The organism is Binatus soli (SeqCode) (assembly GCF_050015535.1).
Classification (GTDB): domain Bacteria; phylum Desulfobacterota; class Binatia; order Binatales; family Binataceae; genus Binatus; species Binatus soli.
The window spans coordinates 1-57,198 of record NZ_JBEKBF010000021.1 but is presented as its reverse complement, the minus strand read 5'-3'; the positions used below and the strand labels follow the sequence as shown (position 1 = coordinate 57,198).

At 61.6% G+C, this 57,198-nt stretch carries 54 protein-coding genes and 1 tRNA gene (1 of these 55 only partly in view); 27 read left to right on the top strand and 28 right to left on the bottom strand.

Annotation, left to right across the window (positions count from 1 at the left end; translation table 11 throughout):
* The 3 genes in view from ABR989_RS15365 to ABR989_RS15355 are tightly spaced (at most 17 nt apart) and all read left to right on the top strand, a layout consistent with a single transcriptional unit that may run on beyond the window.
* Positions 1-382, top strand: partial view of a TadA family conjugal transfer-associated ATPase gene (locus ABR989_RS15365; RefSeq protein ID WP_428130180.1) — the end only. 989 nt of this gene lie to the left of the window's left edge; only the last 382 of its 1,371 coding nucleotides appear in the window; the start codon falls outside the window, past its left edge; its stop codon occupies positions 380-382.
* A gap of 17 nt (positions 383-399) precedes the next feature.
* Positions 400-1,335: a type II secretion system F family protein gene (locus tag ABR989_RS15360; protein WP_428130178.1), complete on the top strand. Its 936-nt coding sequence runs from the start codon at positions 400-402 to the stop codon at positions 1,333-1,335.
* Positions 1,336-1,346: 11 nt separating this feature from the next.
* Entirely contained in the window at positions 1,347-2,279 is a 933-nt protein-coding gene (locus tag ABR989_RS15355) for a type II secretion system F family protein (protein WP_428130176.1), read from the top strand.
* A 120-nt stretch (positions 2,280-2,399) separates the two neighbouring features.
* Here the strand turns inward: ABR989_RS15355 and ABR989_RS15350 are convergent, their stop codons facing one another.
* Positions 2,400-2,513: a helix-turn-helix domain-containing protein gene (locus tag ABR989_RS15350; RefSeq protein WP_428130204.1), complete on the bottom strand. Its 114-nt coding sequence runs from the start codon at positions 2,511-2,513 to the stop codon at positions 2,400-2,402.
* A 329-nt stretch (positions 2,514-2,842) separates the two neighbouring features.
* Complete coding sequence (locus ABR989_RS15345; RefSeq protein ID WP_428130175.1) at positions 2,843-3,796, bottom strand: response regulator; 954 nt, start codon at positions 3,794-3,796, stop codon at positions 2,843-2,845.
* Between the two features lie 483 nt (positions 3,797-4,279).
* On the opposite strand from ABR989_RS15345, the gene ABR989_RS15340 reads away from it, so the two are divergent.
* From ABR989_RS15340 to ABR989_RS15325, 4 genes are all read left to right on the top strand, one after another.
* Complete coding sequence (locus ABR989_RS15340) at positions 4,280-4,564, top strand: hypothetical protein (protein ID WP_428130173.1); 285 nt, start codon at positions 4,280-4,282, stop codon at positions 4,562-4,564.
* Between the two features lie 127 nt (positions 4,565-4,691).
* Positions 4,692-4,985, top strand: a complete 294-nt coding sequence (locus ABR989_RS15335) for a hypothetical protein (RefSeq protein WP_428130171.1) — start codon at positions 4,692-4,694, stop codon at positions 4,983-4,985.
* A 166-nt stretch (positions 4,986-5,151) separates the two neighbouring features.
* Positions 5,152-6,114: an NHL repeat-containing protein gene (locus tag ABR989_RS15330; protein ID WP_428130170.1), complete on the top strand. Its 963-nt coding sequence runs from the start codon at positions 5,152-5,154 to the stop codon at positions 6,112-6,114.
* Between the two features lie 234 nt (positions 6,115-6,348).
* Positions 6,349-6,975: a class I SAM-dependent methyltransferase gene (locus ABR989_RS15325; protein WP_428130169.1), complete on the top strand. Its 627-nt coding sequence runs from the start codon at positions 6,349-6,351 to the stop codon at positions 6,973-6,975.
* 90 nt (positions 6,976-7,065) lie between these two features.
* Here the strand turns inward: ABR989_RS15325 and ABR989_RS15320 are convergent, their stop codons facing one another.
* Positions 7,066-8,385 carry an MFS transporter gene (locus tag ABR989_RS15320; protein ID WP_428130167.1) on the bottom strand — a complete coding sequence of 440 codons (1,320 nt, stop codon included), beginning with the start codon at positions 8,383-8,385 and terminating at the stop codon, positions 7,066-7,068.
* A 137-nt stretch (positions 8,386-8,522) separates the two neighbouring features.
* Positions 8,523-8,945, bottom strand: a complete 423-nt coding sequence (locus ABR989_RS15315) for a CBS domain-containing protein (protein ID WP_428130165.1) — start codon at positions 8,943-8,945, stop codon at positions 8,523-8,525.
* 299 nt (positions 8,946-9,244) lie between these two features.
* On the opposite strand from ABR989_RS15315, the gene ABR989_RS15310 reads away from it, so the two are divergent.
* A complete protein-coding gene (locus ABR989_RS15310; protein WP_428130163.1) occupies positions 9,245-9,721 on the top strand; it encodes a TraR/DksA family transcriptional regulator in 477 nt (158 codons plus the stop codon).
* Between the two features lie 39 nt (positions 9,722-9,760).
* Positions 9,761-10,219 (top strand): universal stress protein, encoded by a 459-nt coding sequence (locus tag ABR989_RS15305; RefSeq protein ID WP_428130161.1) that lies wholly within the window; start codon positions 9,761-9,763, stop codon positions 10,217-10,219.
* Positions 10,220-10,277: 58 nt separating this feature from the next.
* Here ABR989_RS15305 and ABR989_RS15300 read toward each other — a convergent pair whose 3' ends face one another.
* Genes ABR989_RS15300 through ABR989_RS15290 form a run of 3 tightly spaced genes read right to left on the bottom strand, consistent with a single transcriptional unit; the run spans position 10,278 to position 12,152 of the window.
* Entirely contained in the window at positions 10,278-11,084 is an 807-nt protein-coding gene (locus ABR989_RS15300; protein WP_428130159.1) for a universal stress protein, read from the bottom strand.
* A gap of 12 nt (positions 11,085-11,096) precedes the next feature.
* Complete coding sequence (locus ABR989_RS15295; RefSeq protein ID WP_428130157.1) at positions 11,097-11,543, bottom strand: universal stress protein; 447 nt, start codon at positions 11,541-11,543, stop codon at positions 11,097-11,099.
* A gap of 60 nt (positions 11,544-11,603) precedes the next feature.
* Positions 11,604-12,152 (bottom strand): Hsp20/alpha crystallin family protein, encoded by a 549-nt coding sequence (locus tag ABR989_RS15290; protein WP_428130156.1) that lies wholly within the window; start codon positions 12,150-12,152, stop codon positions 11,604-11,606.
* Between the two features lie 213 nt (positions 12,153-12,365).
* Here ABR989_RS15290 and ABR989_RS15285 point away from each other — a divergent pair, with 213 nt between their 5' ends.
* Positions 12,366-14,351 (top strand): protein-L-isoaspartate(D-aspartate) O-methyltransferase, encoded by a 1,986-nt coding sequence (locus ABR989_RS15285; protein ID WP_428130154.1) that lies wholly within the window; start codon positions 12,366-12,368, stop codon positions 14,349-14,351.
* A 132-nt stretch (positions 14,352-14,483) separates the two neighbouring features.
* Here the strand turns inward: ABR989_RS15285 and ABR989_RS15280 are convergent, their stop codons facing one another.
* Positions 14,484-17,981: a choice-of-anchor D domain-containing protein gene (locus tag ABR989_RS15280; RefSeq protein WP_428130153.1), complete on the bottom strand. Its 3,498-nt coding sequence runs from the start codon at positions 17,979-17,981 to the stop codon at positions 14,484-14,486.
* A gap of 519 nt (positions 17,982-18,500) precedes the next feature.
* Here ABR989_RS15280 and ABR989_RS15275 point away from each other — a divergent pair.
* From ABR989_RS15275 to gatB, 4 genes are all read left to right on the top strand, one after another.
* Positions 18,501-19,487, top strand: coding sequence for a potassium channel family protein (locus tag ABR989_RS15275; protein ID WP_428130151.1), 987 nt, complete (start codon positions 18,501-18,503; stop codon positions 19,485-19,487).
* A 134-nt stretch (positions 19,488-19,621) separates the two neighbouring features.
* Positions 19,622-19,918, top strand: a complete 297-nt coding sequence (gatC, locus tag ABR989_RS15270) for an Asp-tRNA(Asn)/Glu-tRNA(Gln) amidotransferase subunit GatC (RefSeq protein WP_428130149.1) — start codon at positions 19,622-19,624, stop codon at positions 19,916-19,918.
* Between the two features lie 24 nt (positions 19,919-19,942).
* Positions 19,943-21,403: an Asp-tRNA(Asn)/Glu-tRNA(Gln) amidotransferase subunit GatA gene (gene gatA / locus ABR989_RS15265; protein WP_428130148.1), complete on the top strand. Its 1,461-nt coding sequence runs from the start codon at positions 19,943-19,945 to the stop codon at positions 21,401-21,403.
* Positions 21,404-21,415: 12 nt separating this feature from the next.
* Positions 21,416-22,855 carry an Asp-tRNA(Asn)/Glu-tRNA(Gln) amidotransferase subunit GatB gene (gene gatB / locus ABR989_RS15260; RefSeq protein WP_428130146.1) on the top strand — a complete coding sequence of 480 codons (1,440 nt, stop codon included), beginning with the start codon at positions 21,416-21,418 and terminating at the stop codon, positions 22,853-22,855.
* A gap of 257 nt (positions 22,856-23,112) precedes the next feature.
* Here the strand turns inward: gatB and ABR989_RS15255 are convergent, their stop codons facing one another.
* Positions 23,113-24,321 carry a hypothetical protein gene (locus ABR989_RS15255; protein WP_428130145.1) on the bottom strand — a complete coding sequence of 403 codons (1,209 nt, stop codon included), beginning with the start codon at positions 24,319-24,321 and terminating at the stop codon, positions 23,113-23,115.
* 166 nt (positions 24,322-24,487) lie between these two features.
* Here ABR989_RS15255 and ABR989_RS15250 point away from each other — a divergent pair, with 166 nt between their 5' ends.
* Positions 24,488-24,673, top strand: a complete 186-nt coding sequence (locus tag ABR989_RS15250; RefSeq protein WP_428130144.1) for a hypothetical protein — start codon at positions 24,488-24,490, stop codon at positions 24,671-24,673.
* 146 nt (positions 24,674-24,819) lie between these two features.
* Here the strand turns inward: ABR989_RS15250 and ABR989_RS15245 are convergent, their stop codons facing one another.
* The gene (locus ABR989_RS15245; protein ID WP_428130142.1) at positions 24,820-26,010 is read right to left on the bottom strand and encodes an acyl-CoA dehydrogenase family protein; all 1,191 of its coding nucleotides are present in this window, start codon (positions 26,008-26,010) and stop codon (positions 24,820-24,822) included.
* 150 nt (positions 26,011-26,160) lie between these two features.
* On the opposite strand from ABR989_RS15245, the gene ABR989_RS15240 reads away from it, so the two are divergent.
* Both ABR989_RS15240 and ABR989_RS15235 read left to right on the top strand, forming a co-directional pair.
* Positions 26,161-26,955: a class I SAM-dependent methyltransferase gene (locus ABR989_RS15240; protein ID WP_428130140.1), complete on the top strand. Its 795-nt coding sequence runs from the start codon at positions 26,161-26,163 to the stop codon at positions 26,953-26,955.
* A 73-nt stretch (positions 26,956-27,028) separates the two neighbouring features.
* On the top strand, positions 27,029-27,247 hold the full coding sequence (locus ABR989_RS15235; protein WP_428130139.1) for a ClpX C4-type zinc finger protein: 219 nt from the start codon (positions 27,029-27,031) through the stop codon (positions 27,245-27,247).
* A gap of 160 nt (positions 27,248-27,407) precedes the next feature.
* On the opposite strand, the gene ABR989_RS15230 is transcribed toward ABR989_RS15235, so the two are convergent.
* Complete coding sequence (locus tag ABR989_RS15230) at positions 27,408-28,607, bottom strand: CaiB/BaiF CoA transferase family protein (RefSeq protein ID WP_428130137.1); 1,200 nt, start codon at positions 28,605-28,607, stop codon at positions 27,408-27,410.
* 1,150 nt (positions 28,608-29,757) lie between these two features.
* Here ABR989_RS15230 and ABR989_RS15225 point away from each other — a divergent pair.
* From ABR989_RS15225 to recO, 3 genes are all read left to right on the top strand, one after another.
* A complete protein-coding gene (locus ABR989_RS15225) occupies positions 29,758-30,597 on the top strand; it encodes a restriction endonuclease (RefSeq protein ID WP_428130135.1) in 840 nt (279 codons plus the stop codon).
* 125 nt (positions 30,598-30,722) lie between these two features.
* Entirely contained in the window at positions 30,723-31,856 is a 1,134-nt protein-coding gene (locus tag ABR989_RS15220; protein WP_428130134.1) for an AAA family ATPase, read from the top strand.
* Between the two features lie 6 nt (positions 31,857-31,862).
* Complete coding sequence (recO, locus tag ABR989_RS15215; RefSeq protein WP_428130132.1) at positions 31,863-32,636, top strand: DNA repair protein RecO; 774 nt, start codon at positions 31,863-31,865, stop codon at positions 32,634-32,636.
* Positions 32,637-32,647: 11 nt separating this feature from the next.
* Here recO and ABR989_RS15210 read toward each other — a convergent pair whose 3' ends face one another.
* From ABR989_RS15210 to ABR989_RS15135, 16 genes are all read right to left on the bottom strand, one after another.
* A complete protein-coding gene (locus tag ABR989_RS15210; protein WP_428130131.1) occupies positions 32,648-33,250 on the bottom strand; it encodes a histidine phosphatase family protein in 603 nt (200 codons plus the stop codon).
* 52 nt (positions 33,251-33,302) lie between these two features.
* A complete protein-coding gene (locus ABR989_RS15205) occupies positions 33,303-34,079 on the bottom strand; it encodes a slipin family protein (protein ID WP_428130129.1) in 777 nt (258 codons plus the stop codon).
* A gap of 84 nt (positions 34,080-34,163) precedes the next feature.
* Entirely contained in the window at positions 34,164-35,495 is a 1,332-nt protein-coding gene (locus ABR989_RS15200; protein WP_428130128.1) for an NfeD family protein, read from the bottom strand.
* Positions 35,492-36,304, bottom strand: coding sequence for a uracil-DNA glycosylase (locus ABR989_RS15195; protein ID WP_428130127.1), 813 nt, complete (start codon positions 36,302-36,304; stop codon positions 35,492-35,494). Before ABR989_RS15195 ends, ABR989_RS15200 begins: the two co-directional genes overlap by 4 nt.
* 7 nt (positions 36,305-36,311) lie before the next feature.
* Entirely contained in the window at positions 36,312-37,562 is a 1,251-nt protein-coding gene (gene coaBC, locus ABR989_RS15190) for a bifunctional phosphopantothenoylcysteine decarboxylase/phosphopantothenate--cysteine ligase CoaBC (RefSeq protein WP_428130126.1), read from the bottom strand.
* Positions 37,563-37,618: 56 nt separating this feature from the next.
* A complete protein-coding gene (locus ABR989_RS15185; protein ID WP_428130125.1) occupies positions 37,619-38,938 on the bottom strand; it encodes an inositol-3-phosphate synthase in 1,320 nt (439 codons plus the stop codon).
* An 18-nt stretch (positions 38,939-38,956) separates the two neighbouring features.
* Positions 38,957-39,292 (bottom strand): YfhL family 4Fe-4S dicluster ferredoxin, encoded by a 336-nt coding sequence (locus tag ABR989_RS15180; protein ID WP_428130124.1) that lies wholly within the window; start codon positions 39,290-39,292, stop codon positions 38,957-38,959.
* A 127-nt stretch (positions 39,293-39,419) separates the two neighbouring features.
* The gene (locus ABR989_RS15175) at positions 39,420-40,469 is read right to left on the bottom strand and encodes an Mrp/NBP35 family ATP-binding protein (protein WP_428130123.1); all 1,050 of its coding nucleotides are present in this window, start codon (positions 40,467-40,469) and stop codon (positions 39,420-39,422) included.
* Between the two features lie 68 nt (positions 40,470-40,537).
* Positions 40,538-40,957 carry a pyridoxamine 5'-phosphate oxidase family protein gene (locus ABR989_RS15170; RefSeq protein ID WP_428130122.1) on the bottom strand — a complete coding sequence of 140 codons (420 nt, stop codon included), beginning with the start codon at positions 40,955-40,957 and terminating at the stop codon, positions 40,538-40,540.
* Positions 40,958-41,012: 55 nt separating this feature from the next.
* Positions 41,013-41,813, bottom strand: a complete 801-nt coding sequence (locus ABR989_RS15165) for an enoyl-CoA hydratase/isomerase family protein (protein WP_428130120.1) — start codon at positions 41,811-41,813, stop codon at positions 41,013-41,015.
* Between the two features lie 35 nt (positions 41,814-41,848).
* The gene (locus tag ABR989_RS15160; RefSeq protein ID WP_428130119.1) at positions 41,849-42,658 is read right to left on the bottom strand and encodes an enoyl-CoA hydratase; all 810 of its coding nucleotides are present in this window, start codon (positions 42,656-42,658) and stop codon (positions 41,849-41,851) included.
* 36 nt (positions 42,659-42,694) lie between these two features.
* Positions 42,695-43,561: an NAD(P)-dependent oxidoreductase gene (locus ABR989_RS15155; RefSeq protein ID WP_428130117.1), complete on the bottom strand. Its 867-nt coding sequence runs from the start codon at positions 43,559-43,561 to the stop codon at positions 42,695-42,697.
* Between the two features lie 88 nt (positions 43,562-43,649).
* Positions 43,650-44,465, bottom strand: coding sequence for a CPBP family intramembrane glutamic endopeptidase (locus ABR989_RS15150; protein ID WP_428130116.1), 816 nt, complete (start codon positions 44,463-44,465; stop codon positions 43,650-43,652).
* A gap of 78 nt (positions 44,466-44,543) precedes the next feature.
* Entirely contained in the window at positions 44,544-45,158 is a 615-nt protein-coding gene (locus ABR989_RS15145) for a methyltransferase family protein (protein WP_428130115.1), read from the bottom strand.
* A 16-nt stretch (positions 45,159-45,174) separates the two neighbouring features.
* A complete protein-coding gene (locus ABR989_RS15140; protein WP_428130114.1) occupies positions 45,175-45,708 on the bottom strand; it encodes a hypothetical protein in 534 nt (177 codons plus the stop codon).
* A gap of 362 nt (positions 45,709-46,070) precedes the next feature.
* Entirely contained in the window at positions 46,071-48,344 is a 2,274-nt protein-coding gene (locus tag ABR989_RS15135; RefSeq protein ID WP_428130112.1) for a sodium-translocating pyrophosphatase, read from the bottom strand.
* A gap of 243 nt (positions 48,345-48,587) precedes the next feature.
* Between ABR989_RS15135 and tig the strand changes: the two genes are divergently transcribed.
* From tig to ABR989_RS15105, 6 genes are all read left to right on the top strand, one after another.
* Entirely contained in the window at positions 48,588-49,889 is a 1,302-nt protein-coding gene (gene tig / locus ABR989_RS15130; RefSeq protein WP_428130110.1) for a trigger factor, read from the top strand.
* 123 nt (positions 49,890-50,012) lie between these two features.
* Positions 50,013-50,609 (top strand): ATP-dependent Clp endopeptidase proteolytic subunit ClpP, encoded by a 597-nt coding sequence (gene clpP / locus ABR989_RS15125; RefSeq protein WP_428130109.1) that lies wholly within the window; start codon positions 50,013-50,015, stop codon positions 50,607-50,609.
* A gap of 15 nt (positions 50,610-50,624) precedes the next feature.
* Positions 50,625-51,875, top strand: coding sequence for an ATP-dependent Clp protease ATP-binding subunit ClpX (gene clpX, locus ABR989_RS15120; RefSeq protein WP_423950428.1), 1,251 nt, complete (start codon positions 50,625-50,627; stop codon positions 51,873-51,875).
* 24 nt (positions 51,876-51,899) lie between these two features.
* On the top strand, positions 51,900-54,374 hold the full coding sequence (gene lon / locus ABR989_RS15115) for an endopeptidase La (RefSeq protein WP_428130108.1): 2,475 nt from the start codon (positions 51,900-51,902) through the stop codon (positions 54,372-54,374).
* A gap of 98 nt (positions 54,375-54,472) precedes the next feature.
* On the top strand, positions 54,473-54,793 hold the full coding sequence (locus ABR989_RS15110; protein ID WP_424671241.1) for an HU family DNA-binding protein: 321 nt from the start codon (positions 54,473-54,475) through the stop codon (positions 54,791-54,793).
* A gap of 94 nt (positions 54,794-54,887) precedes the next feature.
* Positions 54,888-54,962 (top strand) — tRNA-Val (locus tag ABR989_RS15105).
* 80 nt (positions 54,963-55,042) lie between these two features.
* Here the strand turns inward: ABR989_RS15105 and ABR989_RS15100 are convergent.
* Positions 55,043-55,540, bottom strand: coding sequence for a hypothetical protein (locus tag ABR989_RS15100; RefSeq protein ID WP_428130107.1), 498 nt, complete (start codon positions 55,538-55,540; stop codon positions 55,043-55,045).
* Positions 55,541-56,392: 852 nt separating this feature from the next.
* Here ABR989_RS15100 and ABR989_RS15095 point away from each other — a divergent pair.
* The gene (locus ABR989_RS15095) at positions 56,393-57,049 is read left to right on the top strand and encodes a hypothetical protein (RefSeq protein ID WP_428130105.1); all 657 of its coding nucleotides are present in this window, start codon (positions 56,393-56,395) and stop codon (positions 57,047-57,049) included.
* Positions 57,050-57,198 lie beyond the last annotated feature (149 nt).

Here is a 57,198-nt window from a genome sequence, read left to right as displayed (position 1 = left end):
TGACGGCTCAATCGCCACCATCCACGCCAATACTCCCCGTGACAGCTTGGGCCGTCTGGAGATGATGATGCTGCTGTCGGGAGTGTCGATTCCGCAGCGCGCGATGCGCCAGCAAATCGCGTCGGCGATCAACATCATCATCCATGTATCGCGGCTATCCGACGGCTCGCGCAAAGTGATGCGCGTTTCCGAGATCAGCGGGATGGAGGGTGAGATGGTGATGATGCAGGACCTGTTCGAATTCAAGCGCACGGGAATCGGGCCGGGTGGAGAAGTGCTCGGCCAGTTCGCGCCCACCGGGATTCGGTCAACCTACTCGCAGCGGCTGGAGGCCGCGGGTTACAAACTCGACGCCAAGGTTTTCCGCAGCACAATCGGATAAATACTATGGATATTTTGATGGCTAGCGGCATATTCCTGCTCGTCTTCCTGGGCGTGCTGGTATTCTCCAGCAGTCGCGGCAGCGAAGCCGAGCAACAGCGCGAGGTGGCACGACGTCTGACGCGCCCCGCCGACGATCTGCAGGTCGATGTCATGCGCAGGCGCCGGCCCGATCAGGGACTGCTGCTGGGTGTGCTGTACGAACTGGACCTGCTGCGCAAACTCGAAGAGATGATGTGGCAGGCGGGCTTGTACATGACGGTCGCCGACATGCTGCTGATCATGGTGCTGCTGCTCGGCACCGGATTGTTCGGCGGCAATCTCTTGTTCAACGACATGTGGATCGCGCTGGGTTGCGCGCTGGTGATGGCCATCCTGCCCCTCGCCTACATCCAATTCCGAAGGAAGCGGCGTCTCAAGGCCTTTGCGGCCCAGCTGCCGTTCGCGCTTGACCTGATCAAATCGTCGCTCGAGGCGGGACATTCGCTGCAGCGCGCGCTGCAAGTTCTGGTCAGCGAGTTCGCGGATCCGCTGGGCAGCGAATTCCGCACCGTGCTCGAGCAGAACCGGATCGGACTGCCGCTGCCGCGCGCGCTCGAAGACATGCTCAAGCGAGTTCCGGAGGACGACCTCCGACTCCTGGTCATCGCGGTGCGCGTGCAAACGGAGGTCGGCTCGAGCCTGGCTCAGATTGTCGGGCGGCTATCCGAAATCGTGCGAATCCGCCAGCGCTTGCGGATGCAGATCACAGCGCTGACCGCGCAATCGCGCTTCGGCGGCATCATCGTCGGCTGCCTGCCAATCGCGGTGCTCTGCGTGTTCAGCTTGATTCAGCCGGGTTACACCGATCAATTGTTTCATGACCCGATGGGTCAGAAGATTTTGAAATTCGCGATCGTAGCGGACGTGCTCGCCATCCTGAGCATCAGGCGACTACTGCGGGTAAACTACTAATGAGTCCATTCATGGTTGGCATAGCGGTCTTTCTCCTGGCTGGCGCGGCGTGCGCGGCCTTGTACCTCGCCATTTCGCCGCAGAGCCGGGCGGTCGATGAACGATTCGCGGATTTGGCGGTCAAGATGCGGGCTTCGCAGGGCGCACTCGAAGGTGACCTTCAGGACGACAACCTGCTCCGCATGCTTTTCAGATGGGCCTCCAAGCGCATCCCACCGCCGAACCTGGATACTCCCACCGGGGAGAAGCTCCAGCAGACTCTGGCGCAGGCGGGATTTCTGAAGTCCAGCGCGCCGCAGACCTATCAGGTCACCCGTGTGCTGCTGGCGATCGGATGCGGAGGTTTGGGACTGTTGGTCGGATTTATTCTTCACGCCACAACGGCTCAGCCGCTGCTGTTCGGAATCGGCGGCACAGGGATCGGAATTTTCCTGCCCGCCTACTACCTGGGACGGCGCGCGCGGACGCGCCAGCAAAACATCTCAAAGCAGCTCTCGGACGTGCTCGATCTGCTGGTGGTATGCGTCGAAGCGGGCCTCGGACTGTTCGAGGCGATTCGAATCGTCGGCACGGAATGCGAACGTCATGGTCAGGAAATCGGCACCGAGTTGAATCTGGTCGCCACCGATATCTCCGCGGGCGCGTCGCTCGGACAGGCGTTGCGCGGGCTGGCCGAGCGGACTGCGGTTGATGATATCAAGCCGCTCGCCGCAACCTTGGTTCAGAGTGAACAACTTGGCGCGCAGATCGGACCTGCGTTGCGTTCCAGTTCGGACGCATTGCGACAGCGTCGCCGGATACATGCCGAGGAAGACGCGCAGAAGGCATCGATTAAGATTCTGTTCCCGCTGGTCCTCTTCGTATTGCCCGCGATGATCGCGGTAATCGTCGGACCGGCAATGATCTCGGTCCTCCACACGCTCTCCTCTGGTGGCGCAGGATGATCCCGGGCCGACTGATTTCAGCGATCGGAAGGCAATCCAGTTAGCCTCTCCCAGGGGGCCTCGGACCCGGCGCGCCTACGCGTCGGTCCGGGGCCTGTTTGTTTTGTGCGCGAGTCCGACCTAAAGACTGAGACGCCTCATCAACCGATATAGCGTCGTCCGATCGACTCCGAGCGTGGTCACCGCCTCGACCCTGTTTTCGCCGGCTGCGGCCAGTGCCGCCTTGATTCGCACCGCCGCCGCGAGACAACGCGCCCGTTCTTTCAACTAATTCGAGGAACCATTCCGCGAGGTGAGAGGTACTGGCAGCAATCCCGGCGGCGACTGCAGGTATCCCAAGGCGGGCTCATCTTGGTAGTCCGCTGCGTCGCGTAGCTGGCGGGCATTATCGCGGGCTTCGCACTCCTGCCGGTCCTTTCCTTGGCATGAGATGGTCATGGCAGCGTCTTGACCAGTCGTGGATGACGCGCACCCGTACAACCCGGCGGCTGCCGCCAGCACCGCGACGCCCAACAGTCGCTTAATCGCGCGGTCGATCATGGTTCCCGGATAACTTATCGATTTCAACTGCGACGGTCGATTCCGAAGAGCGCCTTCTGAATCGTTGGGAAGAGCCTGCACTCTTCGTTGTCGATTGCGTCGTCCAAGATGACCGCGAGTCCGCTCAACGCTTGTCCGGCGTCACGCGCCTGAGCTTCAGTGAGGCGATCCGCGCCGGTGTCAACGATTGCGCCGATGAGCGTTCGCAGCCGGTCGTGGAATGCGCGGACCTTGCGCCCGGCTTCCGACGAGAGACGGCCTTGCTGCACCAGCCACGGAAGCAACTGGCTGTCTTGGGCGTCGAGGTGATGGGATAGCGTTGGCTGTATCGCCGCCCAAATCTGGGCAGCATCGCGCCTGAGCTCGGGCGACTCCGGATTGCGCGCGAGGCGCAATCCGGCCAGCGCCGCATCGAGCAGGCGTGATCTTAGCTGGGAGCCTTCGCGATTGAGTTCCTCCGAGAGACAGCGGATTCCCGCGTCGATACGCGTTGGGTTCCCGGCGCTCGATTCTCCCGCGTTGATCCCAGATTTCTCCGCGGCTGAATGCGCGGATTGTCCTTCGACTTGCTTCGCCTGCAAAAATGATTGCAGCACGTGTCCGAATCGTTCGATCGGCAGTGGCTTCGAAACGTAGTAGTGGGCGCCTTTGGTGCGCGCCCGTTTCTCGTTGGCATCGCTTTGGCTGCCGGCGACATAGAGCAAAGGGGGGCCGGAGAAGTGCTTGCGAATCTGCTCGAGCAGCCAGCCGCGATCGTTTTCCTCGATCCCCTGGTCGTCGAGTATGACGAGTCGAACATTTGGCCGCGCGAACAGCTCGCGACCCACGTATTTGTCGGCTGCATGGCGAACCAGCTTCCAAGGACGCTTGACGATTCCGAGTGCGAGCTTCGCCAACACCTCGTCATCAGAGAGGAGCAGCACGGTGGGAGAGAGGCGAGTTTGCTCCGAAGTCTCCGCTTTCACCTTTTGCGGCATGTTCCCCGCCCGGTGTCCATGAAGAAACACTGTTGAGGCAGTTCTGCTCAGTCATTGCAGCAAATATGCCAAAGATACCGCCCGCTTTAGACGATAACCGGCGAACGAAAGGATACAATTTTCCCCGAATGTCTCCTTCGGAATCAACGCAATGAGCCATGAAAAGCATGCCAACCTCAGCCAGCCTGTTTTTTTCCAGCGGCCACGCGACAAGGCAAAAAGTGAACAACGCCCAAGCTCCAGAGGGCGGGCCACGACACTACCACTTTTTGTGATCACATCTGATTTTTGTGGTCACGTCTGATCACATTTTGCGATCACATCTGATCGCATCGGTCCCTTCCGCGGGTACCGACAACGCTCCGGAGTGAAAACCGAGCTGAGGGTTTGTCACAGTAGCGCGACTGATGTGTAAGTATAAGAAATTCTGAAACGTGGATAAATGTACATTCCTAATTCTTATTCCCGGAGGGGGACTCCCTAATGAAGCAAGCAATCGCCCTTCTTTTTCTCTCGTTTGGCTTCGTTTGTATCATGCTCGGTTCGCCGCGCAACGGCGGGGTGGCGAATGCCTCCGACGTATGCCCCAGCCCTGCTCCGAGCTGCACCAGCAGCGGGACTCTCTCCGACTTAAAAGGCACGTATGCGTGCAGCAAGGTTGAGACGGATCAGGACAACACAGTCAAAGTTGGAATTATGCTGTTCACGTCCACCGGTACCGGCAGCGTGACTAGCTTGTCGGCACACAAAGACCAAGACGCCCGTTAGTAAACTTTCTGTCTCGCCCACGACGCTGAGCTACAGCGTCAACCTCGACAAAAAACCGACCACCGAGACCAAGCATTTCACCATCAAGAACACCGGGACGGCGACGCTGGACAACCTAAGCGTCGGCGTGCCCACCAATTCCGCCTACGTCATCACGTCGAGCGTTCCCGGCACCATTGCTGCCAAAGGAAGCCTCGCGGTTGAGGTTGAGTTTATCCCCAAGGGAAAGGGCGCCGACGACGGAACGATCGCGATCACCAGTGGCGCGACCAGTGGGAAGAGCTCGGCAACCGTTACTCTGAATGGGAAGGCCACGCAGAAGAAGCCGACCCCGACCGCAACTGCCACGCCGAGTCCGAGCCCATTGCCGAGCCCTTCGCCTGGTATCGAGCAGTACGAGCCGGTTCTGGAGTGGGGGTAGAATCGCCCGGCGGCCGCAGACAAAACAAAAAGTGAATAAGGCCCAAGCTCCAGAGTGTGGGCCACGACACTACCGCCAAAACCGCGTTAGACCCTTGCCGCGGGAGCCCGTCTTGTCTATATAAGTGGAGTTGAAATCCGAGGGTAAAGTAGAAATCCCGGAGAAGATGAGCATCGATATTTTTCGCTGGCGCCGCTTGGTCGCGGCCGTTGCGCTCCTGATGCTGACTTGCGGCATGCCGCCGCACGCATGGTGCGCGGACCTGTGGATATCGGTCACTAGCGGCTTTGGCGGCGGCATCGAGTCATACACACCGGAACAACTCGCCAGGAGTGGGACGCCAACGCCCACTCATCTGAGCACGTTTGACTCCGCGACCGGTATTGCCTTTGACGAATCTCATAACCTTTGGGCTGTTATCGGCGGCGACGAGGTGGCGCGATTCACTGCCGCGCAACTCAAGAACCTGGGACGCGATCCGAACCCGGCGCCCGGGGTGATCATCAAAAGTACGTTCGCGTTCAAATCTCTCTATGGCTGCAGCTTCGACCATCAGGGTAACCTGTGGGTGGTGGACGCCGTTAACAACTCGATCGAGGAACTGTCAGAAGAACAGCTGGATGCGGGCAGCGGAAACATAACGCCCCGCATAATCATCACTTCCCCCGATCTGGATGGTCCGAACTTTGTGACGTTCGACAAAGTCGGGAATGCGTGGGTAGATAGCAAGGACGGTAATCAGATCGCCGAATTCTCCGCCGGCGAACTGACGAGCAGCGGTCGCAAGTCGGCCGAGGTTCTGCTTTCCGACGACGGCGACTGCACGAACCTCTGCAGCCCAGGAGAGATCGCGTTCGATCAAAGGGGCAACCTTTGGGTCCCCAACGAAGACGCGGACACGGTCGTGGAGTATGCGAAGGATCAACTGACCATCTCCGGCAAACCCGCTCCGATGGTGACGTTGAGCAGCGCCATCTTTGACGCACCATGGGGAGCGGTATTCGACACCAGCGGCAATCTGGTGGTTATGAATTACTCCGACGGAACGATCGCGAAGTTCACGGCCGGACAGTTGAGGGTGAGCGGCGCACCGATTCCCGAGGTCTCGGTGACGGGACCCAAAATCTAGGACTATCAGACCATCATCGGATCGGCTTCATAGCGCCGTGGCGGTCGCCGTCAGCGCATTGGGGCTGCGTTCAGCGGTCCGGCGGCCTGGTTGAAACAGGCTGTCAAAAATTAGTTTTTCAAGGTCAATTGCCGCGGCGCGCGATCAGGGCGACAAAGTCGCCGGAGGTGGGACCGACGGTGACGCTCTGCGAGGTCGCCTCGGCGCTTGGGTCTTTATGGATCGGCGAACGAAATGGAACAGAAAGATAATCGCGGCATTCTGATGCGCGGACTTGGGCGCTGGCTCGTGTACAGCCGGCCGCGCGCATGGTTGGGAATGGCAGTGGAGCTTCCGAGCCTGCTCCGTGGAGTAAGGATCCCGCGCGGGGCGAACTGCCTCGATATCGCAACGGGCCTCGGATGGGCGACGGCGGGCCTTGCACGACTCGATCGGTCCGCGCGGATCGTGGCGCTTGATTATGATGGAACGATTCTGCCGCGCACGCGTGAATACTTGCGCGAGCATGGAGCGGCCGAGAGCTCTGGGCTCTGTCGCGCCGACGGCAAGCATCTGCCGTTCCGCGACGGTTCCTTCGACTTGGTGCTTTGCTTGTACGGGCTCCATCATTTTCGCGGCTATTTTGAAGCGCTGCGCGAGATCGCGCGCGTGCTTAAGTCAACAGGGACATTCGCGCTGATCGATCCGGCCCGGCGCCCCGGCAAGCCGCCGAGCGGACACCACGGGACGGAAGTTCCCACGCGCGACGAATTGGACCGAATGCTCCTCGACGCCGGTTTCGAGATCGTGCTGTCTCGCGTCTCACTTGGAAGAGTGAAGGCCGTGACACACAAGAGGAAGTCGGAAACGGTGGCAACGTAACATCTGCTCGCTGATGGTGCTCTGCCGGCCAAATCCCGGGTTAATCGCCGCGGCGCGAGACGATTCCGACTTCGGTACTGTCCCAGGACACTACCGCGACTCCTCGAACGCCTCTTCCATCGCGGAGGCTTCGAGCGAGAGGCCGCGCGTTTCGGGAAGGAATAGCGCGACGATGATCGCGTTGGGTATCGCAAGCAGGCTTAAGTATCCGACCACGATCGACAGACCGCCAAGGCGCGCGGCGAGAACCGCGATCAGGGTCTGCGCGGAGACCGCGCCGGCCGCGCCGACGAGCGCGAACCATCCCATCATCGCGCCTCGGATCGCGGTCGGAAAAAGTTCGGTCGCCAGCGAATTGCCGCCCACCTGCCCCGCGCTCAGGCCAGCGGTGAAACAGCAATACGTGACCTCGATCCATAGCCAGCGAAGGCCCAAGGGTGCCGGCGGGCCCCAATAGAAGGCCAGCGCGCCGAGACCGGTCATCAGGCCCGCAACGAAGATCGTGGGGATGCGGCCGTAACGCTCGCAGCTTCGCGCGGCGAGCGGAAAGCCGAGCATCCCCACGCCGCCTCCGACCAGCATCAGGACGCTGGCGGCGCCCGGCGCCAACCCTACGACCGAGACCAGGTGGAAGTACGCCCAACTGCTGCCCGCGACCGCCGCGATGTTGGCCAGCAACGCGCAGACCAGAATCGTGATCGCGCGGCGTCGATAGAGCTGTCCGAACACGTCGTAGAAGCTGCTGGCCGAAGTCGTGCCCGTCGCGGCGGCGTGCTGCCAGCGATCGCTCTCCGGGATGGCGCGGGCGGCCCTCCACAGCGCGGCGACTCCCATCGCCGACGCCAGCACCAGCACCCATCGCCACGAGTAACGGCTGGCCACCATCGGCATCACGAGCAGGCACAGCCCGCCACCGAGGCCAATCCCCAGCCCGCCCCAGCTTTGCCCTCGCGCGCGCTCCTCGATCGCGAGTTCCTCGGCCAGGATCACGATACCGTCGGCGATAGTCGCGCCAATGAAGGCGTAGAGCGCAATCTCGCACAGCGCGAACGCCGCGATGTTAGTCGAGAACGCGGCGGCGAGCGCGCTAACGAGAGTGCCGGCCATGCATACGAGCAGCATCCGGCGGCGCCCCAGCCGATCGATCATCCGCGAGAGTCCCATCGCGCCGATCGCCGAGAGCGAAATCCATGCGAACAGGCCCGCGATTCCCGACTCGTCAAGGTGAAAGCTCTTCGCGATCCAGGGTGAGCCGATGCCGTTGATCGACATCGTGAAGCCTTCGAAGGCGAGCACGCCCGCGATCGAGCGGGCCAGCCGGCGATTTCTCAGCGCGCCCTCTTGGTCACCGAGCGCGCGCGAAGCTCCAGCAATGTCGGCGGCCGAACTCGCGTCAGGCTGGTTGCTCATTTTTCTCCCGTCACGCGCCTCCAAGCGCCCGCCGAGGATAGCTGTCGCTATCCCGGGCGGTTAAGACTAAGCGCCGCGCTGGCGGTAATTGGTAATTCGTTTTTTCGTTTTTCGTTTTTCGTTGGTGCGCTGCGACGTTAATTGCCGCGGCGCGCGAACAGGGCGACAAAGTCTCCCTCGGTCAGGATGCCGACCAGGCGCCCATTTTCGACAACCGGAAGGCAGCCGATTTTCCGCTCGGTCAAAAGTCGTGCGGCCTCGACCAGAGCGGTATCCGGGCTGGTGGTGACTACATCGCCGCCCATCACATCTTTGACAGAGAGAGTGTCCAGGATCTTGCGCTGAGCGTGCTTGCCATAGCCAAGCGCCTGCGCGAGCGCATCGCGAAAGAGATCGCGCTGGCTCACGATGCCGACGAGAAGCTGACCGTCATCATCGACAACGGGCAAATGGCGAATCCGTCCCAAGCGCATGATGTCGTCAGCCAAGGTGAGTTTGTCGTTGCGTTTAAGAGTGGTGGGGTCCACTGACATCACATCGCGAACTTTCAGGTCTTTCATGCTAAGTTCTCCAGCGTCAGAGCTTCACAGGCAACCCAGAAGGAATGTAGCGCCTTCCGTGCCATGGCAAAACCCCAGCTTCGGACCCGTCTGATTGGCGCTTTGCGCCGGATCGGCGGCATAATGAATTTTAGTGTGACGACGAGAGTCAACATCGTGTATCCGATCGCGCCACGCCATTCGATACACCGGACAAGTTCCTTCGGCTCGATTTACGAGTCGATTACTCGATTACTGGTCCGTGAATTGCTTCGCCCTTTTGTGCACGACAATTCACGAGTAGCTCGCGGAGAATCTGTATGAAATCCAAGACCGGCGCGAAAACCAAGATATCACGGCAAAACGAGGCCGATGCACGACTAAAAGATCTGACCAAGCTCCTCGCGCGGGCGCGCCAGGATGCGCTGGCTCGAGTACGGGTGCTTCGCAAGGAGGAGCAAGACGACGCGGTGGAACTACCCGCCGACGACTTGGACGTGGCCCGTTCGCTGGAAGACATCGAGACCGATGCCGGTCTAATCGAGCGATACGAATATCAACTGAAGGCCATAGACGCCGCGCTTAGCCGGCTCGAACGCGGTCGTTATGGAATTTGCGAGAAGTGCAAGGAGGAGATCCCGATTGAGCGGCTGAAAGCCGTGCCGTTCGCCGCGTATTGCATCGATTGCCAGAAAACGCGCAACGAGCGCAGACGCCCCGGCGAGGGCGACGTCGACGAGCCATCGCGTAATGTCTGGACGCCGCCCGAAGAACTGAAGAACTCGGTGGAGGAGTAACACAGCCTGACGCAGTAGCGCGAAACAGAGGAAGCAGCGATGATTCGGCTATTTTGGAAGGTCCTGTGTCCGATTGATTTTTCGGAGCACTCGTTGGCGGCTCTCGATGTCGCACTAAAAGTGGTGCAGCAGAATAACGCTGCGCTGTGCTTGCTGAATGTCGCGCCCATGCCAGCCGGCGCGGCCGGCTTCCAGCCGGTGCCGATGGATCCTTACCCATACGTTGAGAAGGACAGACGCGAGCAGCTGGAAAAGCTCGCGCGGGAACGGATTCCCGCCGCAGTGCGCTGCGAAACGCTCGTGATAAGCGGCGATCCGGCCGAGCGAGTGCTCGAGACCGCGCGCGGCCTCAATGCCGACCTGATCGTGATGGGTACGCATGGCCGCAAGGGATTGGGGCACCTCGTTCTCGGCAGCGTCGCCGAGCGGGTCGTGCGAGAATCACCGATACCAGTTCTGACAACGCATTCACCCGCGCGCGTTCGAAAGGCCACTTGAGACAGAGTGATGGCCGGATGGCTGCTCGCCCTGAGGCGGTCAGCTTCGGAGGCTGGACTCATCCCTCGCTGGTTGTCGCTGCGAGCGCATCGCTGGTCGTGATAATTCCGACCAGGCGACCGTCCTCGACGACCGGTAATCCATCGATTTTTCGCTCGCGCATAATGCGCGCGGCTTCGCGAATGGGCGTCCGGGGTTCCACGGTCACCAGCGCCTGGGTAATCGCTCGTTTGGCGGGCGTGTCGTCGAAATGTCCCACAAACGAGCGGATATCGCCTTCGGTGAGCATCGCGACGACGCGATCGTCCTCAACGAGCGGGATGTTCCGGAACCCGCCTTCGAGCATCTTTGCATGAATCGTCGAGAGCTTCTCGTCGAGTTGCGCGGTGACAGGATTACTTGTCATCCAGGCGCCGACAAGGTCTTTCTGAGGTGCGCTTTGACGGACAGTCAGTACAGGACATCGAGCTTCGCGCAGTACGAGTTCGGCTACGCTGCCGAGGAAGAAACGAGACATGCCGCGGCGACCATGCGTGGACATGACGACCAGATCCGCACCGATCCCGCGCTCTGCCTTGAGAATCGATGCGGCAGGTTCGCCCATATTGACCATGATCTCGTATTTGATTCCCGCCAGATGCTTGCGCGCGAGTTCCAGAAGGCTCCTGCGCGCCGTGTCCTCCTGCGCCTTGTAGAGATCTACGTACACGGGCATCGAGGTAGGCGCTATGAGCAACAGTACGGTGTGCAGGACATAAACGGTGGCGTCGAAATGCCGCGCGATTTCCGTCGCGGTCTGGAGCGCCGCGATTGAGTTTTCGTCGAAATCCACTGGGCACAGAATTTTGCGATACGGAAAAGACATGGGAGAACTCCTTTACCCGGCGGGCTTGGGATGGATCGTCAAGACTGGAACCGGCGATTCACGAACGACGCGCTCCGCGACGCTGCCGAGAAGGAAGTGCTTCAGGCCAGTGCGGCCATGCGTGCCCATCACGATCAGCTCGATGTCTAGTTCAGCGGTGAGATTGAGAATCTCCGGCGCCGCGTTCCCGCTTGCGACGAAAACCTTATGTGAAACTCCCGCCAGTTTTTCCCGCGCAATTACTTCCAACCGGCGGATGCATTCCGCTTCAAATTCAAGGTTAGGGTTCAGCTGCACGGGCGGCAGTGCGGTGGCGGCAGTGGACGGCGCGCCGATCACGGTCAGAAGGTAAACTGTAGCGGAGTTCTGCTTCGCCAGCCGGCAGGCGAGTTCGAGCGCGTCCATCGAGTCACGCTCGAAGTCAATCGGGCACAGTATTGTGGAAAAAACCGCAGCCATCTCTCTATCTGCCCTCAGCGCGTTGCCATGCTTACAGCATACTCCGCTACAGCCTCCGGATCAGGCAGGCTTCTTTGGGCTGCCCGGCTTCTTTTCTTCGACCTGAATCTTGATGGCCTTGGCAGCAGACTCTTTGGGCATAGGAGCAGTAAGTTCAAGAACACCGTCATGATGCACGGCGTTCAAGTTCTCCGCCTTGATTCCCTCGGGCAGACTGATCGATCGCTCGAACGAGCCGTAGCGGATTTCACAGCGGAACAAGGACGGCTTGTCCGATTCGCGCTTTTCCTCTCGCGTCCCTGTGACCGTCAGGATCCCGTTTACGACTTGCACGTTGATGTTCTTGGGATCGACCCCGGGCAGATCGACGCGTACTACGAACTTGTCCCCGTCGATAGACGATTCAATTGCGGGGCGGTTCGACGCCGCGGGCCAGGCCTGGCCAACGCCGAATCGTTCGAGCAGATCGTCGAACTCGTGACGCAGCCGCTCAAGGTCATTTGACGGATTCCATTTCTCCAGAAAACCCATTGGTGTTCCTCCTGGCACATTTGTTTTGACCTTTTGTTTCCATAGAGCATCCGCCGTGCCAGACAGCGCGAGAGTCACTGAATTGTGAAATCATTTGTCGGATGGCGCATCTGTGATGAAAGGAGCCAGTGAACGTCAGGCAAGTGGCTCCGAAAGGAGCACAGTAAAGCGGTGGATGGATGTAGATAGATAAAAACCGTGTGGGCAGGAGCTTCCGGTTCGCGGCCGGGGCTGAAGAGGCGGCATCGCGATTGCTTCGTTCAATGGCAACGATTCAAGGGAGCGACACCGATGCAGGATTTCTCGATCAAGCGGCAGCGGATGGTAACCACTCAGATCGCATCGCGCGGTATCGAGGACGCGGCGGTGCTGCATGCGATGGGAGTGGTTCCTCGCGAGGCATTTCTTCCAAATCGGCTCGCCGAGTTTGCGTACCAGGACACGCCATTGCCGATCGAGGCGGGTCAGACGATCTCGCAGCCTTACATCGTTGCACTGATGATCGAATGCGTCGAAGCAAAGCCGGGTGAAAAGGCGCTCGAAATCGGCACTGGATCGGGCTACGCCGCAGCCGTTCTTTCGCGGATCGTGGACAGCGTCTACACGGTAGAGCGTCATGAGGAACTCACGACGATTGCGCGGCGGCGCTTCTCCGAACTGCACTACGACAACATCCATGCTCTCACCGCGGACGGCACCCTGGGATGGCCGGAACATGCACCCTACGATGTCATCATCGTAACGGCGGGTGGTCCTCAGGTTCCAAAACCGCTGCTCGACCAACTGCGAGTTGGTGGGCGGCTGGTAATTCCGGTCGGGTCTTCGTCTTCTCGTGCTCAACAACTGATACGAGTCACGCGGGTCACGGAGGACCAGTACGAGGAAGAAAACCTTGGTGACGTGCAGTTCGTTCCCCTGATTGGCGCGGAAGGATGGGCAGACGCATCGGGCCGGACTCCGGCGCGCGCCAGCCGGCCGCAGTCGGTGGCGAAACTCATACGCGAGGTTGCCGAGCCGATAGGGAACATCGGCGAAGTCGATCTCTCGCCACTCCTGGAGCGGATTGGCGATGCACGCGTTGTCCTTCTCGGAGAAGCGACACACGGCACCTCGGAGTTCTACCAGATGCGGGCGCGGATCACTCGCGAGCTGATCTTACGGCGCGGATTTAGAATGGTGGCGGTCGAGGCCGATTGGCCCGACGCCGCGCGAATCAACCAATACGTGCATCACGCGCCCGCGCGACAGCAGCAATGGAACGCATTCACGCGCTTCCCGACCTGGATGTGGCGTAATCGCGAGACTTTGGAATTGGTCGAATGGTTGCGCGCCTACAATGCGGAGGTTAGCGATCCGGAGCTGCGCGCCGGCTTCTATGGACTCGATCTGTACAGTCTGTTCACTTCGATTCACGCGGTCATCGAATACTTGAGCGGCGTCGATCCGGCGATGGCGGCGGTCGCTCGACAGCGTTACGGCTGCCTGACGCCCTGGGAGAACGATCCCGCCGTGTACGGGCGCGTCGCACTGGGCGATCCGTATCGCATTTGCGAACAGCCGATAGTCGAGATGCTTGGCGATCTGCTGAAGCGTCGAATCGAGTATTCAGAGCGCGACGGCGATCGATTCTTCGACGCGATCCAGAATGCGCGCCTGATTGCCGCCGCGGAGCAATACTACCGCGTCATGTACTACGGCTCCGTCGAGTCGTGGAACCTGCGCGACCAGCATATGTTCGACACGCTCGAGCGGCTGCTCGAATTTCGGGGCACCGGCAGCAAAGCAATCGTATGGGCGCACAACTCTCATGTGGGTGATGCCTCCGCTACGGAGATGGGTACGCGCGGAGAGCATAATGTGGGGCAGCTATCCCGAAATCGTTTCGGCGGCGCAGCGTATCTGCTCGGATTCGGAACCGATCACGGGACCGTCGCGGCAGCATCGGAATGGGACGGCCCGATGGAGATAAAGCAGGTGCGGCCTTCGCACGAACGAAGTTACGAACGGCTGTTTCACGAATCAGGCGTCGCGGCATGCGCGGTTCATCTGCGCGCGCCTCGGCGCCAGGCGGTACGCGATGAACTCACACCGACTCGTCTTGAACGAGCCATCGGGGTCATCTACCGGCCGCAATCGGAATTGGAGAGTCACTATTTCCAGGCGTCGCTGCCGCGGCAATTCGACGAGTACATCTGGTTCGATGAAACCAAAGCCGTGTCACCGCTATCCGCAGTCGCGACGCGTGGAGTCCCGGAAACGTTCCCCTTTGGAGTGTGACAACTACCGCGCGCCGGGCGGGTCGGGATGAGTCCGCAAATCGCCGTATAAACTAAACGCCCTGCCCGGCCATCATGGCCGGACAGGGCGGTTCGTTCTACCGGGCGGGATCGATGCGCCCGATCGCGGCACCTATGATCGGGAGCCGGTCCCCGAGAGGCTCACGTCGTGCGGGCTGGCCCCGTCGCCAGACGCCCTAACCGCAAGCGTCGCGCTCTCCGCTCCAACGGTGCTCGGCGTGAACTTCAAGACGTAGGTACAATGCGCGCCGCCGCCCGCCAGCGTGACCCCGCACGTCCCGCCCGTCGTCACCTTGAAGTCGCTGGGACCGCTGATGCCTTCGCTCAGCGAAACCGCCGCGCCGCCGAGGTTCGTCACGGTGACCGTCCTCGCCGCCGATGTGCTGCCTTCGTTCACCGTGCCGAAAGCGAGGCTCGCTGGAAGCACCGTGAGCGGCGTAACGCCGGTTCCATTCAGGCTGACCGCCGGCGGACCATCATTGGGGTCTTGGGCAACCCCGATTGAAAGCGTGCCGCTCTCGGCACTCTCGGCGCCGGGCGTAAACGTCACCGCGTAAGTGCAGCTCGACGATGCCGCCAGCGACCCACTCGGCAGCGGGCAGCTCCCGCCCGTCACCGCGAAGGCGCCCCGGTTGGCCCCGCCGATGCTCGTGCCGGTCAGCGTGATAGGCCCGGTGGTATGGTTGACTACCGTAACGCTCATCGTCTTGGACGCCGTCTGGGCGACGTTTGTGTAGTTCAGGCTGGTCGGGGAGACGGATTCCGGCACGCTTGCCGACCCGCTAAATGAAACCGTGTACGGACCCCGCGGATCGGGGATGTCCGAAACCGTCATGATCGCCGATTCCGTACCCACAGCGATCGGAGCAAAAGTGACAATCAGTGTACAAGCGGTATTGGCCGCCAGCGTCGAGGTGCAGGTGCCGCCACCTGTGATGCTGAAGTCGCCATGGTTGGGCCCGCTGAAACCTTCGCTCAGCAAGACCGAGTTGGTCTGATAATTGTGCACCGTGATCGACCTGGTCGCCGTGGAGCCGTCTCTCACGCTGCCGAATGAGTCGCTGGCGGGCGTAACCGTCATCGTGATCGTGCCGGTGCCGGAAAGCGCTACGCTCTGCGGGCCGGTCGCGGCGTTATCGTAGATCGAAAGCGTTGCGCTGTGCGCGCCGAGCGCGCTCGGGGTGAAGCCGATCGCGATCGTGCACGTGGCGCCCGGCAGCGTCCCGGAGCAGGTTGACGCGCCGGGGGCGAATTCAGTCAGACTGCTCGATGAGACGTTATTGACGAACAGCGCTGCGTGGCCGTTGTTCTTGATGGTCAGATTCTTGGTGACGGTGTCCCCAACCGGCGAGCTGCCGAATGAGAGCGAAGTAGCCACCGACATCGAGGTGAGCAGTGTATACTTGAGCACACGGTTGTTGGTTGTGTCGGCGACGTAGAGGTTGCCGCTTGAGTCCAGCGCGGCGCCACTCGGATCGCACAGGCTGTCCGCGCCGGCGCTCGTCCCGCCGAAATTGCAGTCGTTGGAAGTGAAACTGTTATTCTGACCGAAGACGGCATCAGCCGCCGTCAGCTGGCTGGTGAGCGGCGCGTTGTACTCGAGCACCCGGTTGTTGCCCTGGTCGGCGACCCAGAGGTTGTCGGCCGAATCAACTGCGACGCCATAGGGGTTGCACAGGTTTTCGGCGGTGGCATTGCCTCCCCTGGGGCGAGAATTGCACCCAGCCCGGGCGAAGATGTTACCTTGTCCGAATACCATATTGGCGGTGGCGCCATACGTAAGCGGGGTGTTGTATTCGAGCACGCGGCTATTGCCGCCATCTGCCACGTAGAGGTTGCCGCTTGAGTCCACCGCAACCCCGCTGGGGTAGCTCAGACTGCTCGTGCCCAGCCCGCCATAATTCGCGGTATTCGAATTGAAGCTGCCGCCCTGCCCGAACACCATATTGGCGGTGGCGCCGTTCGTAAGCGGGGTGTTGTATTCGAGCACGCGGTTATTGCTTTGGTCGGCGACGTAGAGGTTGCCGCCGGCATCAACTGCGACGCCGTAGGGATAACAAAGGTCGATAGCCGTGGGAGTGCTTCCGGTGTCGGAATTGCACCCGGTCGAGGCGGGGCTGCTGCCCTGCCCGAACACCAGATTGGCGGCCCCCCCAACGCAGGGGAACGAACCACCGCATCCGGCGAACGGGGTGTTGTATTCGAGCACGCGGCTGTTGCCTTCATCCGCGACGTAGAGGTTGCCGCTTGAGTCCACCGTAATCCCGTAGGGGAAGCAAAGGTCGCTGGCGGAGGCAACAAGCGGGTTACCGGTGTCGGAATTGCACCCAGTGGAGTAAAAGTCCGGCTGGCCAATGACCAGGTCGGCCGGAGAGCCATTGGTGAACGCCGTCACATCGTTCCAGCCCAGCAGCCTCGAATTGCTTTCGTCCGCGACATAAAGGTGGGTTTGCGCTCCGGTGCCGTCGCCGGTGGCGTCGATCGTGACCGCGGATGGATTCCAAAGCGAGTATTGGTCAGCGAAGTTTGCCAGGTTGTGCAGAAAGTCAAGCTGCCCCAGCACAACATCGGCGATGGGGTCGGTTGCGAAAGGAGTGTTGTACTTGAGCACGCGATTGTTGGAGGTGTCGGCGACGTAGAGGTTGCCGACAGCATCAACTGCGACGCCATAGGGGTTGCACAGGCCGTCGTCGGTGGGATTGCCTCCGCCGGTGTCGGAATTGCACCCAGCCGAGTCGGAGCTGCCGCCCTGCCCCAACACCATATTGGCGCCGGCGCCGTTCGTAAGCGGGGCGTTGTATTTGAGCACGCGGTTATTGTTTGCGTCCGCGACGTAGAGGTCGCCGCTTGCATCCACCGCAACCCCAACCGGCCGGTACAGGCTGTTCGCGCTCACTCCGCCATTATTCGCGCGATTCGAATTGAAGCTGACGCCCTGCCCCAACACCATATGGGCGCCGGCGCCGTTCGTAAGCGGGGCGTTGTATTCGAGCACGCGGTTATTGATTGTGTCGGCGACGTAGAGGTTGCCGTTTGCGTCCACCGCAACCCCCCAAGGGGAGTTGAGGCTGTACGCGCTCACCCCGCCCAGATTCGCGGTATGCGTAGAGCTGCTGCCCTGCCCGAACACCATATTGGCGGACCCCCCAGCGGACGGGAACGAACCGCCGAATGGGGTGTTGTATTCGAGCACGCGGTTGTTGCCTTGATCCGCGACGTAGAGGTTGCCGCTTAAGTCCACGGCAACCGCATAGGGGGAGCACAGGCTGCTCCCGCTTACGCCGCCACTGTTGCAGGCAGTCGAGTTAAAGTCCGGCTGACCAATGACCAGGTCGGCCGCGGAGCCATTGGTCGCCGTCCCATTCTTCCAGCCCAGCACCCTCGAGTTCTGGACGTCGGCGACATAAAGGTTGCCGCTGGCGTCGATCGCAACCCCCTGCGGATAAAAAAGTTTTCGCGCGCTGGGAAAGTTGACGGCGTTGTATGTGAAGTTGGCCTGACCCAGCACAAGATCGGCGGTGCCATCGCCCGCGATCGAGACAGTCACCAGGGCGGCGGCGATGATCAGCAGGCACGGCGCTGCGAGTTTCCAAAATCCAAACTTGTGCATGACGATCCCCTCGGGAAAGTCGATCGCTCCTGCGCGCGGCGCGGCCGCACAAAAGATCGCGATCAGGTTGATCCGTACTTTCCCTGCGGACTTCGTTCACTTGCTTTTCCTCGATGCTTGACGAAGAGGCCAACACGGTGGGAGCCTAAAGTTAGGCTAATATTGCGTCATTTGAAATTAAGCAAAAATTATGCACTGCAACATTAGCTACTCTACGCTATTCTGACTGTGCTGATGCCTAATTGTGCTACATAGTGCGCAGGCTGACGATGGCGCCGATCGATACATCAGCTGCCCGATATGGATGCAGCGATTTTTTGGGCGGAAACCGACTGAAACCCGCAGCAGTAATTCGACGAGTACATCCGGTTCGATGAAACCAGGGCTGTGTCGCCGCTATCCGCAGTCGCGACGCACGGAGTTCCGGAAACGTTCCCATTTGGAGTGTGACATGTAATCCTTGGCGGGATTTCCCGGCTCATCGCCCGTTTGCCAAGGATCGCCGCACGCCGCAGCAGGATGACCCCAACTCGCAGATTCGCGCTCGCAGTCTCGCTGGTCGCGGTGATGACCGTGATCGGCGCAATCGGCTACAGGCTGATCGAGCACATGTCGATTCTCGACTCCTTCTACATGTCCGTCATTACCATCTCGACGGTCGGGTTCGGCGAGGTAAAGCCGCTCAGCCCGGCCGGTCGTCTTTTTACCATTGGGCTGATAGTCACAGGTGTCGGCAGCGCGATTTACCTGTTTTCGGTGATTGGAGAACTTGTCGTTGAGGGACGCCTTAAAGAGTTTCTCGGGAAGAGCGCAATGAATCGCAAAATTCACGGTCTCCAGGGACATGTCATCGTATGCGGCTTCGGGCGTTTCGGCCGCGCGGTGGTCGAAGAGCTAAATCGCAAGGCGGTGCCGATGGTGGTGATCGAGGCAGATCCCGCCAGGCAGGCAGAGCTGGACATTGCCGGCGCGTTGCACGTTGTGGGATCGGCGCTGGAGGATTCGGTGCTCGAGGAGGCCGGGATCGGTTCGGCCCGCGCGATAATCGTCGCAACCGGATCGGATGCGGACAACGTGTACATCACGCTTTCGGCGCGCGAGAAAAATCCGAAGATTCTCATCTACGCCCGCGGCGACTCGGATGCGGGGCTGCGGCGGCTCAAGCTGGCGGGAGCAGACCAGGTGGTCGCGGCCTATCAATGGGCCGGGATGAGAATCGCGGCGAGCATCATCCGCCCGTCGGTCGTGGATTTTCTACAACTCTCGCTGCCCGGCCGCGAGTCCGAGGTCGATCTGGAGGAGATCAGGATCTCGCGCAAAAGCCCGGCGGCCGGGATGACCATCGCGGCGGTGGAACACGACAATCCGCGGCTCCGGATCGTGGCGTTGAAGCGCAACGACAAACGGCTCGAGATGATTCCCGGCGGCGATATGCAGATCGAACCCGATGATTTGCTGGTGGTGATCGGCGAATCCGACAGCCTCAAACGCCTGGCGTCGCTTTAAGAGCGCGCCGCGAGCGGTCCTCGTCCTCAACGATCGAATCGGCCCACCCTGAATGGCCGGTTCCGGCCAGTACCCTCGGGACCAACGGCCCTGACATGGAACGCACGGAATGTTACGATTTGGGTTGAATCGCCATGGCTGGAACAAAGATAACGCTCGAGCAGGTGCGCCACGTCGCGCGTCTGGCGCGCTTGGAATGGTCGCCGGAACAGGAAGAGCGGCTGCGCGCCGACATGGACGAAATGCTTGCCTACGTTGATAAATTGAACGAGCTCGACACCAAAGAGGTCGCGCCGACGACGCAGGTCGGCGAGGCCGGCATGCCCATGCGCGACGACGAAGTGACCAACCGGCCCGCGGCGGAGGCGATGCTCGCCAATGCGCCTTCGAGCGAGCGCGGCTACTTCAAAGTGCCGAAAATAATCGAGTAGAACTTTAGTTGACAAGATTTCCGCATGGCATCGGAACTGAACAAACTCACAATCGCCGACGCATCGTCGAAGCTCCGCGGGCGCGAAATCACCGCGACGCAATTGACGCGCGATTGCCTCGACCGCATCGCTGCCGCCGAGCCCAGGCTCCACGCGTTCATCACGGTGTGCGAGCGGGAGGCTCTCGAGCAGGCGCGGGCGGCTGACGCGCGCCTCGCCGCGGGCAACGCGCCGGCGCTGTGCGGGATTCCGCTCGGCATCAAGGATATTTACGCGACCAGGGGCATTCGCACGACCTGCGGGTCGCGAATCCTGGAGACGTTCGTGCCGCCGTTTGACGCGACCGTGATCGAACGCTTGCGCGCGGACGGCGCGATTTTCGTCGGCAAGACGAACATGGATGAATTCGCGATGGGCTCGTCGACGGAGAACTCCGCGTTCGGGCCGACGATGAATCCGCATGACATCGGTCGCGTCGCCGGCGGATCGTCGGGCGGATCTGCCGCCGCAGTCGCGGCGTACGAATGCCTGGGTGCGCTCGGCACCGACACCGGCGGATCGATTCGCGAACCGGCGTCGTTCTGCGGCGTAGTTGGAATCAAGCCGACCTACAGCCGCGTCAGCCGCTACGGCGTCGTCGCATACGCGTCGTCGCTCGATCAGGTCGGCCCGTTTGCGAGATCGGTGCGCGACGCCGCGATAATCATCCGCACTCTTGCCGGCAAGGACGCTCGCGATTCGACTTGCTCGGCGCGTCCGGTGCCCGACTACGAACGCGCGCTGACGGGCGACGTCAAGGGACTCCGAATCGGCGTGCCCAGGGAATTTTTCGTCGAAGGAATGCAACCCGAAGTCGAGAAGTCGGTGCGCTCCGCGCTCAAGAACTACGAATCTCTGGGCGCCTCGACGGTCGAAATCTCGCTGCCGCACACCGGCTACGCGATCGCGGCGTATTACCTGGTCGCGACCGCGGAGGCAAGCGCCAATCTCGCCCGCTACGACGGTATCCGCTTCGGTCTGCGCGTCAACGCCGAGGACAATATCGCGCTGTATGAAACGACGCGGGCGCATGGATTCGGCGCCGAGGTCAAGCGCCGAATCATGCTCGGCACCTTCGCGCTATCGGCCGGCTACTACGACGCCTACTATCTGAAGGCGCAAAAGGTGCGCACGCTGATTCGCAACGACTTCGAGCGCGCCTTCGAGAAGTGCGACTTGATCGTCACGCCGGTTGCGCCGACGACCGCATTCAAGATCGGCGAGAAGATGAACGAACCGCTGACGATGTACCTGTCGGACATCTTTACGATTTCGCTGAACCTGGCCGGTCTGCCCGGGATGTCGATTCCGTGCGGGCACGATTCAAACAATCTGCCGATTGGGATGCAATTGATCGCGCCGCCGTTCGCCGAGGAAACAATCCTGCGCGCGGGCGACGCATTCGAGCGCACGGGAGCATTCAAGCCGCGGACACCGGCGGTCTGACGGACATTTGCGATGAACCGGGAAGCATACGAGGCGGTGATAGGACTCGAAGTCCACACCCATCTTCTGACCCGCTCGAAACTGTTCTGCGGATGCTCGACGACTTTCGGCGCGGGGCCGAATGAAAACGTCTGCCCGGTGTGCATGGGGATGCCGGGCGTGCTGCCGGTCCTCAACCGCCGCGCGGTGGAACTCGCGATTCGAACCGGACTGGCCGCGCATTGCGCAATCGCGCCCTATTCTATTTTCGATCGAAAGAGCTATTTCTATCCCGACCTGCCCAAGGGCTACCAGATTAGTCAGTACGAAACTCCCATCTGCAAGGGTGGCTATATCGACTTGCCGGCAACTGAGAATGGCGAGCCGCGCCGAATCAGGCTCACGCGAATCCATATAGAGGAAGACGCGGGCAAGAATATCCACGGCGAAAACGCGAGCCTGGTGGATTTCAATCGCTCGGGGGTGCCGCTGATCGAGATCGTAAGCGAGCCCGACCTGCGCTCGGCCGAGGATGCGGGCGCGTACTTGCGCCAACTGCGCGCGATACTTCGCTACGTCGATGCGTCCGACGGCAAGATGGAGGAAGGCAGCTTCCGATGCGATTGCAACGTGTCGATCCGCAAGCGCGGCGCGAAGGAATACGGCGTCAGGAGCGAAATCAAAAATCTCAACTCGTTCCGCTTCGTCGAAGACGCAATTGACTATGAGGTCGGGCGCCAAATAGAGATTGTCGAGGGGGGCGGCAAAGTCGCGCAGGAGACTCTTCTGTGGGACCCCGCGCGCAAGGAAACGCGCCCGATGCGCTCGAAAGAGTATGCGAATGACTATCGGTACTTCCCCGAGCCTGACCTGCCGCCGCTGATTGTGCCGGCGGAAATGGAAGAAAAGGTGCGCGCATCGATGCCCGAGCTGCCGGCCGACCGGAAAACGCGCTACGTGCGCGAACTCGGACTGACGGAATACGAGGCGGACGTGCTGATCGCCGATCGCGACGTCGCCGACTACTTCGAGGCCACGCTGCCGGCACTCAAGAATCGCAAGAGCGCGGCGAACTGGGTGATGACCGAAGTGCTGCGCGTCGCCCGCGACTCAGGCGAGTCGTTCGTCGAAGCGGTACCGCCGGCGGCCGAAGTCGGTGCGCTGCTGCGGATGGTCGAAGGGCAGAAAATCAGCCTGAATGCCGCGAAGACCGCGTTTGCCGCGATGGTAAAATCCGGCAAAGGCGCGGAGGCGACAATCGCCGCGCTGGGACTCGCGCAAGTATCGGATGAAAGCGCGATCGCGGCGGCCTGCGACAAGGTGCTGGCGGCAGAGCCCGAAAAAGTCGCCGAGTATCGCGCGGGGCGCGACAAGCTATTCGGATTTTTCGTCGGCGCGGTGATGAAAGCGATGGGCGGGAAGGCGAATCCGAAAGTGATCAACGACATCCTGCGCGCCAAGCTCACCGGCTGACGAGCGCGGGCTACTTCGGGATATATACTTTGTACTTGACGCCGCCGCCGTCGGGGCGCATCAGGAAGCATTCGCCGCCGCGGGCGAGCCGCAAGCAATCAAGAACAAGGCGAGGACAACCGGTGTCTTAACCGGGATTTTCATTTTAGTCTGCGATTCGAAGGCGCATCTTTACACTCTAACGGTCTGGCTCGGCAAGGTTCCAGCCCGGTCTAGCTTCACGGTGTTTCCGCCCGCACTGGGAGGGACCGTTTCGCCTATGGAGCCTGGCAATTGGTTGGCGCCAGCGGCTCGCTTAAGGGCTGAAAGCCCACGTTTCCGCAAGTCGCGTCATACATGTAGCTATAGGCGGCCAAACCCACCCGGCCGGTATTGAAAAATACTCCGCATGGCGTCGGTGGCTGCGTCCAATTCGCCGCGTAAGGCGTAATCAACGAGCTCCCACCGGAGGTAAAGCTGTAACACAGCGCCGGCGACGATGGCGATCCACCGATAATATTAACCGCGTTACCCGCAGTGACTATTCCTCCGGTGTTGTAGCCGGTAGGACGCTGGAAATCGTCAAGTCCAAGATACATGTCGCCGATGCCGATATCGAAAAGCATGTTGCCGCAGAAAGGACCCGGGTTGTCTGGCGCGCCGGGAAAATTGAAACATCCGGCGGCATCAGCATACTCACCCGGCACCTGGGCGCCGGCGGTGATAAGCGGGATGAGATTGTAGCCGCTGTTAGAAGCGATCCCCAAGCTTACGCTGGCAGCGCCGATCTGATAGCCGGGACTAATATTGGTGCCATTGGAGCTGTCTGTCAGATGAAGGAATGCGTTATCTGCCGGTGTTTGAAACAGATCTTCGAACGTAAAATTTTCGCGGTTAAAGCCAATCCCCAGATAATGGAGCGATTGGCCGGCGCTGAGCACCAGCACCATGATGCGAGAAGTCTCTACCGCACCGCCGTTGCTTTGCTGCAGACTGACCGGGGCGAGATAGTAGTTGCCGGTAAAAGTGTTCCCCCCATTGCTGGTGTAGGCTTTCTCGCCCGGGGGCCCTGGACCGATCCAGTTGGCTTTTTTGCCAGTGGGCAGGTCACCGATCGGCACCACCACGCCAAGCGAGCCGGTATCGACCGTATATGGCGTGAATGAGGCCTGCTTCGCCTTGGCGTAACCGACCGCAGCCATCACCTGGATGCCGTGCGAACTCGTTATGTTATCGGTCTGGCACTGCTCCGGCGTTTCAGTTCCACAATTGACTGCCAGCGGAAAGGTCTTACTGGCATAGGCGCAGGCATTTGGATTCTGCCCAAGAATTTGGGTGATCCCTAAAGCATACTCGCCCAAGGCGGCCGTGCCATTGGGGATTTTTTTCCAGGCCTCTACATTGATTGGCCCGGGAAAATATCTACCCGAGTACTTAAATTTCGCGGTTTGGCCCCGCGTTATTTTTATGACATCCGGCGTGATCACTCCCTTAGGCGCGCCATCGATCCGAACAAAGATCGGCTGCTTGCAACTTGGCTCAAGTACATTTCCACTGTTGTCGTAAGCGGTAACCACCACGCTGAAGAAGCTGGAGGCCGTTCTGGTTCCCGGCTTGGTGGGGTTGTTAAGCGTAACGACCGCGGGCTGGAATATGATTGCGCTTACCGTGGGTGTCGACGAGGGTGTTGGCGACGGCGTGGGGCTTACGGGACACGTGCTGGCCGTCGGCGTTGGCGTTGGCGTCAAAGGCTCGTCCGATCCCGCTGGCGGAGCGCCGCTTTGTGCCAACGCCCCAATCGGCAGGACCAGCAAGCCTGACAGCAATATCAAGCTTTGAAGCGCAGGCAGGCCTGTGCGCAAGAGATATTGTGCAGACATAAACAGCCAACCCAATGTCCGAATTTTAGCTGGGAATGCCACTATCGAATGTACCAAGTCGTCAACTTAAATACCGCGTCGATGGTGAGAGTTTAGCAGCAGAGATCATCCCTTGGGGAGGCCGAGCACGCGCTCGCCGATAATGTTGCGCTGGATTTCGCTGGTCCCGCCGGCGATGGTGTATTGGCGCGAGCTCAGCACGCGGTTCAGCCATCGCGGGGAATCAACGACGACGCCGGTGGGCTCACCGACGAGGCCGTAGGCGCCGAGCAGTTCGGTCGAGAAGCGCGCGATGCGCACGCCGAGTTCGGAGCCGAACAGTTTGAGCACTGAGCCCTCGGGTCCAGGCGGCAATCCGCGCAGCAGGCGGGTGAGCGAGCGCAGGCGCGTGTAGCGCGCGGCCTCGCATTCGATGAGGAATTGCGCGAGCTGCTGGCGCACCCATTCCTGTTCCCACGCAGGCTTGCCGCCGATGGGTACGATCCCGGCGAGTTCCGCGAGGCGGCGCACCTGGGAGCCGTGTCCGCCACCGCCGGCGGATGCGCGCTCGTAGCTGAGCGTCGTCATCGCGACCTTCCATCCTTCGTTGAGCGGGCCGACCAGGTTTTCCTTCGGCACTTGTACGTTGTCGAAAAAGACCTCGTTGAAATGCGAGTGCCCGTTCATCAGGACCAGCGGCCGCACGGTGATACCCAGGCTTTTCATGTCGAGCAGCAAGTAGCTGATGCCGCGATGCTTGGGCGCCGCGGGATCGGTGCGCGCGAGCATGAACATCCAGTCCGCGTATTGCGCGGCCGAGGTCCAGACTTTCTGGCCGTTAACGAGAAAATAGTCGCCCATGTCGGCCGCGCGGGTCGACAAGCCGGCGAGATCGGAACCGGCGCCCGGCTCCGAGTAGCCCTGGCACCAGATGTCGTCGGCGCCGAGGATTCGCGGGATGAAGCGTTTCTTCTGCGCCTCGGTCCCCCAATTCATCAGCGTGGGACCGCACAGACCGAGCCCGAAATATCCGGGCAGCACGGGCGCGCGCGCGCGGGAATATTCCTCGTCCCAGATGACCTGCTCGATGAGGCTGGCGGCGTGTCCGCCGTACTGCTTGGGCCACGACAGACCGGCGTATCCGGCGCCGTGGAGCTTGGCCTGCCACGCGCGGCGGCGTTCGAAGACGTCGCGATTGGGCGCGACCCGTTCGTCCTGGGCGTCGTCGACGCACAGGTCCTTGGGCAGATTCGCGTCGAGCCAGGCGCGGACCTTGTGGCGGAACGCTTCCTGTTCAGGAGTAAATTCGAAATCCATTTACCCAACCCCCTAAGCCCTTCCCATGCGGGGCGCCGGAACAAACGCCTGGTGATGGATACGCGGCAAGCTCACCTCTAACGCATTTTCTTGAACGCTGCACCCGATGCAGGCAGTTATATACAGTCAAGTTCACGGGAGGAACGGCGCATGAGCTCGGCGGAAGTGCGATTGAAGGAGTTGACAGCCGATTTTGGGAAGACCGCCAACGACTATGGACGTCATCGCGCCGGTTTCCCCGACGAATTCTTCGAGCGGCTGAAGGCGTTGGGAATCCTGAGAGCGGGAATGCGCGCGCTCGACCTGGGAACGGGCACGGGGACGATCGCGCGCGGGCTGGCGACTCGGGGATGCGAAGTCACCGGACTCGATCGATCGGCGCCGCTGATGGAGCAGGCGGCGGAGCTGGATCGATGCGCGGGCGCCGTCGTGAAGTACGTGAATGCGGCCGCGGAGGAGACGGGGCTGGCCCCGGCGGAGTTCGATCTCGTGACGGCGGGACAATGCTGGCATTGGTTCGATCGTCCGCGCGCAGCCGCGGAGGCGCGGCGGCTGTTGAAGCCGGGGGGCAGGCTCGTGATCGCGCATTTCGACTGGATTCCGCTGCCCGGCAACATGGCCGAGGCGACGGAGAAGCTAATCGAGAAACACAATCCGAAATGGAAATTCGGCGGCGGACTGGGAATCTATCCGCTGTGGCCGCGCGACATGGCGGTGGCGGGCTTTGTAAATATCCAGACGCTTTCCTTCGACCTCGACGCGATCTATACCCATGAAGCATGGCGCGGGAGGGTTCGCGCGAGCGCGGGGGTCGGGGCAAGCCTTGCGCCGCAGCGAGTTGCGGCATTCGACGACGAGTTGCACGCGATGCTGGCAGAGCGGTATCCGGAGGATCCGATGCGCGTGATGCATCGCGTGTTCGCGGCTATTGGCGTCGCGCCGTAGCTCTTTATTCGCATCGACGAAATTTCGCGCGACGTGATTGCGCGGATGTGATTTCGGCAGGAGGAAATCGACGATGAACGAACAAGCAAAAGATCCGGGCACCAAATCAGACCGCGCCGAGACCATGAATTGCTCGTTCTGCGGAAAGGATTCCAAGCAGGTAAAGCAACTGGTTGCCGGCGGCAGCGGAGGATTCATCTGCGACAAATGCGCGTGGCTGTCGATGATCATCATCGCGAAGGCAAAGATCGCCGCCGCGCTGAAATTTCGCTCGAGTTCGGCGTCCGCGTAACTAATTCGGGGCGATTTCGCCGGTTTGACCAAAACCGACCGGACCGGTCCGGTCGGCGACATGAACCGAGACTGCGTACGCAGCGCTCGCGCTCTCAGAGCCGTCGCGTGGTTCACCGCCCACCGCGGCGCCGGCGCGCCCGATCAAGGCAGCCGCGACCTCAGATGATGCCTTCGCGCTTGAGGTCTTCGAGCTGGCCGGCGCCGAGTCCGAGCAACTCGCCATAGACGCCGGCGTTGTGCTGACCCAGCAGGGGCGCGGCTGTCACTTCGACGGGCGAATCTTCGAGGCGCACCGGGCATCCCGGCATCGTGAAGTCGCCGCGCACGGGATGCTTGATAGTGACGATCATGCCGCGCTGCTTGAGATGGGGGTCGTTGAGCAACTCGACGCTGTCGAGCACGGCGCCGCATGGGACGCCGGCCTCGCCGAGTATACGCATCACCTCGAACTTGGTGTGATGGCCGGTCCATTCGTTGATGATCGCGTCCAGCGCCTCGGCGTTTTGCGCGCGGCTTCGCGCCGCACGGAAACGCTCGTCGCCTGCGAGTTCGGAGCGGTCGATCGCCTGCCACAGGCTCGCGACCATCTCGGGCGAGGTGCACAGGATGTAGCAATAGTCGTTGTCGCCACCGGGCGCGCATTTGTAGATGTCGCCGGGACCGCCGCCGACGACGCGGTTGCCCGCGCGCGGCGCAGGTTTGTGGGTGACGTAGGTACCCATCATGGCGACGCGCACGAAGTTCAGCACCGCGTCCTGCATCGAGACTTCGACCTTCTGTCCCTTGCCGGTGCGTTCGCGCTGGATGTACGCGGCGAGCACGCCGATGGCCGCATGCAGGCCGGTGCCGGTGTCGCCGATGGTGGGTCCGGGCTTGAGCGGGGGCGAACCGGGAAAGCCGGTGAGCGCCATCGCGCCGCCGGAAGCCTGCGCAATCATGTCGAAGCTTTTGTACTTGCAGTAGGGGCCATGCGTGCCAAAGCCCTTGATGGTCAAGTAGATGAGGCGCGGATTTACTTCGCGCAGGAGATCGTAGCCAAGGCCGAGGCCTTCGAGCGTGCCGAGCGAGAAATTTTCGGCGAGCATATCGACTTGCTTGACCAGGTCGATGAACATCGCGCGGCCCTTGTCGCTCTTGAGGTTGAGCGTGATGCCGCGTTTGTTGGCGTTGAGCAGGATGAAGTAGTAGGAATCGACGCCGTGCTTTTCGGTGAGCAGCCAGCGGCCCTGCTCGCCCATCTTTGGCGACTCGACTTTGATCACGTCCGCGCCGAGCCACGCAAGCATCTCGGTGCACGAGGTGCCGGCCTCGAATTGGGTCAGGTCCAGAACTTTGACACCGGTCAGCGCCTTTTCCATTGCCGCCCTCCTGCCACGCGCACGCGCGGCGCCAACGAGGATAGTCCGAGCGCACGCGGTTACCTGATCTAGCGCCAGCAGCGGCGCAGCGGCAAGCTTCGAGGGCTGGACGCAAGCCGAGAACATTGCGGAGAACCGAACCGCGCCGCTATTAATTCGTGAAACCCTGCGCGGGTTTCACCCTTCCGCGGCAGGGCTGAGCCCTGCACCCAGTGAAAAGTGAAAAAGTAACGAATCGAAAAATTCGCGCGGCGCGTCTTTTTCTCTCGAGCGTAATACCGGCCAGCCGTGCCACGGCCAGGGGGACCGCCGCGCCCGCCACAAGGAGCTGGTGGTGATGCCGCCCGCCGCGATTCTCGCGGCGATGGAGCGGTCCGGGGCCGAACCGGCGCAACTCCTGCGCTTGCATTCTTCGCATATCTGTGACATAAGACCATTTGTGATGTGAGTGAATGAACAGGCCAAATCACAGGAGAGATGTAAATGCGGGATTTAGGTAAAATCCAATCCGAGATAATGGACCGAATCAGACAGGCCTCGGCCACTGCCGACGGCCATGCGCTCGGTCTACTTGGTCCAATCGCAGCGGAAATGGAGCGGAAGGGTGGCGAGTGGGAATCTCTCTTGAGGCTACCCGCGACTGACGCAACGCCGCAGACCATCGACCCCGCTGCTGTTAACGGCGATACGAACGGCGATCTTGCAGGGAAAGATGTCTATTCGGTTACGATCCTACAGAGCCAGGTGCCTGTGGGTTCCTACAAGCAAGCCCTCTTCTCAGTGGTGGAGCGGCTGCAGGCTGCGCATCCCGACTTTGATGTGATAGCTCCCCGCGTCCGCGGGCGCGGACCCTACTTCTCGATAAACAAAGGTGACTTGAGAAAGGGAGAACACCTCAAGAACAGCAAGCTATTCATCGAAACGAACCTTGGCGCGGACCGCATTTGGGACATTTGCCACCGACTGGTCCGAACTTTCGGTCACAACCCAGATGACCCGTCGGTTCTTCACTTCTCCGTGGCACCTCAGCGGACGCGCGCACGGAATCGTAGGGGGGGACGCCCGTAGTGCATTGCCGGAGAACTGGCTTGACGACTATCGCCACGGAGCAGTCGCCACGGCTCGGCCACGAGACAGGTGGAGAGGTATGATGGAACGGCGGGTACCAACTTACGACAAGCTGCTGTGGCCGACCCTTGAAGCACTCAGGGCAATGGGCGGCTCTGGTTCCAACCAAGAGATTCTCGACAAGGTGATCGAGATTCTGAAGATGCCCGAGGACTTGCAGAACATTCCTCATGGAGACGGGCCAAACAGCGAAATAGCGTATCGGTTGGCTTGGGCGCGGACGTACCTGCGGCTCTTCGGGGCGTTGGAGAACAGCAGTAAAGGCGTTTGGACGGTGACTCCAAAGGGCCAAGCTCTTAAGGAGCAAGAAGTTGCAAGAGTACGTGCGTTGGTCAAAAAGGAGTTTCCGCAAAAGCGCCAAGCAAGGCTAAAAGAGTCGGAGGCGCTTCACGAAACCGACGACGAAAGCTGGCGTGAAAAACTCCTGTCGATCCTGCAAGGCGTTTCTCCTGATGCGTTTGAGCGCCTCGCACAAAGACTCCTGCGAGAGTCGGGCTTCGTGAACGTGGAAGTCAAGGGGCGAGCGGGCGATGGAGGTATCGATGGCATCGGCGTGCTTCGAATCCGGCTCTTGTCTTTTCAGGTTCTCTTCCAGTGCAAACGCTACAAGGGCAGCGTTCCGGCAAAAGACATCCGCGATTTTCGGGGCGCCATGATCGGACGAACTGACAAAGGCCTATTCATAACCACGGGCCGATTCACACCTGACGCGAGACGTGAAGCCACGCGGGACGGTGCGCCGCCCATCGACTTAGTTGATGGCGAACAACTGTGCGACCTGCTGAAAGAATTGAAGATCGGAGTGAAATCGGAAGTTGTCGAAAAGATTGAAATTCTACCGGACGTTTTCAAGGCAATTTGAGACGTAAGTATAATCCGTCCTGAGCTTGCGCTGCGGTCGCCACGGGCAGGGGTGGGGTTAAGTCTTTGGCTGCGGTCTGGTACAAATCATTTGCAGACTGATCGATGGATCAGTCGCCGCACGCAATGGCAGACACGGCATCATCGAAGCTCGCGCGAATCCGCGAAGAACTGAACCGGATGTTCGTCGAACGGAGCGATTTGATCGATGGCGCAATCGTGGCGCTGCTGTCGGCGAATCACGTGCTGATAATCGGGCCGCCGGGAACGGCGAAATCGATGCTGGCCGACGAACTGTGCCGGCGAATCGAAGGGGCGAACTATTTTCAGTGGCTGCTGACGAAGTTCAGCACGCCGGAGGAAATTTTCGGCGCGGTGAGCCTGAAGGGACTCGAGGAAGACGATTACCGGCGCGTCACCACGCACAAACTGCCCGAGGCGCACATCGCGTTCCTGGACGAAATCTTCAAGGCCAACTCGTCGATCCTCAACGCGCTGTTGACGATCATCAACGAGCGTATTTTCCACAACGGGCGCGAGCGCGTCGTGGCGCCGCTGATTACGATGTTCGGCGCGTCCAATGAACTGCCCGACGAGGACGAACTGACCGCGCTTTACGACCGGTTCATGCTGCGCTTCATGGCCGATTACATCACGGAGGAGCACGGCTTCCTCCGCATGATGGCGGGCGGTCCGGAGCGGACGCGGACAACGCTTAAATTTGCGGAACTCGACGAGCTGCGCGCGGCGGCATCGGCGGTCAAGGCGCCGGGTGCGATCCTCGAGGCAATTGCGCAAATCAGGCGCGAACTCGCGCGCGAGCAAATCGTCGTCTCGGATCGGCGCTGGAAAAACTCCCTCGGCATTTTGCGCGCGCACGCAATCGTCGCCGGACGCACCGCGGTGGTCGAAGACGACCTGATGTTCCTTGCGCACGTCCTGTGGAAAGACCCCGAAGAGCGGCCCAAAGTGGCCGAGGCGCTGCGTCGAATCGTCAGGGGATACGAAGACAAGCTGCAGGAACTGGTGTTCGAGAGCCGCGAGCTGCGCGAATACGCCGACGGCGCGTGGGAGAGCGAGGAGCTGCGGCGGCGCGCGCTGACCGAGGCGAATGCGAAACTGGCGAATATCGCGGCGCGTTTCGACGTGCTGCTGAAGGAGGCGTCGGACTCCGGCCGGGCGGTCGCCAATGCGGAGCGGATGCGCGTCGAGGTCAAGGACATTCAGCAAGCCGTGTTCCGCAGAAGCGTCGGCGCCTAGAAATTCATGCCGGTCGAAGAATCAACGCCGGCGATCGTGCTCCGCGCGCGCGACTACGGCGAGTCGGATCGAATCGTCACGGCGCTGACGCTCAACGCCGGCAAGCTCAGCGGTATCGCGAAGGGCGCCAAAGCGTCGCGGTATCGCTTCGAGCGCAAGCTCGAACCATTTACGCACGCCGTCCTGCACTACCGCCGCCGGCCGCACGGGCAGTTGGTGTTTATCACGCGCGCCGAAGCTGCCGACCTGCCTCAACACGTGCTCGACGACGACCTCGCAAAGATCGCGCTGGGCAGCTACATGCTCGAACTCACCGACGCGCTGACGACGGAGGACAGCGAAGCGGCGGAGGCGTATCGCGTGTTGTCGGAAGGACTCGGCGCGCTGAGCCACCGGTTTGCGGACGCGGCTCTACGGCAGGCTTTCGAGATGCGGCTGCTGGGATGGGCCGGCTTCGGACTGGAGTTTACGCGCTGCCGCATATGCGCGAGCGCCAACGGCGACAACGGCGCGACGGTTTATTTCGTGGTGTCGCGCGGCGGAATCGTGTGCGCGAAATGCCGGCCTGCGGTGGCGGAGGGCGCGATCAAGCTCTCCAGCGCCGGCGCCGCAACTCTCGCGCGACTGGGGACGGCGCCGATGGACGATTCGCCCGGCTCGGAAGCGGCGGGTCCCGACGGTGCTCTGGCGCTGGCGCGGTTCATCGGATCGATCGTGGATCGGCGGCTGCGCAGCCAGGAATTTCTCGATTCAGTTTTGCCGGGCGCGGGCAAAAAGTGAAAAACTGAAAATCAGCCGCCGGTTTCGCGGGCCGGAGATTCTCCGTACACCACTTCGGGATCGCGGTAGCGGCCACCCTGATGCTCGATCAGAACGATGCCGCAGTTGGGCGACACGTGGGCGTTTTCCCATTTGCCGGTCACGTGCGCCCACACCGATCGCATCACGCCGCCATGACTGACGATTACGATCTCATCGTTGGGATATTGGCGGGCTACGCGATCGAGAACCGGAGCGACGCGCCTGAGCACGTCTTCATGACTCTCGCCGCCCGGCGCGCGCCACGCCCACGGGCGCTTGGGATCGAAGGCGGGATCGTCGGCGACCGACTCGTACGGCTGTCCGGCGAGGTCGCCCAGACTCTGCTCGCGGAACTCCGCCTCGTATTCGATCGGGATGCGCAGTACCGCGGCGATGATGTGGCCGGTCTCGCGGGCGCGCGCGAAGGTGCTCGCAATCACCAGCGTAGGCGCAAACATCAGCTTGATTCTGAGCGCGGCCTCGTGCGCCTGGCGGCGGCCGAGCTCCGTGATCTTCGCTTCGCCGGAGGTGGTGAAGCGCCGAGTCGCGTTGCCTTCGCTCTCGCCGTGACGGACCATTATCAGCTTGCCCATAGGGTCGAAAGTTTCTCCGAAAATTCAGTTTGGCGCCAACCGATACGGTTGCTCAGGGCTTGGGCTTGTCGCCGCCGCCGACAGCTTTTGCAATCGCGCGGAATGGTTCGAGCAGATCGATCGGCAACGGAAAGACGATGGTGGAATTGTGATCGCTCGCGATCTCCTTGAGCGTCTGGAGGTAGCGAAGCTGGAGCGTGATGGGACTCTTGCTCATGATCTCCGCGGCCTCCGCGAGCCGCTGCGCGGCCTGGAATTCGCCTTCGGCCGCGATCACCTTGGCGCGGCGCTCGCGCTCGGCCTCGGCCTGCGCCGCGATCGCGCGCTGCATATCCTGCGGGAGATCGATATTTTTCAATTCGACGAGCGTGACCTTCACGCCCCACGGCTCGGTTTGCGAATCGACGATTTCCTGGATGCGCGCGTTGAGCTTGTCGCGCTGGCTGAGCAACTCGTCGAGCTCGGTCTGGCCGCCGACGGAGCGCAACGTGGTCTGCGCCAGTTGCATCGTGGCGAACAGGTAATTCTCGACCTCGGTGACCGCGCGCGAGGGATCCACGACGCGAAAGTACAGGACCGCGCTGACCTTGACGGTCACGTTGTCCTTGGTGATCACGTCTTGCGGCGGGATGTCCAGCGTAACGGTCCGCAGATCGATTCGCCGCATCCGCTCGAGCACGGGGATCACGAAGATCACGCCCGGCCCGCGATAAGGAGTGAGGCGGCCGAGACGAAAGACTACGCCGCGCTCGTACTCGTTGAGGACATTGAGCCCGCTAAAAATGAAAATTACAACGATGAAGACGACTACGCCTACTCCGCCCGCCATCACGATTCTCCTTTTGCCCCCCCACCGCGAGAGGCTTGTTGATGCCCTACGTTATCCTGCGAACGCTCAGAAGTCTTCCGAACTTCACGGCAACTTCCGCACTTCCAATTCCAAACCGTTGATCGACTTGACGCGAGCGTGCGCGCCGGGGCTGAGCGGGTCGGTGCTGACGGCGCGCCAAATCTCGCCATGGACAAACACTTTGCCCGGCGCACCGGGAGCGATCGCCTCGCGCACCTCGCCGACCTCGCCGAGCAGGCCTTCCGCGCCGGTGGTCGAGCGGCGGCGGCGCTCGCGGGCCACGATGTATCCGATGCCGAGGATGATCAGCGTCAGCGCGGCGGCGGCGCCATATATAATGTGGCGATCGACCACCAGGTCGGTCTTCGAAGTGTCAATCAAAAACAGCGAGCCTATGACGAACGCCGTAACGCCGCCCAGGCCGAGGATTCCATAGCTGGCGACGAAGGCTTCGGAGATCAGCAATCCCACGCCGAGAAAAATCAACAGCAAGCCGGTGAGATTTACCGGCAGGACTTGGAACGATGCGAGCGCGAGCAGCAGGCATATCGCGCCGGCAACGCCGGGAAAGATGACTCCCGGATGCGCGAACTCGAAGTACAGGCCGACTAACCCCGCCATCAGCAGCAGATAGACGATGTTGGGATCGGCCAGGGTGTTGAGCAGTTGCTGGCCGGGCGTCATTCGCACCCGGCGCACGGTGGCATCGGCCAGCGCGAGCGTGAAGGTGCGGCCGGCGACCTGGACCTTGCGGCCGGTGGCTTGCGTCAGCAGGCTGCGCAGGTCGGGCGCGACGATATCGACGACGTTTTTGGCAAGCGCCTCGCGCTCGCCGATCGCGACGCTGCGGCGGACGGCCTGCTCGATCCAATCTTCGTTGCGCCCGCGCTGTTGAGCGATCGTACGCGCAAAGGTCGCCGTGAAATTCTCGACCTTTTGACCCATCGCGCCCTTGATGTCTTCTCCGCCCTCTTCGATCGGATGAGCCGCACCGATTGTGGTTCCAGGCGCCATCGCGGCTACGTTCGCGGCTTCGGTGATGAAGGTGCCGGCGGACGCGGCGCTGGCGCCGGATGGCGCGACGTACACGATTACGGGTACGGGAGCGGCCAGGAGATCCTTGACGATCTTTTCCGCGGAATTGAGAAGGCCGCCCGGCGTGTCGAGCTCGATCACCAGGGCGCTTGCGCCTTCGGCATTTGCGGACGCGAGTGAATCCTCGATGTAGGACGCGGTGGCGGGATTGATCGAGCCGTCAATAGCGATCAGTTGAACCCACGGCGGATGCGCAGCCGATTTCGCGGGCGCGTCGGCGGCAAGGATTCGATCCGATGCGAACGATCCGATCGCGATCGTCAATGCCGCGATGGCGACGAAGCTTAAGCGCAGATTCACGAGGCGGAACCGCCGCGGCGCGGAATCGGCATCCCGAGAAATTTCATGACTTCCTGAATGTCCGCCCACACCAGCCGTTTGTCGCCCGGGTTGCGGAGCAGGTAGGCGGGATGAAACGTGGGCATGAATCGAATGCCGCGGAAATCGTGCCAGTTGCCGCGCAGCTTGCTGATGGGCGTCTTCACTTTGAGCACGGCCTGCACGGCGAAGGAGCCCAGCCCGACGATCGCGCGCGGACGCACGAGGTCAATCTGGCGAAAAAGAAATGCCTCGCACGCGGCGACTTCGTCGGGTTCGGGATTTCGATTGTCGGGCGGCCGGCACTTGATCACGTTGCAGATGTACACGTCGGCGCGGCGGATGCCCATGCCGCGCTCGATGATGTCGGTCAACAATTGACCGGCGCGGCCGACGAACGGCTCGCCGCGGGCGTCCTCGTCGGCGCCGGGCGCCTCGCCGACGAACATCAGCTGCGCGCCGGGATCGCCGACGCCGAAGACGAGATTGATACGGCGCGGCGCGAGCTTGCATCGTTGACAATCTCCGATGAATTGGCGCAGCTCGTCGAGCGTCGTGGATTTTTCGAGGCCGGGATATTTCGAGAACAGTTCGGCGGGTATGAGTGCGGCGTCGGTCCCGCCGGCCGCGGGCGCGGAACCGGCTACAGGAGCCGGCGCGGTGAGCGCGGAGCGCGCGGCCCCAGACGCAGACGCGGGAAGTCCTTCCATCCCCTCCTCGCGCAACTGCTCGACGTAGTCGCGGATCGTGGCGACCAGCGTGCGGCGATCCGGCGGCGAAGACGCGTCCATGCGAAAGCTATCTGACGGCACGCAGGCGCGAGGATTTGGCCGAGCGGGCGGACTTCGGCTTGGCCGCGCGGATTGCGACGATTCGATCGAGGATCAGGTCCGCGACCGCATCCTTGGACATCTGCGGATGGCTCTGGGAGCGACCGTCGGAGCCGATCAGCGTGACGATATTGGTATCGACTTGGAAGCCGGCGCCCTCCCGGGTCACATCGTTGGCGACGATAAGGTCGAGCCCCTTGCGTTTGAGCTTGGCGCGGGCGTTGGCTTCCAGGTCGTCGGTCTCGGCGGCAAATCCTATCAGCAGGCGCGCGCCCTTCTTCGCCGCCAGGCGCGGCATCTCGTCCGCGATCGACTCCATCTCGAGTCGAAGCCCGCGCGCGTCTTTCTTGATCTTGCCACGCGCCGGATTCGCGGGGCGGAAATCGGCAACCGCCGCCGCCATCACAAGCACCGTGGACCACGGAAAATTGCTGGACGTTTGACTGAGCATCCCGGCCGCAGTCACCGTGTCGATTCGTCCGACGCCGTAAGGCGTCGCGAGCGCGGACGGCCCGGCGACGATTCGCACAGCAGCGCCGCGGCGCCATGCCGCGCGCGCGATCGCAAATCCCATCTTGCCCGACGAACGGTTGGAGACGAATCGCACCGCATCGATCGGCTCCTGAGTCGGTCCGGCAGTTACCAGAATGTTTTCGCCCGCGAGGTCCTGCGCGGAGAGCATCTTCTCGATTTCCGCGACGATGATCGCCGGGTCCGCCAGGCGGCCCTTGCCCTCGTAGCCGCATGCGAGCGCGCCCTCGCCGGGATCGATGATCACCGTACCGCGCGACCGCAGCCTGGCGAGGTTCTCGGCGACCGTCGGATGCTCGTACATGTGCACATTCATCGCGGGTGCGAACGCGACTTTCGCGCGCGTGGCAAGCAACACAGTAGTCACTATGTCGTCGGCGATACCGACGGCGGCCTTGGCGATCACGTCGGCGGTCGCGGGCGCGATCACGATCGCGTCGGCGGCGTCGGCGAGTCTAATGTGGCCGATTTCAGATTCCTGCGTCAGAGAGAACGTATCGGTGGCGACGGGATTCGAGCTGAGGGTCTGGAGCGTGAGCGGCGTGATGAACTCGGTCGCGTTGCGCGTCATCATGACCCGGACGATCGCGCCGGAGTTGACGAGCAGGCGGACGAGTTCCGCCGATTTGTAGGCGGCGATTCCGCCACTCACGCCGAGAACGATCGTCTTGCCGCTAAGCACGCTCATCGAGCCTTGATTCTAGTGCGGCGCGCTCGTGAGCGAAACGGCCCGCGTCACGCCCGTCAGTCGTAGTATTCAAGCCCGAGATGCGTGATGAGGTCCTCGCCGCGCATCCAGCGCAGCGTGTTCTTGAGCTTCATCAGCTGGATGAAGATGTCGTGCTCGGGATAGATGTTTGGCGCGTGCATCGGCGCCTTGAAGTAGAAGGACAGCCATTCCTGAATCCCGCGCATGCCGGCGCGGTGCGCCAAATCGAGAAACAACACGAGGTCGAGCACCAGCGGCGCCGCCAGGATCGAATCGCGGCACAGGAAGTTGATCTTTATCTGCATCGGATAGCCGAGCCATCCGAAGATATCGATATTGTCCCATCCCTCCTTGGAGTCGCCGCGCGGCGGGTAGTAATTGATTTTCACCGAGTGGAACACGTCGCTGTAAAGCTGCGGATGCAGCTCGGGCTGAAGGATCTGGTCCAGCACAGACAGCTTGGTCTCTTCCTTGGACTTGAACGAGCCGGGATCTTCCAGCACCTCGCCATCGCGATTGCCCAGGATGTTGGTCGAGAACCATCCCGACATCCCCAGCATGCGGGCCTTCAGTCCGGGTGCGATCAGCGTCTTCATAAACGTCTGCCCGGTCTTGAAGTCCTTGCCGCAGACGGGGAGGTTGGTCTCGCGCGCGAGTTCCAGCAACGCGGGCGTGTCGGTGGTCAGGTTGGGCGCGCCGTTTGCGTGCGGGATTCCCATCTTGAGCGCGGCGTAGGCGTAGATCTGGCTTGGCGCGATTTCGGGATCATTGTTGGCGAGCCCGGCCTCGAAGGCTTTCAAACTCTGATGGACTTCCGACGGGCGATGGAACACTTCCGTCGAGCCGCACCATATCATCACGGTGCGCGCGACGCCGGTGCGTTTCTGGAACTGCCGGATGTCATCCATCAGCATCGCGGCCTTGTCCATCTTGGTGCGGGCTTCCTTCAGATTGGGGCCGCGGATGTTGCGCACGTAGTCCTGGTCGAACACCGCCTCCATCGGATGAATTTTTTCCAGGGGCGCGCGCACCTGCTCCAGGAGCGCAGGATCGAGCACCGCGGCGTGGCGCGCCGCTTCGTAGGCGCTGTCTTCGTAAATGTCCCATCCGCCGAATTCGAGATCTTCCAGTTTGGCCAGCGGGACGAAGTCCTTGATCAGCGGCGTGCGTCCCTCGGTGCGCTTGCCGAGGCGAACCGTGGCCAGCTGGGTCAGAGATCCGATCGGCGCGCCCAGCCCGCGCTTAACCGCCTCGACTCCGGCGATGAACGTCGTGCTGACGGCGCCGATGCCGGGCAGCAGCACGCCGAGCTTGCCGTCCGCGGGCGCGATTCGGACGGAATTTTTTGTCGTCAAACTTCAGGCTCCTTGGCGTCAGCCCTTTCGAAACCGCGACGGGTATTCGGCGCCGAAGGTTTGATCGGGATGGAGGACGCGAGCACGCTCGATAAGGACCTCATCGGTCTCGGGAATGTTGGGGTCCGGGATGCAGCAATCGACGGGGCAAACCGCCGCGCACTGTTCCTGGTCGAAGAAGCCGACGCATTCGGTGCATTTGTCGGGGACGATATAGTAGAGGTCGTCCTTGATCGCGGGCGTGGTCGCGCCGTTGAGTTCCCATTGCGCGCCGCCTTCGTAAATCGCGGTGTTGGGGCATTCCGGCTCGCACGCACCGCAGTTAATGCATTCTTCTGTTATCACCGTGGCCATTTTCGAGCTCCAATTCCGGTCATTGTTGAATTAGGTTGCCGCGCCTGGGCGGCGACGAAACGATAGGACCGAACGGCAACAATATCGGCGCGCGGCAAATCGAGCAAGTATTTCAAGTTGTTAGTTGTCAACCGGCCGCGGCGTTTGCAATCCGCCGTGCGAGCTCCATGAACGCCACGCTCGCAGGATGCTCAGGTTTGGCGATTGTTATCGGCGTGCCGTCGTCGCCGGTCTGGCGCAGCTCGGGATAGATCGGGATCCGCGCGAGCAGTTGGGTCCCTTCCTCCGCGGCCATCCGCTCGCCGCCACCGTGGCCAAAAAGTTCGTCGCGCTCGCCGCAATCCGGACAGACGAAATAGCTCATGTTCTCGACCACGCCAAGAATCGGACAATGCACCTGCCGAAACATCTTGACCGCGCGTGTCGCGTCGAGCAGCGCAACGTCCTGGGGCGTCGTCACGATCACGGCGCCGTCGAGCGAGACTTGCTGCGCGAGCGTCAACTGCGCGTCGCCAGTGCCGGGTGGAAGATCGACGACGAGAAAATCCTGGCTGCCCCACAGCGTGTCCTTGAGGAATTGGCGCACCGCCCCCATCACCATCGGCCCGCGCCAGATAATCGGCGCCTTCTCGCCCAGGAAAAATCCGATCGAGATCATTTTCACGCCGTACTTTTCGATCGGGTGGAAATTCTGTCCGCCCGCCGACTTGGGCCGCTCGTCACCGGCGTTGAACATCATCGGGATCGACGGCCCGTAGATGTCGGCGTCGAGCAGGCCGACGCTGAAGCCCAATCGCGCCAGGGCGACCGCCAGGTTTGCCGCGACGGTGGATTTGCCGACTCCGCCCTTGCCGCTTCCCACCGCGATTATGTGCCTGGTGCCTTCGAGCCGCACGCGGCCGGTTTTTTCGCCAAGCTCGGCTTCGATTCGATGCACCCTAAGCTCGACGCTGGGCACGCCGAGGTCGTGCGTGAGCGCGTGATGGATTTTCCCGGCCAGCTCGCGGATCACCTCGTCGCGCTCAGTGACCTGCCGAATCGTGATCGCGTAGCCGCCGTTTTGCGCCGGCCGGGCATCCTCGACGATTCCAAGCGCAACGATATCGGCGCCGTAACCGGGATACTTTACGTGTCCGAGCGCCTCGATAACCGCATCGTTTGGTACCTGTCGTGCCACTAATGCAATTATCGCAGATGGATTAGCCCGTCGAAAGCCGCGCGATGCTTGAGGCCGCATCTCATGCGCTAAGGGCGCTCCTGCCCGTAGTCCCACGAGATCGTGCGCGCCGGCTTGAAGCTCACGACGACGACCTTGCTGCCCTTGAGCGATTTCGCGTACGCCTTGCCGAGTTTCTTGCCCAGGTATCCGACCGCCATCCGCTCCGTCCGCTTGTCGTCGATCTTTTCCTCGAGCGTCGCGCGCCCCTTCAGCACCACCGCCTTGTACGGCGCCTTCTTGGTATCGACCACCAGCGTCAAGCGTGGATCGCGCATGAGGCATTTGTATTTGAACGACTCGGTGCCGGTGTGAAAGACGATTTGCCCGTCGGCGTACTCGTACCAGGTCGGCGCCGCGTGCGGCGCGCCGTCGGGCGCGGTGACCGCGACCACCGCCACGATCGGTTTGTTGAGCAGCTTCTCGACATCTTTTTTCTTCATCGGCATGCGGACCAGTTCTCCTGTAGCGGGGGCGGCTTGGAAGTGAGTGAAAAGTAAAAACTCACTTGCCCTTGAAATTCGGCTTGCGTTTTTCGCGGAAGGCGCGGATGCCCTCGCGCACGTCTTCGGACGGGTTTGTGATCATCACGTTGAGCGCGGCGTCCTCGAGCGCATTCTCCAGCGTCATCTCGCGCTGCTTGTACATCATGCGTTTGGCCAGCCTTATTGCCAAGGGCGGTCCGTCGGCGAGCCGCCGCGCGAAATCGTTCACCCGCGCCTCGAGTTCCGCGTGCGGCACCACTTCTGTAACCAGCCCGAGTTCGAGCGCCGTCCTGGCGTCATAGACTTCGGACAGCAGCGTCATCTTGAGTGCGCGATCCAATCCCATGAAGCGGGGGAAAAGGTACGCTCCGCCTTCGTCGCAGAGCAGCGCGAACTTGAGCGCGGTGTCCCCCAGCCGCGCCTGGTCCGAGGCGATTCTAAAATCGCACGAGAGCGCGAGCGTCAGGCCGCCCGCCACCGCCGCGCCGTTAATCGCCGCGATCACCGGCTTGTCGAAGCGATGCAGCGACAACACCAGCTGATGGAACCCTTCGCGCATCTCCAGCATATGACCCATCGGATGCCCATGAAATCGCGAGCGGCTCTCGGGCGCGCCGCTGATATCGCCACCGGCGCAGAACGCGCGTCCGCTGCCCGTGATGATCAACACGCGGACTTCGTCGTCCTGGCGCGCGAGATCAATCGCCGCGCACATTTCCTTGACCATCGTGTCGTTGTAGCCGTTCATCCGCTCGGCGCGGTTGATGGTGATTTTCGCGACGTGGTCGCGCGCATCGTAGATGATCGTCTTGAAGTCCATCGTTGACCCCCGGATCCGGGACACCCCCTCAGCGCCTATCTGCCCTTAAACGTCGGCGGGCGCTTGGCGAGAAACGCTTTGACGGCCTCGCGATGATCCTCGGTAAGGCCGGTCATAATTTGCCCCCACGCCTCGCGGTCGAGCAGCTCGTTGAACTCGTGATTGATCGCCGCGTTGAGATTCGCCTTCATATACGAATAGGCAATCGACGGCCCGTTGGCGATCCTCGACGCTATCGCATGCACCTCGTCGCGGAACGACGCCGACGGCACGACGCGATTTGCCAGTCCGATTCGCAACGCCTCGTCGGCGCCGATCACGTCGGCCAGGAAATATAATTCGCGCGCCTTGGCCGACCCGACCAATTGCGTCAGCGACCAGGTGCCGCCGTAATCACCCGCGAAACCGACCTTGGCGAACGCCGTGGCGAAGCGCGCCGTGTCGGACGCGATCCTGATGTCGCACGCCATCGCCAGGCTCAGGCCCGCGCCGGCCGCGGGTCCGTTGACCGCCGCGATCGTCACCTTCGCCATCTCGTGCAGCATCCGCGACGCCTCTTCGCCGCGCCGCAGCCCCGCGACGAGGTCCTCGACCGTCTGCGGCGCGCCCGATCCGCCTGCGCCCTCGTTGCGTTCGCGCATCGCGCCGATATCTCCGCCGGAGCAGAATCCGCGCCCCGCACCGGTCAGCACGACGGCGCCAATCTCGCGATTGGTCGCGGCGCGCGTCAGGTTGTCCACCAGCCCGCCCATCATCTCGATGCTCATCGCGTTGAGCTTGTCGGGCCGATTCATCGTGAGGTAAAGGACGCGGTCCTTCAGTTCCGTGAGCAGATGGTCTGCCATTTTTGGCCTCCAAAAAATCCGGGTTCAACTCTGCTACTACTTCACGTCCGCCAATCTGTCGAGTGCCGCCGCGACCGCCTGCGTTCCGTCGAGATCGTGACCAAGCACGGCGGCGGCGTTGAACATCGACGCCATCAGCGAAAGTCCGGGCAGCGCGAGGCCCGATTCACGCGCCGCCTCGACCACCAGGCGGAGGTCCTTGCGAATCAGCTTGATAAAGAATCCGGGCCGATAATCGCCGGCTATTATTTTGGGACCGAGATTCGACAACTGCCACGACGCGGCCGCGCCCGCGCCTATCGCCTCGACCACCCGCGACGCATCGAGACCGCCGGCCTCCGCGAACTTGATCGCCTCGGCCGCCGCCTCCAGCGCAAGCGCGACCGCGATCTGATTGGCAAGCTTGGTCATCTGGCCCGCGCCCGACGCGCCCATGTGCGTGACCCTGCGCCCAAGCAGATCGAACAGCGGACGCGCACGCTCGAACGCCGACGCTTCCCCGCCAACCATTATCGCGAGCGTGCCGTCGCGTGCGCCGACGTCGCCGCCCGATACCGGCGCATCCAGGTAATCGACGCCGGCCGGCTTCAGGCGCGACGCGATCGCGCGCTCCGCCATCGGCGAAATAGTGCTCATATCGACGACGAGTTGCCCGGTCTTCAGTGCGGGCTCGATCTTCGCGACGGTCGCCTCCACGTCGGGCGTGTCGGGCACCATGATGAACACGACTTCGCTACCAGCGACGCACGCAGCGGCGTCGGCGACGATGATCGCGCCGTCAGGGGCGAGTGCTCGCGCCTTGTCGGCTGAGCGATTGAAGACGCGGACGCGATGGCCTCCGCCGAGTAGTCGTCGCGCCATCGGCGCGCCCATTATTCCGGTTCCGATCCATGCGATTTCCATGCGCTCTGCTCCGTGCCGAATCCGGTTCACACAGAAAGTCCGAAACCCGGTATGAGTTTCGGGAATCCGAATTCCGCCTCTTTTCTCCTTACTCAGGTGCAGGGACCGGGGCCCCTGCTGCGAAGAAGAATGCTCTGTTTGCCGCGATGACCAGAATCGAAATGAACAACAACACACCCGTCCAGATGCATTTGGTAAATTGTTCGGTTTGGAACGCCTCCGCGGTTGCATCCAGCGCCATATGCAACAGGATCGCGGCCACGATGCTTCGATTGTTTTTGTAGTACACCCAGTTCATGAGGATGGCTGCCGGGAGGATGCTGACAAAGAAGTTGGCGACGTAAATCGGGCTGCTGTTCCACAGGCCGTTCTGATAGGTGCGATCGATGAAGAACAGGGGAACGTGCCATATCGCCCATAGGACGCTGAACAACAGCGTCGCCTTCATCATGCCGAATTTCGCCAGGAGGCTGTCCATTCCGTAGCCTCGCCATCCGAGCTCTTCGAAGGTGGGGGCAAGAAGGATGATCGGCAGCATAGCCGCAAATCCGCCCGAAAAGCGGAACTGATCGGCGGATCGGCCAACACCAATCGACAGCCATGTCGAAAGAAACAACGTAAACGGCATCAGGATCAAAATGACCGGGATGTAGCCGGGTCTGATGAGCCTGAGATCGACAAATCTCTCCCTGACATCGTGCTTCAGGTCCCGGCTCCCTGAATTCCGGATCATGATCAGGGCTGCAAAAAAAGGCCCCAGCAGCCCAAGCAGCGCGAACAGGTTGCTGTACAGCCCCATTTCGCGCTGGTAGCTGTAGTAAGCAGCGAATGACCAGGACGCCCAAGTCAGAGCGAACACCAGCGCAAAGTAGCCAAGCGGTTTGTATCTGTAAGAATCGCCCATGCGTCCGTTCGGTCGGCAGAACCTATCAATCTTCCTGAGCTGAAAGCGATCCGGATCCTAAATTCGCGCGCGGTTCGATCACGCAAGCCGGCCGAACCAGGGGACGAAGCGGCCGACCTCGCGCGCCCACACCGCGTAGTCCGGGCCGTACGTCCGGATCAGATACTCTTCCTCTTCGAGCGCCTGATGGCGGAGGTTCAGGATGGCCCCAATCAGGATGATGAACGAGAGCAGCGCCGGAATCAGCAGCATCCAGCCCACCAGCGTTACGAGCATCCCGAGATAGATCGGATTGCGCGAAAACCGGAACGGTCCGGAGGTTATAAGCCCAGCCGCGGGACTGTTCTGCTCGGGGCTGATCGGGATGTCCCAAGACGCGCCCATGGTCACGATCGCGCTGAGAATCAATGACGCACCCGCAAACGCGATTATCGTGCCCAAAGCGGGCAGCGGATCGAAAAGCCGGTTCCCCAGTGGGATGTACAGCCCAAAGGCGGCCGCAGCGGCCTGCCAAACAAGCAGAACACCAAAGAGAATGAGGGCGGCCTCCTTAATCCTATCCATGGCCCCATCCGAACCGGAAAGCCGAATGGGCGAGCGGCCGTACCTGCGGCGGTATTGCAGAATGATTCCGCTCATCACGGCTGCGTACATCGCCAGCATCGCAAGCGGGACAAAACGCCAGGAACTCATCCGTGCCTGCGCGCAGTCACTGTGGCTTGTGTTCCTTCTCCTGCTGCCCGAACATCTGCTCTGCTTGCCGAGCCGCAGCCGCGGGAACGTATACAGCGCTCACTGCGAGGTCAGTGAGATCGGAGGTCCCACATTCAAGTTGCGTATAGCGAAACAAATACCTGACGATATTTCCGGCTGCGTCTTTCCAATCGCCAATCCATTGGTGAACACATAACGTGGGGTCTTTTGTTCCGTCCAGGAACTCCTGCCAACCCGTCACTCGAGATGAGGGTAAGCCCGGGTTTAAGAAATCATACACAAGAGGTTCCCAGCCAGCCTTTTGCAGCTTGCGGGAAATCCAGCCGATAACGTGAGAGGCTGGATACTTCGCAACTACATCGTAGGTAAGCTGGTCGGTCGAGCCCACACTGCCAGTCCATACGTTTGCGGCATTGGGGTACGTGAGGAAGGCGTCGGGGTGTTCAGCAGCGTTGACCAGACCGCCGCGCAAACCTGCGCAAATCGCAATGAAGAAAAGGAAAGCGGTGTGTGCGGGTCGAAGAACCATTGCTCCAGCAGTGTTTCTACGCTTGATCTTACAATTGTCCGCAGGACAGCCGCCCGTCAATGGCGCCTGCACCCGAGGTTGGCGGCGACTCACACGACCTCGACGCTATCGCCCGTCTGTTTGTTGTCCGGCGAACGCACTGCTAGCGCTGTCCAGTCCAATCACGGGGAGCGACCGAGCGCCATCGAGCGCGAATCGCTTCGTACTCGGCGGGCGGCAACGGTCCTGCGTTGGCGTGCGCGATATTCGATTGCCATAGGGATGAACCGCGAAGATACGGAGAATTGGGAATCGAAGCAAAAAGAAAAGGGCCGCACGACGATGCGTGCGGCCCTTCAAGGAATGCGAGCTGTGAAATCCGCTCAGGCGGCCCGCTTGGTCTCGATAGCCAGGCTCTCTTCCGCGATGGAACCGCGCTTGGAGAAGGTGACCGCGATCGAAAGCGCGACGATCGACAGCACGACCACCGCGACGCGCACCAGCGTCACGCCGCCGAGCGCAACGGTGGTGAACGGCGCCGCTAAAATCGCGACCAGGTTCATCACCTTGATCATCGGGTTCAGCGCAGGGCCCGCCGTATCCTTGAACGGATCGCCGACGGTGTCTCCCACCACGGAAGCCTTGTGCACGTCAGTGCCCTTGCCGCCCAGGAATCCGTCCTCGATCTTTTTCTTGGCGTTGTCCCAGTTCGCGCCCGCATTCGACATGAAGACCGCCATCAACTGGCCGGTCAGGATCGTGCCGCCGAGGAACCCGCCGAGTGCGCCCGCGCCGAGACCGAAACCGACCAGCAGGGGCGAGAAAATCGCAAGGATTCCAGGCCCTAGCAGCTCTTTCTGCGAAGCGGCCGTGACGATATCGACGCACGCGCCGTAGTCGGGCAGCTCTTTGCCCTCCATGATCCCCGGATGCGTGCGAAGCTGGCGGCGGACCTCGAACACGATCTGATAGGCCGCGCGGCTGACCGCCTTAATCGCAAATGAACTGAACAGGAACGGCACCGCGCCGCCGATCATCAGGCCCACGAACACGGTGGGCATGTTGATCTGCACGCCAATCGCGCTGAGATGAGCCTCATCTATGAATGACCGGAACAGCGCGACGGCGGCCAGCACCGCGGTCGCAATCGCCAGGCCCTTGGTGAGAGCCTTGGTGGTGTTGCCGATCGCGTCCATCCAGGACAGCGTCTTGGACGCCTCCTCCTGATGGATTCCGCCCATCTCGAAGATGCCGTGGGCGTTGTCGGTGATCGGTCCGTAGGTGTCCATCGCGAGGATGAAGCCGGTGGTCGTGAGCAATCCGAGGCCGGTCAGCGCGATTCCGTAAAACTGCAGCGCGAGCGACTCGTGAAAAATCGCCATCGCGCCGACGATTGCGGCCGCGATCACCAGCAGCGCCCAGACCGACGACTCGAGGCCCTCGGCCATGCCCGACAGAATCAGAGTTGCGGGGCCGGTGCGCGCCGCCATCGCGGTTTCAGTGACGGGACCCTTGTCCGGATGCGTGAAATAGTTGGTGAGCCACAGCGTCACTACCGCGAGCACGATTCCGAGCGACGCGCAGCAGGCGAAGCGCCAATCGGTCACGCCGGTGCGCGGGTCGTCGAGGTAAAAATAGTTGACGACGAAGAATCCGAACACGGATGCGATCGCCGAGGTCATGTAGCCGATGGTGATCGGGCGCATCGGATCGAGCATTTTGCCGGCCGGCACGCGCACCGCAATGATTCCGATGATCGAGGAAAACACGCCGACGCCGCGCAGGATCAAGGCGAACATGATCAGTTTGACCGCAAACGCGCCCGCGTACTGGCCGTAGGCGGCGATAAAGTCCGACTCCTGCAACGCATACGCCGCCAGGATGATCGCGGCGACCAGCGTCACCTCGTAGGACTCGAAGACGTCGGCCGCCATGCCGGCGCAGTCGCCGACGTTATCGCCGACGTTGTCGGCAATCGTGGCGGGGTTGCGCGGGTCGTCTTCGGGGAGATCCTGCTCGATTTTGCCGACCAGGTCGCCGCCGACGTCAGCCGCCTTGGTGTAGATGCCGCCGCCGACGCGCATGAACAGCGCGGCCAGCGAGCCGCCGAAGCCGAAGCCGACCAGCACCTTCATCGCGTTTTCGCGGAACACCAGGAAGATGATCGTCGCGCCCAGCAACCCCAGGCCGACCGTGAACATCCCCGAGACTCCGCCCGCCTTGAAGGCCAGTTCCATCGCGCCCTTGAAGCTGGTCAGCGCCGCGTTGGCGCTGCGGACGTTGGCCTTGACCGCCAGCCACATCCCGACGTAACCGGCACTGTAGGAAGCCGTAACGCCCATCAGGAAGGCGATCGAGATGCCGAGCGGCAGGTACAGGCCCTGATAGACGTTGCGGTACATGAGGAACAGGGCGACGAAGGTGGCGGCGACGAACCAGATCATGGTTTTGACTTGCCGTCCGAGATACGCCATCGCGCCGAGTTCGATCGCGTCGGACACGTCGGTCATCGATTTGGGTCCGGGGTCGGCGGCCAGCACCACGCGTATCAGCACGACTCCGTAGGCCAGCGCGACCAGCGCCGAGAGCAGCACCAGCCACAGGATCATGACCTGTCCGCTGGTTAAAGTGGGCAGAACTATATTCGATTCGCTCATCGCAATTCCGAGTCTCCTGGATAGGTCGAGGTTTGTTTAAGGGCACCGCCCGCTGTGCAATTTGATCGCGCCGTTCATAGCCGAGCGATTACCCTCTGGGTATCTGGGGCACTCTAGGTTTTTCTGAATACGAAGTCCAGTTATCGGCGGGGCGCCAAACAACGAGGACGAATGGGCGTCGAATTGCGGCGCTCGGTTGATTCCGGCGACAGCGGTGTGTTTATCTGTAAAGGTTAAACCGCCATGAATGTAAATATCGAAGAACCCAGCAGTCTCCGGCGCAAACTTACGATTGAAGTCGAGCCCGACGAAATCAAGCACGAGCTGGATCGCGCATTCAACGAACTCAAACGCGGCGTTGTGCTCAAGGGCTTCCGTCCCGGCCATGCCCCGCGCAATCTGCTCGAGCGATTTTTCGGCGACCAGGTCCGCGGCGAGGTGATTCAGAAACTCGTCAAGGAATACACCGACAAGGCGCTCGAGGAGCACGACCTCAAGCCGGTCGCGGCGCCCGAAATCGTCACCGAACAGAGCGACCTGCAGAAAGACCTGTCGCTCAAGTTCAGCGCGACGTTCGATCTCCGTCCGAAGATCGAGGTCAAGGACTACGAGGGTCTCAAGGTGCCCGAGTCCAAGGTCGAGGTCAGCGACGATGAAGTCGAAGAGGCGATCGCGCGTTTTCGCGAGCGGCAGGCGACGCTCAAGAAGATCGAGGATCGCACCGTCGTCGAGGACGGCGATTACGCGCTCGCCTCGGTCGAGGCCTTCGAGGACGGCAAGCCGCTGTCGAGCACCCGTCCCGACGATCGGCTGGTGGAAGTTTCCGAGCGCGCGCTGGCCCACGGCGTGTACGAAGTGCTCAAGGGCGCGGAGCTGGGCAAGCAGATGAAGGCCTCGAAGAGCTACCCGGCGGACTACAGCCACAAAGACCTCGCCGGCAAAACGATCGAATGGCGCGCGACGCCCAAGGAGATCTACCGGCGCGAGTTGCCGGCCGTCGATGATGACTTCGCCAAGGATCTCGGCGACGAAAACCTCGAGGCGTTCCGCACCCGCGTTCGCGGCGAACTGCTCGCGCACGCCAAGCAGGAGGCCAACGCGCGCGCGCGGCAGGGACTGCTCGATCTCGTGATCGAGCGCAATCCGGTCGAGCTGCCCGAATCGCTGGTCGCGCGCGAGCTGAATGCGATGGAAGCCGAGCTGCATCAGACGCTCGAAGCGGGCGGCCTGTCGCACGAGGAAGCCGGCGAGCGGGTCAAGCAGAGCGCCGACGACCTGAAGACGCGGGCCGAGAAGCGCGCGCGCACCGAGCTGATCGTGGACGCGCTCGCGGAGCAGGAAAAGATCGAGATCGATGACGGGGAGCTGGGTGCGCGGGTGGCGGCAATCGTCACGCAGAGCGGGCGTAATCGCGACCGCGCCGCCGAGTTTTACCGCAAGCAAGAGAATCGCGAGGCGCTGAGGCAATCGATGCGGCGGGAGAAGGCGCTGGACTTTATTTTGAGCCGCGCCAAGCGTGAAGATGCAGCATCCGAGCCGAAGTAGCGTCGATGCAACTTCGTTCGGAGCCAATCACGGTTGCTCGACCATTTCCCAGACGTTACAATTTGAAGGCGTCAGCGGCCTTCTCTCAATTGTCGCGACCTGGCTGTGGCGCGGACCGGATTTATGAGCACCCTGGTACCGATTGTCATCGAACAGACCGGCCGCGGAGAGCGGGCCTATGACATCTACTCTCGCCTGCTGAAAGACCGCATCGTTTTTCTCGGCACCGAAGTCACCGACGACGTCGCCAACCTGATCACGGCTCAATTTCTGTTCCTCGAATCCGAAGACCCCGAAAAAGAGATCAACTTTTACATCAATTCGCCGGGCGGGTCGGTGACGGCCGGGATGGCGATTTACGACACGATGGAGTTCATCCGGCCTCCCGTATCGACGCTGTGCATGGGTCAGGCGGGCAGCATGGGCGCAATCCTGCTGCTGGCGGGTGCGAAGGGACGGCGCTACGCGCTCCCGCATGCGCGAATCATCCTGCATCAGCCGCTGGGCGGAATGCAGGGACAGGCGAGCGACCTCGAAATACACGCGAAGGAAATTTTGCGCGCGCGGGAGGACATCAACAGCATCATAATGAAGCATACCGGACAGAATCTGCGTAAGATCGAGAAGGATACCGATCGCGATTATTTCATGTCGCCGGAGCAGGCGGTTGAATACGGACTGATTGATGAGATAATCGTTAGCCGAAGGCCCTCCAAGTGAGCCGCGGGAGGCAGTATGGCCAAGCATGACGACCGCTCGGGCAACCTGGTTTGCTCCTTTTGCGGGAAGAGCCAGGACGAAGTTCGAAAGCTGATTGCCGGCCCGACGGTTTATATTTGCGACGAATGCATCGACCTTTGTAACGACATAATCGCCGAGGAGACTGACAGCGAGGAAGCGTTCAGCCAAAGCTCGGCGGTGCCCAAGCCCGCCGAAATCAAGCGGGTGCTCGATCAGTACGTGATCGGACAGGAGCGGGCCAAGAAAATTCTCTCGGTCGCGGTCCACAATCACTACAAACGAATCGACTCGCAGATGGTGACCGGCGACGTCGAGCTGCAGAAATCCAACATCCTGCTGATTGGCCCGACCGGAGTCGGCAAGACGCTGCTGGCGCAAACCCTCGCGCGCTTCCTGCAGGTGCCGTTCACGATCGCCGACGCGACTTCGCTGACCGAGGCCGGCTACGTCGGCGAGGACGTCGAGAACATCATACTGTCGCTGCTCCAGAACGCCGACTACGACATCGAGCGATGCCAGCGCGGGATAGTTTACATAGACGAGATCGACAAGATTGCGCGCAAGGGCGACAACCCGTCGATCACGCGCGACGTGTCGGGCGAAGGCGTCCAGCAGGCGCTGCTCAAGATCATCGAGGGCACGATGGCGTCGGTACCGCCCAAGGGCGGCCGCAAGCATCCGCAGCAGGAATTCCTGCAGGTCGACACGACCAACATCCTGTTCATCTGCGGCGGCGCGTTCGTTGGACTGGACGACATCATCCGGCGGCGCATCTCGGGCAAGACGATGGGCTTTCGGGCCGACCTGACGCATCGCGACCCCAAGACGGTCTCCGAGCTTCTATATGAAGTGCAGCCGGAGGACTTGCTCAAGTTCGGATTGATTCCGGAATTCGTGGGCCGCCTGCCCGTGATCGCGACGCTGGGCGAATTGGACGAGGAAGCGCTGGTGCGAATCCTGACCGAGCCGAAGAATGCGCTGGTGCGCCAGTATCAGAAGCTCTTCGACATGGAGAACGTTCACCTGAAATTCACGCAGGGTGCGCTGCGCGCGATTGCGCGCGAGGCGCTCAAGCGCAAGTCGGGCGCTCGCGGACTGCGCGCCATCATGGAAGCGATCATGGTGGACCTGATGTACGAAATCCCCTCACAGCCTAACATCAAGGAGGTGCTAATCTCGGAGGAAGTGGTGACTCAGAAGGAGCAGCCGCTGCTGGTCTATCAAAAGACCGCCGAAACCGCATAGCCCGGGAGACTCGAGAACTACAAGATGCTTTTTCGCAATGACAAGAAAGATAATCGCGATGCAACGACGAACGTGGTGCCATTGTTCCCGTTGCGCGAACTGATCGTTTTCCCACACGAAGTCTATCCCATCTTCGTCGGACGCCAGAAGTCGATCAAGGCTCTGGAAGCCGCCGAGGCCAAGAAGACCCCGATTCTGCTGGTGACGCAGAAGGATCCCAAGGTGGCCGAGCCCACGCCGCGGGACTTGTACGCGGTCGGCACGCTCGGCGTCGTCGTGCAGCTGTTGCGGCTGCCCGACGGGACCGTCAAGGCGCTGGTTGAAGGCAAGAAGCGCGCGCGCGTGATCCGTTACGTCGCCGACGAGGAATATTTCCAGGTCGAGGCGGAGGAGATCGAGGAAGTCAGCGAGCGTACCACCGAGGTCGAGGCGCTGATGCGCTCGGTGGTCTCGACCTTCGACAACTACGCGCGGCTCAACAAGAAGATTCCGCCCGAGATGGTAACCTCAATCGCGGCCGTCGACGATCCCGCGTTCCTGGCCGACAAGCTGGTCGGACATCTCGGGATCAAGCTCGAAGACAAGCAGGCGCTGCTCGAATCGACCATCCCGGCCGAGCGGCTGGAGAAGATTCTCGGCTACATGCGCTCGGAGCTGGAAATCCTCGAGGTCGAAAAACGCATCCGCTCGCGCGTCAAGAAGCAGATGGAGAAGACGTCCAAGGAGTACTACCTCAACGAGCAGATGCGGGCGATTCAGAAGGAGCTCGGCGAGAAGGACGAATTCAAGAACGAGATTCAGGAATTGGAAGAAAAACTTCGGCAGAAGAAGATGCCCGCCGAGGCCCGCGAGAAGTGCGAGCGCGAGATCAAGAAGCTCAAGATGATGTCGCCGATGTCCGCCGAGGCGACCGTCGTGCGCAACTACCTCGATTGGTTTCTTGGGCTGCCGTGGTTCGAGTACACCGAAGACAAACTCGACATCAAGGAAGCCGAGCGCGTGCTCGAAGAAGATCATTACGGCCTGGACAAGGTCAAACAGCGCATCCTGGAATACCTCGCGGTCGAGACCCTGGTCGGCCAGATGAAGGGGCCCATCCTGTGCCTGGTCGGACCTCCGGGCGTCGGCAAGACCTCGCTGGGCAAGTCGGTGGCGCGCGCGACCGGACGCAAATTCGTGCGCGTGTCGCTGGGCGGCGTGCGCGACGAAGCCGAAATACGCGGCCATCGCCGGACTTACATCGGCGCGCTGCCAGGCAAGGTGATCCAGTCGATTCGCAAGGCCGGGTCGTCCAACCCCGTGCTGCTGTTCGACGAAGTGGACAAGATGTCCACTGACTTCCGCGGCGATCCGTCATCGGCGCTGCTCGAAGTTCTCGATCCCGAGCAGAACTGCACGTTTAACGACCACTATCTCGACTGCGATTACGATTTGTCGAAAGTGCTGTTCATCACGACGGCGAATACGCTCGACCGCATCCCGCGGCCGCTCCAGGACCGGATGGAAGTCATCCGGATCCCCGGCTACACGGAATTGGAAAAGCTCAATATCGCCAAGAAGTACCTGCTGAAGAAGCAGCAGGAGGCCAACGGGCTGCGGCCGGAGAACATCGAGGTCTCCGACGGCGCGATCCAGGGCATCATCCGCCATTACACGCGCGAAGCGGGGGTCAGAAATCTCGAGCGCGAACTCGCCTCGATCTGCCGCAAGGTTGCGGTCGAAGTCGTCAAGACCGATCGCAACGCGCACGTCAAGGTTTCAAGTTCGAGTCTGGGCAAGTACCTCGGCGTTCCGAAGTTCCGCTACGGCACGGCGGAGACCGTACCGCAGGTGGGAGTGGCGACCGGGCTGGCGTGGACGGAGCTCGGCGGCGAGCTGCTCAGCGTCGAGGTGACGATCGTTCCGGGACGCGGCAAGCTGACCATCACCGGCCAGCTCGGTGACGTGATGCAGGAATCGGCGCAGGCTGCGCTTTCGTATGTCCGTTCGCGGGCGGAAGTGCTCGGCCTCGATCGTGGCTTCTATCACCGGATCGACATCCACATCCACGTTCCCGAAGGCGCGATTCCCAAGGACGGGCCGTCGGCGGGAATCACGCTCGCGACCGCGCTGGTATCGGCGCTCACGCGCTCGCCGATTCGCAACGACCTTGCGATGACGGGCGAAATTACGCTGCGCGGAAGGGTGCTGCCGATTGGAGGACTCAAGGAGAAGGTGCTCGCGGCGCATCGCGGCGGCATCAAGACGATCCTGATGCCCAAGGATAACGCCAAGGACATCGAGGAGATCCCTCCGCAGATCATGAAGGGCATCACCTTGATTCAGGTCGAGCACATGGACGAAGTGCTCAAGCACGCGCTGGTGCTGACCGATCCGGATGCGTTCTTCAAGTCGGGCAAGGGCGAGAGCGACCTCGCGTTCCTGCGCGAGCCGGAACCGAAGGGTCTAATGACGCCAGGAGACGAAGAGGATACTACAGTATCCACGAACTTGTCGTAGGTTCTGAGCGGGGGACGCCGCGAATTCCGGTGGGAACCGGAAGCGCGCGGCTAAAATGTGCGGTCGCAGATATTCGGGAAGACCGCCGAAGGCTACATATGACCAAGGCTGAACTCATAGAGGCGCTGTCGAACAAGCTTCCGCTCAACAAGGCCGATGCCGAACGCGCAATTAACATCGTGCTCGACGACGTCATCGCCGCGCTGCGCCAGGGCGAGCGTGTGAACATCTCGGGCTTCGGAACGTTTTCAGTATCGGAACGGCAGGCGCGCACTGGCCGCAATCCAAAGACCGGCGAATCGATCGAGATTGCGGCGAGCCGGTCGGCAAAGTTCAAGCCGGGCAAGCAATTGAAGGACTCGCTCAACGAAGGCGTCAGCGCCGCGCCGGCGTCGTCGTCGCCGTCGGCAGGTTCGTGACCGGCTCGCGCGGCCTCGATCAAATAAGTTCAACAGGGCGGCCCGTGTGTTGAAGACGCACGTAGGCGCCCTCCTTTGCCAGGACTTCGGCCGCGGGCGGTTAGCTCAGTGGTAGAGCATCGGCCTTACAAGCCGAGGGTCGTCCGTTCAAACCGGACACCGCCCACCACATATCCCCATACGGAGAGAAGGACTTTAGCGCGACGCGAGACATCACGGCGCGGGCGCGATAGAGGCCAAGTGGCCGTTTTAGTGGCCGTTTGCCCGGCTGTCGGCGCTGTCGGGCTCGGGAGAGGTCGCGGCTTCGGCGCCGACCACGGCAGCCGGTACGAAGACCCGCACGCGCTGGCGGCGGGCGAAATCGGCGATCGCCGGTTCAACCTTGCGGGCGAGCAGAATCATCGAGACGCGCTTGCCGCGGTGCTCCGCGTAGTCGGGATCGGCGCGAAGCAGGGCGCGCGCGTGCATTAACTGCGCGGCGTGCTCATAGACCGCGGTGTTGGTGGCGATGACCAGGTACAGGCGGCTAGAGGTCCACGCCATGCCAGTCACGCGCGGCTCGAAACTTTTGAGTGCGCGGCGTTGCCAGTCTGCCTTCCCTTCGGCGAACTGAAACCCGTCCGGCGTCCAAAAGCGAGGCTCGATCCGGTATGCGGCGCGCGGCAAGATGCGCTCGCGCCATATCCTGAAGCGGACAGCCATCGCGGGGTTGCCGCTCAAGTTCGCCGGCGTCGCGGTTCCATTCATAGGCACTCTCCGGGCTATTTTCTACGGCACGGGCTGTCAAGCAGGGGGAGTCGAGCTGAGGCGAGGAGGGGAGGAAAATCTCTCGACGGGAAAATCGCGCGGGTGAGAAAGGTTCGAGTAGCGGGCTGGAAAGGGGGACCCCGTCGGCGCGACGGGCAGATGCCGTCAGCGCAGCAAAAAATAGGAATTCCTTGCACAAATCTGTTGGGCTGAAGCCGGTCCGACAATTTCTTTGCAACAGGCTGTTGACAGGAGTGCTGCCAGCCTGTCGCCGGAATGTATACTCGGCGCGACTGGAAGCGGGAACTTGGCGAGCGCGGCGCGGGGCGCGGGAAGCCACGATCCGCCGGCGGCCGAACCGCTGAATCGAGCGATCGCGTGCAACACTCGCCGACGTGGTGAGCAGCGCGGCTCCGCACCGCGACGGGCGCGCGGCTAGCAGAGACGATTCAGCCTTGGTCTAGGTGTTGCCCTGGGCTGCCGAGTGCGGCGCGAGCTGCACTACGGAGCAAGGCGAGCGAGTGAAGCCGTGAAGGGCCGCGGCGAGCGCGAGCAGGGAGCGCGATGAAGACGGTGAGCCGAAAATGCAAAGGGCGCCGTGAGGCCGGCGCCCTTGCGCGCTTCCCCGATCGGCTTAACAATCGGGTCGTCGTGAAACGCTGGCAAAGCTTATCCAGAACCCGACGCCGCGATCCAGCCGGTCGCTTACCTACTCAGTCAGATCGTCGGCGGGGCGATCGCGGCAGTCTCAATCTCGACGCCATAAGAGAGTCCGCGGCGTCCGACGCGCGCCGGATAACTTACACGCCGGCGCGGCGGCGCGCGGCAAGGCAGATCGCGGAGCAGGTTGGCGTGCCCGAGTTTGCGGCTTTCCTGCTCGCGGAGTTCGAGACCTTTCTCGAGGGTCGGCTGTTTGTTCGCTGCGTCGCGGCGGCAGGCGACGCGCTGGAACCCACGCCCAGGGCGCTCGCCGGGGCGCTCGGCTCGCGCCACGTGACGGCCGCGCGTAAGGTCGAGATACGCGAGGAGCTTCGAGTACGGAAACTTGCGCGACGGCTGAGGGGGCCGGGCCAAACGGTGGGCGATCCCGAAGTTGCGGACTACGTGACGTTCCTGGTTTTGCGCCTGCAAAGGGCGCGCGGCGGCCGGCATCTGAGCGACTACCAACCCGTGGCTCGCTTCCTGAGCGCGCCCGCCGCGGGCATCAAACTCAATCCGCGCCAAGTCCGCAACCTGGTCGCCCGCACCAGGGCGCAAGTGCTGGCCGTGATCCGCGACTGGCCGCAGAACACCATCACGGTTGAGCACGCTGGCGGCCGCTACGTGCCTTCCGATCCCGCCCTGCTGCCGTCACCACATCTCCTGAGCGACGATCCGCGCGAATGGCCCTTCGACAAGATGGCGGTGTTCAAGCTGTACCCGAACACGTCCGAGCTGCTCCTAAAGTTGCGAGCGAGCGAGTTCGAGGCGCGCCGCGGCGTCCGCATCTCCCCGATGACACAGAATTAAACCCCGAGTAGGCCAGCAAACGGGGTGTACGTCGTCAGAACCTTTTGGACAAGTCAGCAATCGATTTAAGAGAGGATCTGGCCCATCTGGGTTGAGGTTGAGGCTGCAGTTGAGTAGTGCAGCCGGCGACGTTGGTCGAGGGTCTGCTG

Coding starts and splice junctions, on each gene's coding strand:
- ABR989_RS15225 (WP_428130135.1), top strand. CDS start 29,758: ATGGAACGGCGGGTACCAACTTACGACAAGCTGCTGTGGCCGACCCTT.
- ABR989_RS15205 (WP_428130129.1), bottom strand. CDS start 34,079: ATGGCGGGCGGAGTAGGCGTAGTCGTCTTCATCGTTGTAATTTTCATT.
- ABR989_RS15100 (WP_428130107.1), bottom strand. CDS start 55,540: ATGAATGGAACCGCGACGCCGGCGAACTTGAGCGGCAACCCCGCGATG.
- ABR989_RS15230 (WP_428130137.1), bottom strand. CDS start 28,607: ATGGAAAAGGCGCTGACCGGTGTCAAAGTTCTGGACCTGACCCAATTC.
- ABR989_RS15110 (WP_424671241.1), top strand. CDS start 54,473: ATGACCAAGGCTGAACTCATAGAGGCGCTGTCGAACAAGCTTCCGCTC.
- ABR989_RS15210 (WP_428130131.1), bottom strand. CDS start 33,250: ATGGGCAAGCTGATAATGGTCCGTCACGGCGAGAGCGAAGGCAACGCG.
- ABR989_RS15235 (WP_428130139.1), top strand. CDS start 27,029: ATGAACGAACAAGCAAAAGATCCGGGCACCAAATCAGACCGCGCCGAG.
- ABR989_RS15360 (WP_428130178.1), top strand. CDS start 400: ATGGCTAGCGGCATATTCCTGCTCGTCTTCCTGGGCGTGCTGGTATTC.
- clpP (WP_428130109.1), top strand. CDS start 50,013: ATGAGCACCCTGGTACCGATTGTCATCGAACAGACCGGCCGCGGAGAG.
- recO (WP_428130132.1), top strand. CDS start 31,863: ATGCCGGTCGAAGAATCAACGCCGGCGATCGTGCTCCGCGCGCGCGAC.
- ABR989_RS15280 (WP_428130153.1), bottom strand. CDS start 17,981: ATGCACAAGTTTGGATTTTGGAAACTCGCAGCGCCGTGCCTGCTGATC.
- ABR989_RS15180 (WP_428130124.1), bottom strand. CDS start 39,292: ATGGCCACGGTGATAACAGAAGAATGCATTAACTGCGGTGCGTGCGAG.
- ABR989_RS15220 (WP_428130134.1), top strand. CDS start 30,723: ATGGCAGACACGGCATCATCGAAGCTCGCGCGAATCCGCGAAGAACTG.
- ABR989_RS15195 (WP_428130127.1), bottom strand. CDS start 36,304: ATGGACGCGTCTTCGCCGCCGGATCGCCGCACGCTGGTCGCCACGATC.
- clpX (WP_423950428.1), top strand. CDS start 50,625: ATGGCCAAGCATGACGACCGCTCGGGCAACCTGGTTTGCTCCTTTTGC.
- ABR989_RS15140 (WP_428130114.1), bottom strand. CDS start 45,708: ATGGTTCTTCGACCCGCACACACCGCTTTCCTTTTCTTCATTGCGATT.
- ABR989_RS15245 (WP_428130142.1), bottom strand. CDS start 26,010: ATGGATTTCGAATTTACTCCTGAACAGGAAGCGTTCCGCCACAAGGTC.
- ABR989_RS15170 (WP_428130122.1), bottom strand. CDS start 40,957: ATGCCGATGAAGAAAAAAGATGTCGAGAAGCTGCTCAACAAACCGATC.
- ABR989_RS15165 (WP_428130120.1), bottom strand. CDS start 41,813: ATGGACTTCAAGACGATCATCTACGATGCGCGCGACCACGTCGCGAAA.
- gatA (WP_428130148.1), top strand. CDS start 19,943: ATGGCATCGGAACTGAACAAACTCACAATCGCCGACGCATCGTCGAAG.
- ABR989_RS15345 (WP_428130175.1), bottom strand. CDS start 3,796: ATGCCGCAAAAGGTGAAAGCGGAGACTTCGGAGCAAACTCGCCTCTCT.
- ABR989_RS15310 (WP_428130163.1), top strand. CDS start 9,245: ATGAAATCCAAGACCGGCGCGAAAACCAAGATATCACGGCAAAACGAG.
- ABR989_RS15305 (WP_428130161.1), top strand. CDS start 9,761: ATGATTCGGCTATTTTGGAAGGTCCTGTGTCCGATTGATTTTTCGGAG.
- coaBC (WP_428130126.1), bottom strand. CDS start 37,562: ATGAGCGTGCTTAGCGGCAAGACGATCGTTCTCGGCGTGAGTGGCGGA.
- tig (WP_428130110.1), top strand. CDS start 48,588: ATGAATGTAAATATCGAAGAACCCAGCAGTCTCCGGCGCAAACTTACG.
- ABR989_RS15160 (WP_428130119.1), bottom strand. CDS start 42,658: ATGGCAGACCATCTGCTCACGGAACTGAAGGACCGCGTCCTTTACCTC.
- ABR989_RS15150 (WP_428130116.1), bottom strand. CDS start 44,465: ATGGGCGATTCTTACAGATACAAACCGCTTGGCTACTTTGCGCTGGTG.
- ABR989_RS15135 (WP_428130112.1), bottom strand. CDS start 48,344: ATGAGCGAATCGAATATAGTTCTGCCCACTTTAACCAGCGGACAGGTC.
- ABR989_RS15285 (WP_428130154.1), top strand. CDS start 12,366: ATGCAGGATTTCTCGATCAAGCGGCAGCGGATGGTAACCACTCAGATC.
- ABR989_RS15155 (WP_428130117.1), bottom strand. CDS start 43,561: ATGGAAATCGCATGGATCGGAACCGGAATAATGGGCGCGCCGATGGCG.
- gatC (WP_428130149.1), top strand. CDS start 19,622: ATGGCTGGAACAAAGATAACGCTCGAGCAGGTGCGCCACGTCGCGCGT.
- ABR989_RS15330 (WP_428130170.1), top strand. CDS start 5,152: ATGAGCATCGATATTTTTCGCTGGCGCCGCTTGGTCGCGGCCGTTGCG.
- gatB (WP_428130146.1), top strand. CDS start 21,416: ATGAACCGGGAAGCATACGAGGCGGTGATAGGACTCGAAGTCCACACC.
- ABR989_RS15145 (WP_428130115.1), bottom strand. CDS start 45,158: ATGAGTTCCTGGCGTTTTGTCCCGCTTGCGATGCTGGCGATGTACGCA.
- lon (WP_428130108.1), top strand. CDS start 51,900: ATGCTTTTTCGCAATGACAAGAAAGATAATCGCGATGCAACGACGAAC.
- ABR989_RS15315 (WP_428130165.1), bottom strand. CDS start 8,945: ATGAAAGACCTGAAAGTTCGCGATGTGATGTCAGTGGACCCCACCACT.
- ABR989_RS15320 (WP_428130167.1), bottom strand. CDS start 8,385: ATGAGCAACCAGCCTGACGCGAGTTCGGCCGCCGACATTGCTGGAGCT.
- ABR989_RS15340 (WP_428130173.1), top strand. CDS start 4,280: ATGAAGCAAGCAATCGCCCTTCTTTTTCTCTCGTTTGGCTTCGTTTGT.
- ABR989_RS15250 (WP_428130144.1), top strand. CDS start 24,488: ATGATTGCGCTTACCGTGGGTGTCGACGAGGGTGTTGGCGACGGCGTG.
- ABR989_RS15240 (WP_428130140.1), top strand. CDS start 26,161: ATGAGCTCGGCGGAAGTGCGATTGAAGGAGTTGACAGCCGATTTTGGG.
- ABR989_RS15300 (WP_428130159.1), bottom strand. CDS start 11,084: ATGTCTTTTCCGTATCGCAAAATTCTGTGCCCAGTGGATTTCGACGAA.
- ABR989_RS15275 (WP_428130151.1), top strand. CDS start 18,501: ATGACCCCAACTCGCAGATTCGCGCTCGCAGTCTCGCTGGTCGCGGTG.
- ABR989_RS15355 (WP_428130176.1), top strand. CDS start 1,347: ATGGTTGGCATAGCGGTCTTTCTCCTGGCTGGCGCGGCGTGCGCGGCC.
- ABR989_RS15295 (WP_428130157.1), bottom strand. CDS start 11,543: ATGGCTGCGGTTTTTTCCACAATACTGTGCCCGATTGACTTCGAGCGT.
- ABR989_RS15325 (WP_428130169.1), top strand. CDS start 6,349: ATGGAACAGAAAGATAATCGCGGCATTCTGATGCGCGGACTTGGGCGC.